This window comes from Confluentibacter citreus, from assembly GCF_002807055.1.
GTDB classification, from domain to species: Bacteria; Bacteroidota; Bacteroidia; order Flavobacteriales; family Flavobacteriaceae; genus Confluentibacter; species Confluentibacter citreus.
Map to the genome: position 1 here is coordinate 173,014 of NZ_NIXN01000004.1, position 57,671 is coordinate 230,684.

The 57,671-nt window shown below is 35.5% G+C and carries 40 protein-coding genes and 2 tRNA genes (2 of these 42 only partly in view); 27 read left to right on the forward strand and 15 right to left on the reverse strand.

The features are described from left to right. From CDH49_RS09920 to CDH49_RS09950, 7 genes are all read left to right on the forward strand, one after another. Positions 1 to 1,236, forward strand: partial view of a glycoside hydrolase family 43 protein gene (locus tag CDH49_RS09920; protein ID WP_100615359.1) — the 3' portion only. 138 nt of this gene lie to the left of the window's left edge; only the last 1,236 of its 1,374 coding nucleotides appear in the window; the start codon falls outside the window, past its left edge; it ends in the stop codon at positions 1,234 to 1,236. A 147-nt stretch (positions 1,237 to 1,383) separates the two neighbouring features. After that, a complete protein-coding gene (locus CDH49_RS09925) occupies positions 1,384 to 3,141 on the forward strand; it encodes a glycoside hydrolase family 2 protein (RefSeq protein ID WP_239970641.1) in 1,758 nt (585 codons plus the stop codon). Beyond that, entirely contained in the window at positions 3,138 to 4,070 is a 933-nt protein-coding gene (locus tag CDH49_RS09930; RefSeq protein WP_100615360.1) for an alpha/beta hydrolase, read from the forward strand. Before CDH49_RS09925 ends, CDH49_RS09930 begins: the two co-directional genes overlap by 4 nt. Positions 4,071 to 4,201: 131 nt before the next feature. Continuing rightward, positions 4,202 to 6,310: a beta-galactosidase gene (locus CDH49_RS09935; protein ID WP_100615361.1), complete on the forward strand. Its 2,109-nt coding sequence runs from the start codon at positions 4,202 to 4,204 to the stop codon at positions 6,308 to 6,310. Between the two features lie 110 nt (positions 6,311 to 6,420). Then, the gene (locus CDH49_RS09940; protein WP_100615362.1) at positions 6,421 to 8,055 is read left to right on the forward strand and encodes an alpha-L-fucosidase; all 1,635 of its coding nucleotides are present in this window, start codon (positions 6,421 to 6,423) and stop codon (positions 8,053 to 8,055) included. Positions 8,056 to 8,076: 21 nt separating this feature from the next. Then, positions 8,077 to 9,567 carry an alpha-L-fucosidase gene (locus CDH49_RS09945; RefSeq protein ID WP_100615363.1) on the forward strand — a complete coding sequence of 497 codons (1,491 nt, stop codon included), beginning with the start codon at positions 8,077 to 8,079 and terminating at the stop codon, positions 9,565 to 9,567. 342 nt (positions 9,568 to 9,909) lie between these two features. Beyond that, positions 9,910 to 9,983, forward strand: a tRNA-Arg gene (locus CDH49_RS09950). Positions 9,984 to 10,056: 73 nt separating this feature from the next. Here the strand turns inward: CDH49_RS09950 and CDH49_RS09955 are convergent. Together CDH49_RS09955 and CDH49_RS09960 are read right to left on the reverse strand one after the other, a co-directional pair. Further along, positions 10,057 to 12,921 carry a glycosyl hydrolase 115 family protein gene (locus tag CDH49_RS09955; protein ID WP_100615364.1) on the reverse strand — a complete coding sequence of 955 codons (2,865 nt, stop codon included), beginning with the start codon at positions 12,919 to 12,921 and terminating at the stop codon, positions 10,057 to 10,059. A gap of 272 nt (positions 12,922 to 13,193) precedes the next feature. Next, positions 13,194 to 13,625 (reverse strand): PH domain-containing protein, encoded by a 432-nt coding sequence (locus tag CDH49_RS09960; RefSeq protein WP_100615365.1) that lies wholly within the window; start codon positions 13,623 to 13,625, stop codon positions 13,194 to 13,196. 338 nt (positions 13,626 to 13,963) lie between these two features. Here CDH49_RS09960 and nhaD point away from each other — a divergent pair, with 338 nt between their 5' ends. The 6 genes from nhaD to CDH49_RS09990 all read left to right on the forward strand — a co-directional run bounded on the left by nhaD (position 13,964) and on the right by CDH49_RS09990 (position 20,064). Continuing rightward, entirely contained in the window at positions 13,964 to 15,268 is a 1,305-nt protein-coding gene (gene nhaD, locus CDH49_RS09965) for a sodium:proton antiporter NhaD (RefSeq protein ID WP_100615366.1), read from the forward strand. A 124-nt stretch (positions 15,269 to 15,392) separates the two neighbouring features. Then, positions 15,393 to 16,205, forward strand: coding sequence for an SDR family oxidoreductase (locus CDH49_RS09970; protein WP_100615367.1), 813 nt, complete (start codon positions 15,393 to 15,395; stop codon positions 16,203 to 16,205). An 18-nt stretch (positions 16,206 to 16,223) separates the two neighbouring features. Beyond that, positions 16,224 to 17,387 (forward strand): mannonate dehydratase, encoded by a 1,164-nt coding sequence (uxuA, locus tag CDH49_RS09975; protein ID WP_100615368.1) that lies wholly within the window; start codon positions 16,224 to 16,226, stop codon positions 17,385 to 17,387. Further along, a complete protein-coding gene (locus CDH49_RS09980) occupies positions 17,388 to 18,125 on the forward strand; it encodes a (Fe-S)-binding protein (RefSeq protein WP_100615369.1) in 738 nt (245 codons plus the stop codon). It begins immediately after the preceding gene. Then, a complete protein-coding gene (locus CDH49_RS09985; protein WP_100615370.1) occupies positions 18,125 to 19,486 on the forward strand; it encodes a lactate utilization protein B in 1,362 nt (453 codons plus the stop codon). Before CDH49_RS09980 ends, CDH49_RS09985 begins: the two co-directional genes overlap by 1 nt. Further along, positions 19,483 to 20,064 carry a LutC/YkgG family protein gene (locus CDH49_RS09990; protein ID WP_100615371.1) on the forward strand — a complete coding sequence of 194 codons (582 nt, stop codon included), beginning with the start codon at positions 19,483 to 19,485 and terminating at the stop codon, positions 20,062 to 20,064. The genes CDH49_RS09985 and CDH49_RS09990 overlap by 4 nt, the downstream gene beginning before the upstream one ends. A gap of 89 nt (positions 20,065 to 20,153) precedes the next feature. Here CDH49_RS09990 and CDH49_RS09995 read toward each other — a convergent pair whose 3' ends face one another. Beyond that, a complete protein-coding gene (locus tag CDH49_RS09995; protein ID WP_204524818.1) occupies positions 20,154 to 23,957 on the reverse strand; it encodes a glycoside hydrolase family 3 C-terminal domain-containing protein in 3,804 nt (1,267 codons plus the stop codon). Between the two features lie 889 nt (positions 23,958 to 24,846). On the opposite strand from CDH49_RS09995, the gene CDH49_RS10000 reads away from it, so the two are divergent. From CDH49_RS10000 to CDH49_RS10050, 11 genes are all read left to right on the forward strand, one after another. Then, positions 24,847 to 27,930, forward strand: a complete 3,084-nt coding sequence (locus CDH49_RS10000; RefSeq protein WP_100615373.1) for a PAS domain-containing hybrid sensor histidine kinase/response regulator — start codon at positions 24,847 to 24,849, stop codon at positions 27,928 to 27,930. A 168-nt stretch (positions 27,931 to 28,098) separates the two neighbouring features. Beyond that, the gene (locus CDH49_RS10005) at positions 28,099 to 29,448 is read left to right on the forward strand and encodes an exonuclease domain-containing protein (RefSeq protein ID WP_100615374.1); all 1,350 of its coding nucleotides are present in this window, start codon (positions 28,099 to 28,101) and stop codon (positions 29,446 to 29,448) included. A gap of 124 nt (positions 29,449 to 29,572) precedes the next feature. Further along, the gene (locus tag CDH49_RS10010) at positions 29,573 to 29,749 is read left to right on the forward strand and encodes an adenylosuccinate synthetase (protein ID WP_100615446.1); all 177 of its coding nucleotides are present in this window, start codon (positions 29,573 to 29,575) and stop codon (positions 29,747 to 29,749) included. 359 nt (positions 29,750 to 30,108) lie between these two features. Next, entirely contained in the window at positions 30,109 to 32,457 is a 2,349-nt protein-coding gene (locus CDH49_RS10015) for a type I restriction-modification system subunit M (protein WP_100615375.1), read from the forward strand. 2 nt (positions 32,458 to 32,459) lie between these two features. After that, positions 32,460 to 33,464, forward strand: a complete 1,005-nt coding sequence (locus CDH49_RS10020; RefSeq protein WP_100615376.1) for a virulence RhuM family protein — start codon at positions 32,460 to 32,462, stop codon at positions 33,462 to 33,464. Positions 33,465 to 33,469: 5 nt separating this feature from the next. Beyond that, entirely contained in the window at positions 33,470 to 34,750 is a 1,281-nt protein-coding gene (locus tag CDH49_RS10025; RefSeq protein WP_100615377.1) for a restriction endonuclease subunit S, read from the forward strand. A gap of 11 nt (positions 34,751 to 34,761) precedes the next feature. Further along, on the forward strand, positions 34,762 to 35,598 hold the full coding sequence (locus CDH49_RS10030) for a hypothetical protein (protein WP_100615378.1): 837 nt from the start codon (positions 34,762 to 34,764) through the stop codon (positions 35,596 to 35,598). Positions 35,599 to 35,665: 67 nt separating this feature from the next. Further along, positions 35,666 to 38,719, forward strand: coding sequence for a type I restriction endonuclease subunit R (locus tag CDH49_RS10035; protein WP_100615379.1), 3,054 nt, complete (start codon positions 35,666 to 35,668; stop codon positions 38,717 to 38,719). 473 nt (positions 38,720 to 39,192) lie between these two features. Next, positions 39,193 to 39,747 (forward strand): LemA family protein, encoded by a 555-nt coding sequence (locus tag CDH49_RS10040; protein WP_100615380.1) that lies wholly within the window; start codon positions 39,193 to 39,195, stop codon positions 39,745 to 39,747. Positions 39,748 to 39,750: 3 nt separating this feature from the next. Beyond that, complete coding sequence (locus tag CDH49_RS10045; RefSeq protein ID WP_100615381.1) at positions 39,751 to 41,481, forward strand: DUF2207 domain-containing protein; 1,731 nt, start codon at positions 39,751 to 39,753, stop codon at positions 41,479 to 41,481. A gap of 297 nt (positions 41,482 to 41,778) precedes the next feature. Continuing rightward, a complete protein-coding gene (locus CDH49_RS10050) occupies positions 41,779 to 43,839 on the forward strand; it encodes a hypothetical protein (protein ID WP_100615382.1) in 2,061 nt (686 codons plus the stop codon). On the opposite strand, the gene CDH49_RS10055 is transcribed toward CDH49_RS10050, so the two are convergent. Both CDH49_RS10055 and CDH49_RS10060 read right to left on the reverse strand, forming a co-directional pair. Then, positions 43,805 to 44,020: a hypothetical protein gene (locus CDH49_RS10055; RefSeq protein WP_100615383.1), complete on the reverse strand. Its 216-nt coding sequence runs from the start codon at positions 44,018 to 44,020 to the stop codon at positions 43,805 to 43,807. The two genes, CDH49_RS10050 and CDH49_RS10055, sit on opposite strands and share 35 nt — an antisense overlap. Positions 44,021 to 44,609: 589 nt before the next feature. Continuing rightward, positions 44,610 to 44,694, reverse strand: a tRNA-Ser gene (locus tag CDH49_RS10060). 197 nt (positions 44,695 to 44,891) lie between these two features. Between CDH49_RS10060 and CDH49_RS10065 the strand changes: the two genes are divergently transcribed. Then, entirely contained in the window at positions 44,892 to 45,521 is a 630-nt protein-coding gene (locus CDH49_RS10065) for an NAD(P)H-dependent oxidoreductase (RefSeq protein ID WP_100615384.1), read from the forward strand. Positions 45,522 to 45,537: 16 nt separating this feature from the next. Beyond that, complete coding sequence (locus CDH49_RS10070; RefSeq protein WP_100615385.1) at positions 45,538 to 46,731, forward strand: DegT/DnrJ/EryC1/StrS family aminotransferase; 1,194 nt, start codon at positions 45,538 to 45,540, stop codon at positions 46,729 to 46,731. Positions 46,732 to 47,001: 270 nt separating this feature from the next. Here the strand turns inward: CDH49_RS10070 and ribB are convergent, their stop codons facing one another. From ribB to tpx, 6 genes are all read right to left on the reverse strand, one after another. Next, positions 47,002 to 48,162, reverse strand: coding sequence for a 3,4-dihydroxy-2-butanone-4-phosphate synthase (gene ribB, locus CDH49_RS10075; protein ID WP_100615386.1), 1,161 nt, complete (start codon positions 48,160 to 48,162; stop codon positions 47,002 to 47,004). Between the two features lie 16 nt (positions 48,163 to 48,178). Continuing rightward, entirely contained in the window at positions 48,179 to 50,167 is a 1,989-nt protein-coding gene (locus tag CDH49_RS10080; protein WP_100615387.1) for an LptF/LptG family permease, read from the reverse strand. Between the two features lie 11 nt (positions 50,168 to 50,178). Next, complete coding sequence (locus CDH49_RS10085; protein ID WP_100615388.1) at positions 50,179 to 50,820, reverse strand: LolA family protein; 642 nt, start codon at positions 50,818 to 50,820, stop codon at positions 50,179 to 50,181. 8 nt (positions 50,821 to 50,828) lie between these two features. Then, positions 50,829 to 53,231: a DNA translocase FtsK gene (locus CDH49_RS10090; RefSeq protein WP_100615389.1), complete on the reverse strand. Its 2,403-nt coding sequence runs from the start codon at positions 53,229 to 53,231 to the stop codon at positions 50,829 to 50,831. Positions 53,232 to 53,343: 112 nt separating this feature from the next. After that, positions 53,344 to 53,712 (reverse strand): diacylglycerol kinase, encoded by a 369-nt coding sequence (locus CDH49_RS10095; protein ID WP_100615390.1) that lies wholly within the window; start codon positions 53,710 to 53,712, stop codon positions 53,344 to 53,346. Next, the gene (tpx, locus tag CDH49_RS10100) at positions 53,705 to 54,211 is read right to left on the reverse strand and encodes a thiol peroxidase (protein WP_100615391.1); all 507 of its coding nucleotides are present in this window, start codon (positions 54,209 to 54,211) and stop codon (positions 53,705 to 53,707) included. The genes CDH49_RS10095 and tpx overlap by 8 nt, the downstream gene beginning before the upstream one ends. Positions 54,212 to 54,454: 243 nt before the next feature. On the opposite strand from tpx, the gene CDH49_RS10105 reads away from it, so the two are divergent. Further along, entirely contained in the window at positions 54,455 to 55,033 is a 579-nt protein-coding gene (locus CDH49_RS10105) for a fasciclin domain-containing protein (RefSeq protein WP_100615392.1), read from the forward strand. Positions 55,034 to 55,112: 79 nt separating this feature from the next. Here the strand turns inward: CDH49_RS10105 and CDH49_RS10110 are convergent, their stop codons facing one another. The 4 genes from CDH49_RS10110 to nhaC all read right to left on the reverse strand — a co-directional run. After that, entirely contained in the window at positions 55,113 to 55,370 is a 258-nt protein-coding gene (locus tag CDH49_RS10110; protein WP_100615393.1) for a DUF6952 family protein, read from the reverse strand. Next, positions 55,351 to 55,662 carry a thioredoxin family protein gene (locus CDH49_RS10115; protein WP_100615394.1) on the reverse strand — a complete coding sequence of 104 codons (312 nt, stop codon included), beginning with the start codon at positions 55,660 to 55,662 and terminating at the stop codon, positions 55,351 to 55,353. Before CDH49_RS10115 ends, CDH49_RS10110 begins: the two co-directional genes overlap by 20 nt. Before the next feature lie 21 nt (positions 55,663 to 55,683). Next, entirely contained in the window at positions 55,684 to 56,322 is a 639-nt protein-coding gene (locus tag CDH49_RS10120) for a peroxiredoxin (protein WP_100615395.1), read from the reverse strand. A gap of 204 nt (positions 56,323 to 56,526) precedes the next feature. Continuing rightward, positions 56,527 to 57,671, reverse strand: the 3' portion of a protein-coding gene (gene nhaC / locus CDH49_RS10125; protein WP_100615396.1) for a Na+/H+ antiporter NhaC. The gene runs 337 nt beyond the window's last position; only the last 1,145 of its 1,482 coding nucleotides appear in the window; its start codon lies beyond the right edge, outside the window; its stop codon occupies positions 56,527 to 56,529.

Here is a 57,671-nt window from a genome sequence, read left to right on the forward strand (position 1 = left end):
TATACAAGTCATGATGAAGACGATGCCAATGCCGATGGCAAGGGTTTTAAAATGCTCAATTGGTTGCTTTATACATCAACCGATATGGTCAATTGGACAGACCATGGAATAGTTGCTTCTCTAAAAGATTTTAGTTGGGCAAAACAAGATAATGGTGCCTGGGCAGTTCAGTGTATTGAACGAAATGGTAAATTTTATTTATACTGTCCCATGCATGGCGGAGGTATAGGAGTTTTGGTTTCAGATAGTCCTTATGGGCCATTTAAAGATCCTATAGGAGGTAAACTTATCAATCATCATCCTTGGAACGATATCGATCCTACGCCGTTTATTGATGACGATGGTCAGGCGTATTTGTTTTGGGGAAATCCTGGCTTGTTTTACGTAAAACTGAATGAGGATATGATATCCTATTCGGGTGAAGTTAAACAAATACCCAATACTATAGAATCTTTTGGTAAACGTGAAGGAGAAAAAAATGATATAAGACCTACGACTTATGAGGAAGGCCCCTGGTTATATAAACGTAAAGATCTGTATTACTTATTTTTTGGCGCAGGGCCCATACCGGAACATATTGGTTATTCAACCAGTAAAAGTATACCAGGACCTTGGAAATATCAAGGTGTTGTCATGCCTACACAAGGAAATTCTTTTACCAATCATCCCGGCATCATTGATTTTAAGGGAAAAAGCTATTTTTTCTATCACAATGCAGCATTGCCAGGAGGTGGCGGTTTTACTCGTTCAGTTTGTGTAGAAGAGGTCACGTTTAATAAAGATGGTTCAATCGTGCAAATGAATATGACAGAAGATATCAAACAGAGTTTAAGTCCATTAAATCCTTATGTCAAAACGGAAGCAGAAACTATTGCTTGGTCTGAAGGAGTGAAGTCAATGAACGATAGTGTGGTTGGCAATTTTATTACGGCAAAATACAATGACGCTTTTATCAAAGTAAAAGAGGTGGATTTTCGTAAAAAAGGCGCTTCGAAATTCACAACAAGAATAGGCACAACGCACAGCGGAAATATTTCTATGGAAATACGATTGGACACTAAAGACGGAGAATTACTTGGAACCGTTAATGTACCAATGACGGCAGGGAATGATAAATGGACAGTACAAACAATTGATATTAAAAAAGTGTCAGGAATCCACGATTTGTATTTTGTTTTTAAAGGAGAAGTCGAGACCGACATTCTGTATTTTGATTATTGGAAATTTCTAAAATAAACGTTTACTAAAAAAGCTATGCAAACTGCTTGTATTTTAAATTTAAAATAATTGATTTTTCAGAAAAAATAAATATATATAAAGCAAATGATAAAAAGAAGCAAATTTTTAAAATGTTGGAGAATATGGTCTAAAGCAAATTTTTTAATGGTTTTGCTCTTTTCCCTTTGGATTAATCATTTACAGTCCCAAACAGCAATGGTCAATATTGAATCTCGAAATTTGACAAGTTTAAATGGTGACTGGCAGGTGATTATAGATCCATTAGGAGCAGGGGACTGGAAAGAGGTCTGGAAGGAAAAAAAGCCTCAAAATAAGACGGACTTTATTGAGCATTCTTTTGATGGAGGCCCCATGTTAAAAGTACCTGGCGACTTTAACTCGCAACTATGTGAACTCACTTATTTGGAAGGCAATGTTTGGTATAAAAAAGTATTCAATTATAAGTCTGACGAAGAAAAAAGGTTATTTCTCCATTTTGGGGCAGTAAATTATTTAGCAAACGTCTATCTTAATGGTGAAAAAATTGGAAGCCATGAAGGAGGATTTACCCCTTTTCAATTCGAAATTACTGATAAAGTAAAAAATGGAGATAATGTTCTAATCGTTAAAGTAGATAACAGACGTTTAAATAATGGCGTACCGAGTGCGGGATATGATTGGTTTAACTATGGCGGGATTACCCGTGATGTTAATTTGATTGAAACCAATAGCACTTTTATACAAGATTATTTCATTCAACTAAAAAAAGGCAGCTTAAATAACGTATTGGGATGGGTAAAATTAGATGGAACAAAAGCAAAACAAAAGGTTACAATTAAAATACCTGAGCTTAATAAAGTCCATAAAACAAAAGCAAACGATGATGGTTATGCCAGTGTTGCGTTTGCTTCGAATTTCAGTCTTTGGTCTCCACAAAATCCTAAGCTATATAAAGTCATCATTGAAAGTGAAACTGATGTGGTTATAGATAGTATTGGGTTTAGGAGTATTGAAGTTCAGGGAAGCAAAATAGTACTTAACAAAAAAGACGTTTTTTTGAAAGCAGTAAATATCCATGAAGAGAATCCGTATAAAGGCGCTAGAGCACATTCAAAAGAAGATGCCTTTATACTATTGAATGCGGCCAAAGAATTGGGATGCAATTTAGTTCGTTTGGCCCATTATCCTCACAATGAAAATATAGTTAAGGAGGCTGAAAAAATGGGATTGATGGTATGGAGTGAACTTCCCATTTATCAATTCATGCAGTTCTCAGATAGTGTTGTTCCACAAAAAATGGAGACCATGCTCAAAGAGATGGTTAGCCGGGACAAAAACCGCAGTAGCGTTATTGTCTGGAGTCTGTCAAACGAAACATATCCGGGTACACCAAACCGAACTGAGGCTCTCATTGAACTCACTCAAAAATGCAAGACATTGGATTCAACCCGATTGATTACCCATGTTATAAATTCGCAATCTTATACGAATAATTCATTCATCGTTAGGGATGAACTTTACAAGTATTCCGATTTGGTTGCCCTTAACGAATATATAGGATGGTACCTCCCATGGGAAGGAAAACCTTCTGATGTGACATGGAATATTTCTTTTCCCAACAAGCCAGTGTTTATTTCTGAATTTGGAGGCGAGGCTGTATATGGAAATGATACAGAACCAACAGATGAAGCTGCCAACTGGACGGAAACATATCAGAAACAAATTTATCAGGATCAAATAGAAATGTTCAATACAATTCCTAACTTAAGTGGCGTGTGCCCTTGGCTATTATTCGATTATAGATCATTGGGAAGAATGAACCAAGTTTATCAAAAAGGCTATAATAGAAAAGGGCTCTTATCTGAAAAAGGAGAAAAGAAGAAAGCATGGTATATCATGCAGGATTATTTTAAAACAAAATGAAAATTAAAAGTACAAAGGAAGTATTGACCTTTATCTGCCTGATAATAGTTTCGGGTAATTTTTTTGGTCAAAGTAAGGTTATTGATCTTTGGAACGGAAAAGTTCCTGGAGCAATTATCAATACGGAATACAAACAAATTGTTGATTCAGCAGATAATTGGACAAAGATGCGATTTGTTACGAACCCTACACTTGATATGTATCCCGCTCCTAAAGAAATGGCAACGGGTACGGCAGTCATTATATGTCCGGGCGGTGGTTACTGGGGGCTTGCCATTGATCATGAAGGAGTGCAGGTAGCCAAATGGTTGAATGGTTTGGGGATTACCGCTTTTGTATTGAAATACCGATTGCCCAATGATGCTCTTATGGTTGATAAATCTTTGGGTCCTATGCAGGATGGACAGGAAGCGATTCGTAGTGTGCGCCGTATTGCAAAAGAATGGGGTATCGATTCTACAAAAATTGGAATCATGGGCTTTTCAGCAGGTGGACATCTGGCATCCACACTATCAACTCATTTTAATGAAAAAGTATATGAAGTAACGGACTCTACCAGTGCCCGTCCCGATTTTTCACTATTGATTTATCCAGTCATATCTATGGAAGAAGACATCACGCATAAAGGTTCTCAAGTGAATTTATTGGGAGATAATCCATCTATAGAGCGAAAAAAGCATTTTTCAAATGAGTTACAGGTAAATGAAGAAACACCACCGGCATTTCTGGTTCATTCCATGGATGATGGAGCGGTACCAGTGCAAAATAGCATTGGGTATGCATTGGCCTTGAAAAAATACCATGTTCCTTGTGAACTACATATTTATCAATCTGGTGGCCATGGATACGGACTTGGAAGAACGGAAAACACGGAGTCTTCATGGCCAGATGCTTGCAAAAAGTGGCTTAGAGCGAGGGGTTTTCTATGAGTAAAAGGATGAATTCAAATATGGAAAATCAAAATGGAATGATGGCAAAAGATTCCTCTCGCAGGGAATTTATTAAACTAAAAAAGGAAAGCATAAAACTTGAAAATTAAGATAAATTGAAATAAAGCAAAATGAAAAACAATTCTAATCAGATAAAAATTTGTAAAACATTATTAATTCTGGTAATGATAATTGCGGGATGGCATGTGGAATCGCAAAACGCCAACAGGTTTTTTCCAGAAAAAGACCTCATAACCACAGGTATCTATTATTACCCCGAACATTGGAACGAAAACCAATGGGAACGCGATATTAAAAATATAGCGGATATGGGATATGAGTTTGTGCATCTCGCTGAGTTTGCTTGGTATAAAATGGAACCCGTTGAAGGCACATTCAATTTCACTTGGTTGGATAAAGTTGTGAATCTTTGCGTAAAAAATAACTTAAAAATAGTTATGTGTACGCCTTCGGCAACCACACCAACATGGATGCGCGTCAATTATCCTGAAACGTTTATTATGGATGGCCATTATATTCGTGCAGAGAATGGTACCCGGGGGTTAGGATCTACCGTTAATCCTAAATACCGCATGTTTGTTGAGAGGATTGTTGCTGAAATAGCTAAACGTTATGGACAGAACAAGAACGTGGTGGGATGGCAAATTGACAATGAACCACCGGCAATTGCTGATTATAGCCCAGATTCCCAAGAAGCATTCAGAAAATGGTTGAAAAATAAGTATCAAACTATAGAAACATTAAATACCGTTTGGGGAACAGCCTTTTGGAGCCAAAGGTTCAATAGTTTCGATGAGGTTGTAATACCTAATACCAACTTAGTAGGGTGGTGGGGCAATAACCCTCATGCGTTACTTGATTTTAAACGTTATTCAGCAGATTGTCAGGCCAATTTTCTTGATTTACAAGCAGGGATTTTAAGGGAGCATATTTTAAATAATCAATACATAACAACAAATTATACGGCCATATCTACCAGTGCTGACCCAAGAAGAACTAACAAACTTGATTTTGCCGCTTATACGGCCTATCCTAATGGAGGAAGTAACAATATCGGCGAACAGGGTTTCAGATTAGGGGATGGTAAAGCCATTCTTTTTGCATCCGAATATTATAAATCGGTTGGGGGTATTTCAGGAGTTATGGAAATTCAACCTGGCCCCGTTAATTGGGGGAGCTATAATCCTTTACTACTACCAGGTACAGTGCGTATGTGGCTTTACCACACCTTTGCAGCAGGCGGTAAATTTGCCTGCTCGTATAGATTTCGTCAAATTAATTATAGTTCTGAGCAGTATCATTCAGGTATCATGAAGCCAGATGGGGTAACACCTTCACCAGGAGGTGAAGAATATATGCAATTTATGAAGGAGGTAAAATCACTTCGTAAGCAATACAAACCTAATAAAAAGATGCCTGAAAAATTGGCGGCAAGATCAACAGCCATTCTTTGGAACCTTGAGAATTATTGGGCTATTGACAGACAAAAATTGACCCATCAATGGGATTCATGGGGCTATCCTGTTAAGTTTTTGGAATTAGGCAAATCTCTTGGAGCTCCTTCTGAAGTGATTTCAGAGGAAACGGATTTCTCAAAATATAAATTTTTGATTGTGCCAGCTTATGACCTGATAGATTCAGTTTTGGTTAAAAAATGGAAAAATTATGTAACTAATGGGGGGCATTTGATTTTAACGTGCCGTACCGCAACAAGAAACCGTGAGGCGCATATCTGGGAAGGCGAATTGGCAGCACCAATTTCTGATTTCATAGGCGCACATATTGAGTCCACCGATATGCTTTCATCTTATAAAAATGGAGACGTTTTAATGAATTCTACCCATTACAATTGGAATAACTGGGCCGATTTGCTTACGCCTGAAAAAGGAACAGAAGTGCTTGCAACCTACAACGACCAATTTTATAAAGGAAAAGCCGCTGTAGTAAGACATAAAATTGGGAAAGGTTCTGTAACATACATTGGTGTAGATACGGATGATTCAAAATTGGAAAAAGATATTTTAAAGAACATTTATAAGGATGCTGGAGTTACTACGGAAGACTATCCAGAAGGAGTTTACGTCTATTGGCGCGATGGATTTCATTTTGCGGTGAATTATTCATCCGAAATCTACAATATGAACATTCCCGAATCTGCAAAAATCCTTGTTGGTGAAAAAACCATAAAACCTGCAGGAGTTGTCGTTTGGACAGAATAGTAATATTTATTTTCTTTCCAAGGAAAGAGAAGTGATATTTAAAAATTTTAAGTATTCCCCAATCATAAAAGATTGATAATAATATTCAAATACATAATTCAAAGAAACAAATGAAAATTAATAAACTAATAATTTTAGGGGTCTTGTTCCCATTGAGTGTCATGTCTCAGGAAAATCCTCAGGTAATTGTTAATACAGACCAAGAACCTGTCGCTTCAGGAAAGTTCAGTCCAACATGGGAATCCCTTCAGCAATATGAAGTGCCCGAATGGTATAGCAATGCCAAGTTTGGAATCTGGGCACATTGGGGACCACAATGCCAGCCCGAGCAAGGCGACTGGTATGGCAGGTTTATGTATGATGAAGGAAGTGATCAAAATAAATGGCATGTCGAAAATTACGGACATCCATCTAAAGTAGGCTTCAAAGACGTTATCAACGATTGGAAAGCTGAGAATTGGGATCCGGAAAAATTAGTCGCCCTTTACAAAAAAGTAGGTGCCCAATATTTCTTTGCTATGGCAAACCATCATGATAATCTGGATTTATGGGACAGCAAATACCAAGAATGGAACTCGGTTCGTGTTGGTCCAAAAAAAGATATCGTCACCGGTTGGGCAGAAGCAGCCAAAAAATATGATCTTCCTTTTGGGATAAGCGTGCATGCTACTCATGCATGGACTTGGTTTGAAACTTCACAACGTTCGGATATAAAAGGCGGGTTTGCAGGGATTCCTTATGATGGAAAACTGACCAAAGAAGACGGTAAAGGCACTTGGTGGGAAGGTCTGGATCCTCAACAACTTTATGCCCAAAACCACCAACTTAGTAAAGGAAGTGAAGATGATATTAAAGCTTTATGGGGACAATGGCATTGGGAAAACGGCGCATCCATTCCAGATCAGGAATTTTGTGATAGATTTTACAACCGCACCATGGAGCTGATTAATAAATACAACCCAGACTTGCTTTATTTTGACGATACAGCGCTTCCTCTTTATCCAGTAAGTGATGCAGGGCTAAAGATCGCCGCACATTATTACAATAACAACATGGCTACCCACAATGGCAAGCTCGAAGCTGTTTTATTTGGAAAAGTGTTAACAGAACAACAAAAACAATGTATGGTTTGGGACGTAGAACGTGGGGCACCAGATAAAGCACAACCCGATGCATGGCAAACATGTACCTGTATTGGTGATTGGCATTATAATAGAGACTTATATGATAGGAATGGTTATAAATCAGCGCAAACAGTCATTCATATGCTTATTGATATTGTGAGTAAAAACGGAAATTTACTTTTAAATATTCCAGTTCGTGGAGATGGATCAATCGATAATAGAGAAGTTGCCATTCTGGAAGGCATTGGTGCTTGGATGGATGTGAACAAAGAAAGCATTTTTGATACACGTCCATGGAAAATTTATGGCGAGGGTCCTGCAACGGATTCTATAAACCCTATTGATAGTCAGGGATTCAATGAAGGGAAAGTAAAATTATCAGAAAAAGATATTCGCTTTAATCAGAAAGGGAACATTCTTTATGCAACGGTGCTTGGCGTACCAGCCGAAGACATCATCATAAAATCATTAGGTAAAGCTGGTCATTCAAAAATCAAAAACATAGAAATTCTAGGAAGTAAGGAAAAACTCAAATGGCAGCAAAAAGCGGATTCGTTAGTGATTAATAAACCCAAGTCGTTTCCTAATGAAGTTGCTGTGGTGTTTAAGGTATCTTATTAGTGGTTGCATAATATTTAAAAAATGAAAAAAATAATTTATCTTTTAATGGGACTAACCACTATGGGTTGTGCTATAAAAAAAGAGAAAAAAGAACAACCAAAATACCAAGCTAATTGGGAATCTTTATCGGAATATGAAGCAGCAGCCGATTGGTTTAAAGATGCCAAATTCGGCATTTATGCACATTGGGGCGTTATGTCGGTTCCTGCTTATGCAAATGATTGGTACGCCAGAAACATGCATATAGAAGGTACAGATGAATATAAACACCATGTAGAAACATATGGCGAACCATCTGCATTTGGATATCATGATTTTGTACCCATGTTTAAGGCTGAAAAGTTTGATGCTGATGCTTGGGCTGATTTATTTGAAAAATCCGGGGCTAAATTTGCGGGTTTAGTTGCTGAGCATCATGATGGCTGGTCTAATTGGGGAAGTAAAATTAACCCATGGAATGCTGTAAATATGGGACCAAAACGCGATGTTTATGGCGAATTAAGTAAAGCCATTCATAAAAAAAACATGAAATTAGTGGCCTCTTTCCATATAGCCAGAAATCTTCAACTGTATAAGGATGAACCAGAGAACTGGCTAAAAAGTATTTCATATTTTCCGTACAATCCTAATATGCCAACATCTTCAGAGGATCCACTTTTGGCAAAAATGTACGGCAATATTCCTAAAGAAACATTCTACAAAGATTGGCTCGGCCAACTTAAAGAAGTCATAGATAATTATAGCCCAGACTTAATCTATTTTGATAGTCAAACCCAAAAAATACCGGAGAATTACAAAAATGAATTTGCGGCATATTATTTTAATGATGCCGTAGCTAAAAACAAACAAGTCGTTTTTACTCATAAAGAAGGTGAATTTCCTAAAACGGTAAGTCTAGAAGATTTTGAAAAAGGCCGTATGAACAAAATTACCAAAGATTTCTGGTTGACCGACGAAACTGTTTCAGTTGGTAGCTGGAGTTATACCAATACATTAGGATTAAAAAAAGCTGATGAAATCATACATATTTTAGCTGATATTGTGAGTAAAAATGGTGCTTTAATGCTTAATGTGTCACCAATGGCAGACGGTACTATTCCGCAAAACCAACAAGATGTTTTATTAGAAATAGGAGCTTGGTTAAAAATAAATGGGGAAGCTATTTATGGTAGTCGTACTTGGGATGTATTTGGTGAAGGCCCAACAAAACAAGAAAAATCAGGTATGTTCTTAGATAAAATAACATATACGCCACATGATATTCGCTATACGAGAAAAAAAAATACTATTTATGCCATAGTTTTAGGATGGCCTGGTAATAACATGCCGATAACGTTAACCTCATTTACAACAAAAATTTTAGGTGATAATATCCCCAATATTAAACGTGTTTCAATATTAGGACACAAAGGCGAAGTCCCTTTTTTATTAGATACTAACGGAGTGCATTTTAAAACACCTGAACAAAAAATTGATGACAAAGCTTTTGTGGTTAAAATAGAAACGAAATAAATTTATGAATGCCTCAGTGATCTATTTTTTTGTAAAAGCAAATATATAAGCTTACAAAGTAAAATCATTTGAATTATTAAAATACAAGCTTAGTCATTTGATTTTTAATGCATAATGTAACAGGATACAATTAGGTTGAAATTCATATTAATTTATCTTGTTTTATAAATAATACTAATTTATATTTGCACCGCCTTAGTTTAAGGCTAAAACTAAACAAAAGTTCTTATTTAATAGGTTCCATTTTTGGTTAAAAAGCATGGTTATTGATTGCTAACTTGTTAATTATTAATAATATTAAGTAGTAAAAGCTTAATTGCTGTTACAATATTTTTGAGTTAAGGGCTCTTAGCTCAGCTGGATAGAGCACCTCCCTTCTAAGGAGGCGGTCAAAGGTTCGAATCCTTTAGGGCTCACAAAAAACCTCACTAGTCTTAGTGAGGTTTTTTTGGTTTTATAACTTTTTGTTTTGTTTCATAAATTTTTATTCTAAGGATTTACGAAAACACTTTCTACAGGTCCCAAATAACTTGGTTTTAATCCACCAGCATCAATTACAAATTTCTGGAAAACGAGACCTGGATCTATCATCCATACTTTAAGGGTATGCTTGCCAGGTTTGATTGCTTTATGTGTTGATTGTTTTTTTCTAATGTGGTCTGTTACAGAATTATTCCACCAATCTGGATATTCCCAATCAGGTTTTGTGTCTTCTTCATTCACATTAATGATTTGTGGTTGTTCATCATCAATAGCAATGGCATATTTTAACCCTTCATTCTTTTTATAGTTTAATAAAGGGGATAAATAGGTTTCAATTTTTAAATCACCTCCATCAAAAACCGTAAAAACGTATTCTAAACTGGGAGACGTTTTACTTGGTGTTTGTCTTTCTGCATTTGCAGGTTCAATCGTTACGGAAGCATTGGTTCTACCCATGTTAGGAACTACGGTCCAATTGATTGATTTAGAATCGAGTTTCTTAGTATAATTTGCAGCTTCAATAGAAACCACTCCATTGTTTTCTATAAAACCAACGGCAATAGTCAAATCGTTACGGATAGGAACCTCTACTTTGTATTTCCTTCCAGCACCAGATATCACAATTTCAGATGTATTAATCCCTTTAGGAGCTTTATCCCAATCGATAGAGACAAAAACTTTTTCTTCATGTGTCACAGTTCCTTTTTCAGAAGATAGTTTTACCCAATTGTCCTTTGCTTGTAGGGAATAATATAACTTATCACTTCCCGTATTAAAAATCTCTAGATAGTAGGATTGATTATTTATGGGATCGAACTTGGGAAGGCTAGTGGCAAACAAACCAGAGCGGCTAAAGCGACCCCTGCCAACACCATGTTCAGCAACATAGCCAAGTCCAGCAGTATTAGGGACTTGGATATAAGTTACCTCGGGCATTTTATTTACCGGAGGGTTGCTCCAACTATTGTAACCAATGCGTGTTTGCGACATAAAGTGGTTCCATTTACCATCGGATAAGGTCTCGTGGTAGTATTTGTTAAGGTCTGCATCTTTAAAAAAGGTTTCTTTTACTTTGTCTGCATAAAGATTTGTTGACGCTCTATTTTGACTGGCATATAATTTATTTTTGCCAGTAGAAATATACATCTCATTTAGATTTTTTAAGGCTTCAATAGGGTAATGGACTAATTGATAGTATGCCGATTTATAATTTTTGGAAAGTTTGTCATAAATGGTTTTGCTTCTGTCAAGAAGTTGTGTGTACTCTTCTAAAATTCTATCAGCTTCCCTGTAATTATCCAAACTATAGGTGTCGGGTTTTAGCATTTCGGGAGTTCGTCTGGCGCTGTATTTTGTACTTAGGGCTAAAATTTCAGCGATGTCTATCGCGTGATCACTTCCAAATTGTTGATCTGACCAATTTAAATAGTAGTTAGGTAAATCGGAAGCTTTCATCTCAGCATCCCAACCAAAATCAAGGAAAAAACTAATGGGTAATTCCATTGGTTTTAAGTCACCTACGTTAACAATCCATAAATCTTTCACGCCCCATTCGTAAGCTAAATTCATTTGTTCCCAAACACGTTCAATTTGCGTCACATTTAACCATCGATAGGACACAGGACCTCCAACAAAATCGAAATGGTAGTAAATGCCATACCCGCCTTTGTGATTCAAATCTTCTTTTTTAGGTAGAATACGGATATTGCCCCAGTTATCATCACAAAATAAAATGGTAATGTCGTCATCAACGCGCATGCCTTTATCGTAGTAATCTTGTACTTCCTTGTAAATGGCCCACACTTGTGGTGTTTGTTCCGCAGGTTTTCCTGTGACATCAGCAATGATTTGTCGTTGGTCTGAAATGATGTTTTTTAACAAATCTACCGCCGTGTTTTCACTCATGGCTTCATCGCCATCACCACGCATTCCCATAGTAACGACGCTTTCATGGTTTCCCATACGCTCAATACCGCCTCGCCAAAATTTTTGAAGTTCTGCTTTGTTGGTTTCGTAATTCCATGCGCCACCGCCGTTAGCGCCCCATTCTTCATGGGCACGCATCATGGGTTCATGATGGCTGGTAGACATGACGATACCATATTCATCCGCAGTTTGTGCATTTAAAGGATCCTCAACAGCAAAAGCTCGTGGTTGCCACATGGCTGGCCATAAATAATTGGCCTTGTTGCGTAAAAGTAATTCAAAAACTTTCTCGTAGAATTCGTGATTAAAACTACCGAATGTTTCCTGGACCCATCCCGTTAAAGCGGGAGCTTCGTCATTAAGAAAAATACCTCTGTATTTTACCGATGGCCCTTTTGAAACGAATTTTTCTTTTTTAACAAAGAGGTTGTCGCTTTTTTTAGCTGCCACATCTGCCCACCAATGCCACGGGGAAACGCCTATTTCTTCTGAAATGGTAAATGTTCCGTAAGCAGCACCTCGTTTGTCGCTACCAACCACTACCAAAGCTTCTTTTACATTGGGCAATGGATTCTGAATGGTTTGAATAATGAATCTTTCCCATTGACCACGTATGGCATCCACATTTAATTTTTTGGAAGCTATTAATTGATCAATTATAGCACTGCTTCCAATAGTTCCAATAATGATTAAATTACCTGTAGCTTGGTTGCTTGAAGATAAAACTTCGGGTTTTTTACCCGTCACTTTTTCAATATCACCAGCAAGAAATGTGGCCGATTTTTGAATCAATATATAATCTGACGGATCATATAAAATGTTTGCAGTTGTAGTTCCTTCTACAATTGAAAAGTACTGTTTTTTGTTTTTAACGTTACTACTTACTTCCATTTGGGAATGCAATACTGATGTAAATAGAAATAGAACAATTAGAAAATGTCTCATGGTTTAAAATATAATAGTTGGTTTATGGCTTAAATTAATAGTAAGTAATTTTCTAAATAAGAACATACATTTAAGCATTAACAAGGTTATAAAAATTCATTCTAAACAGCGTTAAATAAATGTGAAAAAGATATCAAATATGAAACATGCACTTTAAAAAATTATCACTAATGCGATAAAATCTATCATTAAAATTTTTAGCTGATGTAAGTATCAATTTCACTTCTTTAATCTCTCATTTTGTTTCCAATGTAGAAGTCGGAAACAAAGCTTTAGTTTTCAGTAATATGATTCTTGATATTCGGATTGATAAGCGTTAAATCTTTAGCCAAAGTAACCTTGTCTTTGGGAGATATAATGATATCATCGAATTTGGCATAGGTAATCTCAATTCTGTCAAGTGAAGGGGCGGGAGAAGATATGAGGCTATTTGTTTTTGAGATGGTTTTTATCTCATGAATGCTTATACTTTTGGTATATAGGAATCCGCATTTAATTTTGAGTACATCATTGTCAATCCAATATTCAGTCCCCAAAAAGATATTTAAAATAAAAAGATAAGAAGGAACTAAAATTGCTATTAAGACATAAAACTCTTTATGAATGCCATTATTTATAGCTCCAAAGATTAAAGGAATAAAAAACAACAAAAATATCACAACCAACATGATATAAGATACTTTGGCTTGATATTTTTTGGTCATAATAAGGTTTTTAATATCATGGTGAATTAATATCTTTTTCCGATGGATATAATGATTTCAAAATTAGTGATATATACTTTTTTAAAAATCAAATATGTTACAAATTTAGTAGTTTATTTGGCTTCTTTTTTTAACAAATATTTATTTTGTGTTATTAAAAAAAGATAAAGAAAATTTACGTAAAATTACGGGCAAATTCACTTAAATGGATTGAGGTATAAAAAATGGTAACACACTAATTTATAATACATGTTTACTTCAATCAAAAAGTACTAGATTTTCTACAATCTAAATCAATATAAACACAACATTCTACTTAAAAATTTAACTAACCCAATATGTATATAGCCATAATCATCATTTTCGTTATAGGATATCTTGCGATAGCCTTAGAACATAATATTAATGTAAACAAAACAGCAACAGCATTGCTTTTAGGGGTGCTGTGTTGGACACTACTTGTTTTTGGAAGCGCCACGATTTTTCCCCATTTTGAAAGCATTGAAGCTTCCCATTTTATTTCGGAATCACTTTTAGAGCACGTTGGAGAGATTTCAGAAATTTTGTTTTTTCTTTTAGGAGCCATGACCATTGTAGAGCTCATGGATGCCCATGAAGGGTTCGGATTAATCACTGATAAGATTAAGATAAAGAAAAAAAGCCATTTACTTATTATATTAAGTTTTATAACGTTTTTCCTATCAGCTGCTTTGGATAATTTGACGACTGCTATTGTTATGGCAGCGGTTTTAAGAAAAATGATAAAAGATAAAAACGATTTATGGATTTTTGCCTCCATGATGATCATAGCCGCCAATGCTGGTGGTGCTTGGTCACCTATAGGCGACGTAACTACCATTATGTTATGGATAGGTGGCCAAATTACGGCTTCAAATATTGTTACCGCTATTTTTATTCCTAGCTTAGTATCTACACTTATACCTTTAGCAATTTTGAGCTCAAAACTAAAAGGGGATGTTGCCATAATGGATAATCATTTAGGAGCAAGCCATACAAAAAATGAGATAAGTACATTTGATAAAACAATCGTTTTTGCAACTGGAGTGTCAGCATTATTGTTTGTTCCCATCTTTAAAACGGTCACACATTTGCCTCCTTTTATGGGTATTTTATTTGGGTTAGGCATCATGTGGATTTTAACAGAGGTTTTACACATGAAAAAGAATGAAGAGCATAAAAAATCACTTTCAATCTCAGCCATTCTGACGCGTATTGATACTCCAAGTATACTATTCTTTTTAGGAATATTATTGGCTGTAGCAGCTTTACAAGTAGGAGGGCATTTATTGCAACTGTCCCAAGTTTTGGATGCTAATTTTGATAGTGTCTATGCTATTAATTTATTAATAGGGTTGTTATCTTCTATTATTGATAACGTACCAATGGTGGCAGCGGCTATGGGCATGTATCCTTTAGAAACATATGCAGTAGATAGTGTGTTTTGGGAACTCTTGGCCTATTGTGCTGGAACAGGCGGCAGTATTTTAATTATTGGTTCAGCCGCTGGAGTTGCCATTATGGGAATTTTTAAAATTGATTTTATTTGGTACGTAAAAAAGATATCATTTGTAGCTATTCTTGGATACCTTGCGGGTATTGGGGCGTATATGCTATTAAATTAATTTTTGGTAGATTTAACCATAACCCTATATATTTTTATCTAACTAAACCTCTTATTTATCTAAAACAAGATGGTATTAATTTAAGTTATGTTTAAATTTGCATAGATTATAAAATAAAATTTAAATGAATTTATTCGATATTGAAAACAAAGTAGTCCTTGTTACAGGCGGAGGTGGTGTACTAGGTGGTAGTATGGCCGAGTATTTATTAAAAAACGGTGCCATTGTCATTATTTTACATTACAAAAAAGATACGGTTGATGAAACGGTAAAACGCATGTCATCCATCAGTAAAAAAGTGGATGGTTTTGTATGTAACGTGACAGATGAAAAGAGCCTCAAAGAAGTGTCTGATGCCGTCATTTCTAAATACGGAAAAATAGATGTTTTAATAAATGCTGCTGGTGGTAATATGCCTGGAGCTACTGTGGGACCGACACAATCATTTTTTGATATCAATATGGACGACTTTAGAAAAGTTGTCGATTTAAATTTATTTGGAAGTATTATACCTTCCATTGTTTTTGGTAAGGAAATGGTAAAAAACAAACAGGGAATTATCATCAATATATCTTCCATGGCTTCAGAAAGAGCCATTACCAGGGTAGCGGGCTATTCAGCATCCAAAGCAGCGATAGACAATTACACTAAATGGTTATCGGTAGAGTTGGCTTTAAAATATGGCGATGGGTTACGTGTAAATGCCATCGCTCCCGGATTCTTTATTGGAAACCAAAACAGAGCATTATTGTTAAATGAAGATGGCAGTTTAACACAAAGAGGTAACACAATTATCAATAATACGCCTATGAAACGTTTTGGAGAAGCTGATGAATTACACGGTGCCTTACATTATTTATGTTCTGATGCTTCAAAATTTGTTACGGGTATTACGATTCCTGTGGATGGTGGCTTTAGTGCTTTTAGTGGTGTTTAATAAAAATTAACAACGAATATGCAAGAAACATTCAGATGGTTTGGAGTAAACGACTCCGTAAAACTATCATATATAAGACAAGCAGGAGCAACAGGAGTCGTTACGGCATTACACCATGTTGCTAATGGAGAGGTTTGGGAAGTTGAAGAGATTTTAAAAGTAAAAAATGCCATTGAATCCCAAGGGATGGAATGGTCGTTTATAGAAAGTATTCCCATTCACGAAAATATCAAGTTGCGTAAAGGGGATTATTTACAACGCATTGAAAACTATAAGCAAAGCTTAAGAAATGTGGCTTCTTGTGGTATTAAGAATGTATGTTACAACTTCATGCCAGTATTGGATTGGACGCGTACAGAATTATTCTGGAAATTACCAGATGGAAGCACTGCTTTACGTTTTGATAAAGTGGATATGGCTGTTTTTGAGTGTTTCATTATGGAACGTGATGGTGTTGAAGATTCTTATACACCAGAAATTTTAGAAAAGGCAAAAGTGCGTTTTTCTAAAATGACTTCCCAAGAAAAGCAAGCTTTAGAAGATAATGTTTTAAAAGGATTGCCTGGAACTGTGGACGATTTAACCATTCCTGTGTTTAAGGAGATGATTGCCCAATATGATAATCTGTCCCATGCCGACTTAAAAGCTAATTTATCGTTCTTTTTAAACCAAGTGATTCCAGTTTGTGAAGAACATGGTATTGTAATGGCGATTCACCCGGACGACCCGCCTATGGATATTATGGGGCTACCCAGAATTATTAAATCTGAAAAGGATTTAGAAGATTTGATTGGATTTATTGATAGTCCTTCCAATGGCATTACCTTTTGTACAGGTTCTTTAGGAGCCAATCCAGATAACGATTTACCTAAACTAGTTCGGAAATTTGCTGATAGAATTCATTTTCTTCATTTAAGAAACGTGAGGAGGGAAGCAGATGGCAGTTTTTATGAAGACAATCATTTAGATGGCTCTTCAGATATGTATGAAGTGGTAAAAGCCGTTTTGGAAATTGAAAAAGAACGTAACGTGCAATTGCCTATGCGTCCAGATCACGGACATCAAATGTTACATGATTTAGAACCAAACAGTGCCTATCCGGGCTATACATCCATAGGACGTTTACGTGGTTTGGCAGAATTACGTGGGCTCGCACTTGGTATTTCCAGAAGCTCAAAATAAATGAAAGTTGGGCTGTTCATACCATGTTATGTCAATCAATTATATCCTAAAGTTGGGATTGCCACTTTAGAGCTTTTAGAAAAGTTAGGGGTTGAAGTTGATTATCCAATCGGACAAACATGTTGTGGACAGCCTTTAGGCAATTCAGGTTATGAAGATGAATCAAAAGGAACTTGCCAGTTATTCATCGAAAACTTCAAAAAATACGACTATATTGTTTGTCCTTCAGGAAGTTGTGTGTACCACGTAAAAAAACATTTTGATATTTTAGAGCAAACAGAAGATGTTATAAATGTTAGAAATAATATTTATGAATTGAGCCAATTCATCTTCCAAGTTTTGAAAAAAGCCAATCTAGGAGCGTCTTTTCCATATAAAGTTGGCATTCATAAAAGTTGTCATGGCTTACGTGGTTTACGACTTGGTTCTTGTTCTGAGCGTATGGACGTTCCATATTCCATTGAAGAAAATCTGTTAAAGGAAGTGAAAGGCATTCAATTAAAAACCTTGAATAGGGTAGATGAGTGTTGCGGATTTGGAGGGACATTTTCCGTTTTTGAAGAAGCCATTTCCGTAAAAATGGGAAAAGACAGAATCCAAGACCATTTAAATAGTGATGTGGAAGTGATTACTGGAACTGACCAATCGTGTTTAATGCATTTAGAAGGTTTGATTAACCGGAACAATCAACCTTTAAAAGTGATGCACATTGCCGAAATCTTAAATAGCACTTTATAATGCCGCACGCCAAGGAAGCCGAATTATTTAATAACGATGAAGCTAAAGTCAATTGGCACGACCAAGCTTTATGGTTTGTTAGAAATAAACGGGATAAAGCGGCACATACTGTAAAAGGCTGGGAAGAACTACGGAATTTGGCTTCTGCCATCAAAGCGAACGTGCTTTCCAATTTAGATGACTATCTGATTCAGTTTGAAGAAAATGCTCAAAAGAATGGTATTCACATTCATTGGGCAGCAGATGCAGAGGCACATAATAAAATTATTCATGACATATTGCTGAAAAACAACGTAAAAATGGTTGTCAAAAGCAAATCCATGCTCACCGAAGAATGCCACTTAAATCCGTATTTGGAAGCTCACGGCATTGAAGTCATTGATACCGATTTAGGTGAACGTATTGTGCAACTTGCCAAGGAACCCCCTAGCCATATTGTGTTGCCCGCTATTCATAAGACAAAAGAAGAGGTAGATGTTTTATTTCAAAAACACTTAGGCACTATTCCCAGTAATGGCGATCCACAATATTTAACCAATGAAGCTAGAAAGCATTTACGGGATAAATTTTTAAAAGCAGATGCTGCCATAACAGGCGTTAATTTTGCCATTGCAGAAACAGGAGGATTTGTAGTTTGCACCAATGAGGGCAACGCTGATATGGGCGTTCACCTTGCCAAAGTTCATATTGCCAGTATGGGCATTGAAAAAATTATTCCACAGGAAAAGCATTTAGGTGTTTTTTTAAGGTTATTGGCAAGAAGTGCCACCGGACAGCCTATAACTACCTACTCTTCGCATTTTAATAAACCGACCGAAGGAAAAGAAATGCATATTATTATTGTTGATAATGGCAGAACAGAACAGTTAGGTAGAGAACATTTTAGAAGTTCTTTAAATTGCATTCGTTGCGGTGCTTGTATGAATACGTGTCCGATTTATAGACGTAGCGGCGGACATAGTTACAAGGCTACCATTCCAGGGCCGATAGGTTCCATATTATCACCTGGAATGGATTTAAAAAAACACGGTTCATTACCATTTGCATCCACGTTATGTGGTTCTTGTAGTGATGTTTGCCCCGTAAAAATCAATATTCACGAGCAATTGTACCAATGGCGACAAATTATCACCAAAGATGTTAAGCAGCCTATTGTAAAAAAAACGGTTTTAAAAATTGCTGGACGCGTTTTAGCAAATTCTAAATTATATGGGTTCTTCGGAAAATCAGCGCGATTTATGTTGAAACACCTCCCCAAATCTGTCATCAATTCCCAAACAAATACTTGGGGAAAAGCAAGGGATTTGCCCAAAGTTGAAAACGAGAATTTTGAGGATTGGTATAAAAAAAGGAAATCATGAGTAGAGCGTCTATTTTAAATGCCATTAAAAAGAACAAGCCAGAGTCAGTGCCTTTACCAGAGATTGATTTAAGTCTTTTTCAGGAAGATATTGATTTGGTCGATATATTTTCCAAAAATTTAGAATCAGTAGGAGGTAGGATTGTTTCTTCGAATACCATAGAAGATTTAGATGGCGAAATTAAAAAGCGATACCCAAACGCCAAACATATTGTATCCTGTTCAAACACATCACAATTAGCAACCATTTCAATTTCAAATGAAACCCAACCTCATAGTTTAGAATCAATAGATTTGGCTATTATTGATGCTCAACTAGGTGTGGCAGAGAATGGCGCTGTGTGGATTTCTGAAAACAATTTTATCGTTCGAGCTTTACCCTTTATTGCCAACGATCTGGTTTTAATTCTGTCAAAAAACGCTATATGTTTGCACATGCATGACGCCTACAACCTGATTTCTAAACGAGATAGAACCTTTGGACTATTCCTTTCCGGACCTTCAAAAACGGCAGATATAGAACAATGTTTAGTGATTGGCGCCCAAGGCGCTATGAGTGTGACTGTTTTTATTGTTTAAACTTGATGTAATAATCTTGATGGGTAAATAAAAACCTATGATAAGCAAACTCATCATAGGTTTGTAATAATTATCCTGTATTAATTAAACTAATTCAACCCACTATTTGTGATGCGGAAATAGTCAAAAGACACATCGAATGGTGTATTTGGTTTTGTAGTATCTGAATCAAACCAATACGTGCTTTTCATATATTGTGTTATCAGTCCATCACTTACAATGATACCAGCATTGATATCCTTTAATAGCACGTCTACCATTCCTAGTATTTCGAATTTTTTACCATCGAGGGAATAATAAGCCGTGTATAGGCTACCTTTCTTTTCTAATTTTAAGATTAAGCTATTATTGCCAGTTATTTCTTTGGATAAATTAAAACTTGCTACTGATTTAGCAATATCATTTTCTTCCATCATAAAATCGATAGTGCCCGCTTGAACGCCGGTAGCCCGTGTGGTTTTCGTAACGGCACGGAACATCAATTTAACAAAATTACTATCATCTTGATAAGCCAGAATACCTGTATTTTCTGGTTGTGAAGGGGTTCTGGAACACACCAATTTTGTTTCAGCTATCCAATCATTATTAGCACTTTGTAGTAGTATATTTTTAGCGTTATTGGTGTCTTCCGATATATCACCTACTTCACTTGTAATAGTAAGCAATCCACTAGTAGTATTTTTAGTGGCGTTGTTTTCCCTAATCCATGTCCATTGGTTTCCAACAGAACCATTAAACTCATCACTAACGGAATTGACATCAAAATTGAAGTAATACATATTTGTTTCAAGTGTAATGTTGTCAATAAGCTTTACAATGGTTGTTCCCGGGATACTTTTGGCTTGTTCAATATCTATTGTCATGTTATCTCCAAGAGCAGACGCTTTCACTACGGGAATTTTTGATTTAGAACTCAAAAGATAACTGTACGCTTTTATGTTTTTATCAAAGCCACTAATGTTTTTGCCGTTAATGGTAATGGATTTTGGGTTTAAGTCGGGCATAACTTTGAGAGGATAGTTGTTTGAAACGGTTATGCCATCTACAGTAACATCGGCATAAATTAATGCGACTCCCACACCAGTAGCAGTTACTTTTCCATTGTCGTCAACTTTTGCAACTGATGGATTATTGCTTTTGTAATCCACTTTAGCTTTTGCTAGATCGTAAAAACTATCGTCTGACATCGCTGCTGTTACACTCGTTTGAATCATATCACCAGGTCTTAAAACGACTTTGTCACTTTCTGCAACCACGGTTGTTAAAACAGGTTTATAGGAGCCGTTCATGTTGGCTTCTACTTGCCCTTTAATAGCTCTGGAAGATGCGCCAATTTCAAAAATATATTTTCCTTGGTCGAAAGTGATTTTACCGGCTTCGGTATTCCAAAACCAAAGATCTGCACAGTCAATATCAATGGATACCGTTTTTACTTGTCCTTTTGGAATGGTGACTCTTTTAAAACCTTTTAATCTTTTAATAGGTCGTTCCATGGAAGCAGGACTGTCTGGCGTTTTTACATATATCTGCACAACTTCATCACCATCAACAGCTCCAGTGTTTTTAACATCAACACTAATGGTGACTTTATCATTAGGAGTTATACTACTTTTATTGATTTTGAAATTACTATATTCAAAGGATGTATAAGATAATCCATATCCAAATTCATAGGACACATCTTTGTTATAATACCAATACGTTCTTCCATTGGTACCATCACCACGCAAGGTGTAATCATTAAAGTCCGGGAGGTCGTTTAATGATTTATGCCAAGTAACGTTAAGTTTTCCTCCTGGATTCACATCACCAAATAAAATTTTAGCCATAGCGGTACCTTGCGCTTGCCCATTGTAACCAGTCCAGATAATGCCAGGAATATTTTGTGAATTTTTAAATTGTTCCACTTCTACCATGCCCATAGTTTGCATTACGACAATGGTATTTGGGTTAACGGCAGCAATAGATTTAATGAGTTCGTTTTGGTTTCCCGGTAAGGTAATTTCAAAACGATCGGATTCTTCTCTTCCAGTTGTTTGGTCTGTGCCGACAAATACTAATGTAACATCTGCAGAAGCTGCCATATCTAAAGTTTCTTGATCTGTACCAGGTGTTTCCGCTTCGCGATACACGAGCACAATGGTTTGCGGCCCTGTAATACCCAATGTGTTTATTTTAACGGGAACAGATTTAGCTCTTGCAAAACCACCAAAACCACCTGCTTGTTGGGTGCCTTGAATTTTTTCGGTTGCCAATATATTGCCCGTTGCAGAACCGACTCTCACTTCTAGTAATCCACCATCTGCGCTTACGGTCATGTTGAATTTAATGGTATCCACATTGGTGATATCTACATTATTATAGGCCGTCCAGTCCCCATCTTTTATGCCTCGAACTGAAGTTTGTCCGAAACGGGCTGAAGTAATTAAGCCAGCTGCTGAACCATCAAATTTTGTGGCGTCATATTCTTTTAAAACATTATCCTTGCTGACTGTTGAAAAACCCAACATAGTAAAGAAATCCGTTTTTCTATCCGTATTCCCACTAGATTTTGATACAACTTCAATGTCGAGGTTATGCTGTTTAATGTAATTTTGAATGCCTGCCAAAGGAGTTATTTTTAATGAAGGTTCCACTTCTCCCGAATAATCGCCTAATTCAATTTTATCGGCCTGGGGTCCTAATACAGCTATTTTTTTAATACCTTTTAGGTTTATAGGCAAGGCTTTCACACCTGTTTTGCTAACAGGATTATTTTTAAGTAGCACTGGGGTCTTGAGTGCAATTTCTAAAGCTAGATCATTATGAGCCGGATCGTTAACGATATTCGGTTTAATATTGGTGTATGATACCTTCTCCTTGGGGTCAAATTCACCAATCCTCATCCTAATCGTAAAAATATTTATTAAAGCCTTATCGATATCTCCTTGAGTTAATAAACCTTTTTCTACGGCACTTAGAGCATGGTTTTGATATATACCACCACAATCTGTATCCACTCCAGATAAAAGTCCCAAAGCAGCCGCTTCTTCGTTGGATTTAACATAATTATGCCCTCTAAATATATCATCAATCGCTCCGCAATCACCTGTTACATAGCCTTCCATACCATACGTTTTTCGTGCTATGGTATCTACTAAATATTTACTGGCAGACATTGGTACGCCGTTTACAGCACCATAGGCCGTCATGATGGATGGCAATTTATCTTCTCGAATCAACGTCCTGTAAGGGCTTAGATAAAATTCCCTCATATCCCTATCATCCATATTGGAACTTCCAGAATGGCGGTTAAATTCGGTATTATTGGCAAAATAATGTTTTCCACAAGGCACTGTTTTAAGGTAAATGGGATCATCGCCCATTAAACCCTGAACAAAACCTTTGCCTATTTGAGTCACTAAAAACGGATCTTCACCAAATGTTTCTGCTGTTCTTCCCCAACGTGGATCTCTGGCTGGCTCAATAACAGGCGACCAATAGGTGAGCGTAAAAATGAGATTGTGGTTAAAACCTCTTGCTTCGTCTGAAACGACTTTTGTTTCACGTTTTATCAATTCAGGATCCCATGTGGCACCGACGGCGACACTGTTTGGAAATGAGGTTGCCGTCATCCCACTATTGTTGTTTCTACCCATGATGCCGTGCAGCGCTTCGCCCCAGAAATCATAGTGATTAACACCTAATCTTGGAATAGGAGGCATAGTGTTTCCTAGTTGACTTTGCTTTTCTTCTGGGGTCATCCTAGAAACAAGATCGGCTGCCCTTTCTTTAAATGAATATGATGTGTTAAGGTAAATGGGTATTTTTGCTTTTTCCTGCTTGGGCAAAAATGCCATAAATACAAGACAACAAATAATTAAATTAAAGAGCTTAGGTTTGTAAGGTTTCATGATATATAAATTTTTGTAATTAGTTCATTTTAGTTGTCTTTGTATTTGCTTTATTACTATTCCTGTTAATGTTGTCGGAGATTCGAACAAGCTTATTATAAAGGAATCAGTTTTATAGCTTTTTGGCGTAAAATCTGTTGAATAAAAACATGATATGGGAATTAATAGGAAGTGAGGTTTATTTAATCCCTTTGTTATCATGGGTGGTCATTAATAAAAAAATCCAATATCATTTTAATGTTTTGTCCTTGATTATATGGGGTCTATTAAAAGTGGTATTGTCTATGTTAAAATCAGTAAGGATGTTTATAATAAATGTCGTGTAACAGTAAATAAAATACTATTAAAATAACATAATAAAAATAAGCAATTTTTTTGTCCTACACCAGATTTCTCATGGATTTAACTAGAACAAAATCTTAATAAATCCAAGAAAAAAAAGGATAGTTCAAGTTTAAAAATTGAAAGGTGAATAAATCAGAAAATAATTAATATTTTTTATCTACCCGAGTTCAAAGCTTCAAGTCTCGACAGGTCCAACGGTATTATTTTTAACTGGATATATCGTAAAGATTAGAACCAATGGATTATTTCCTTACGAACCTTCAAAAACAGCCGATATAGAACAATTTTTCGTCATTTTTTCATAAGGTAGCATCAGTTTAACAATATTCATTTTTTAGTCAGGTTTTATATTTATACTTAATTAGTAATAATTTTTTTATATATTTAGAGATAGTTTTACTGTGCCCCAGTATTTATCTTTAGGCTGTTTTCTTACTTACAAATTGTAAAAGTGCATGCGTCCTTAACCTAAATATTGTATAACAGCGCACTTTAAATCTAGAAAAAACCAATCAGTATTTTTTATTATTTTAAATGAAAACAAATGAAAAGACTATTTTTATTTTGTAATAATGACTTTGATTTTTTATTAGAATCAATGCCAGGATACGATGGGTTAATCTATTGCTTTTTTAGCGACACAAAATTATTAAATGCTGCCATAAAGAAAACCAAGCCAGATGCAATATTAATTGATAATTCGGGGTCAAGTGGTAACATTCCAGACTGTATTTCTTTTAATGATTCTAGGTATTATGTGCCTGTTATTGTATATGGAAAGCCTTTTGAAGTAGATAAATATTCCCATTTAGAAGTATTACAATTGCCAAGTCAGTTTGATGCTGTTACTATTTTTGAATTGTTTTCAAAATTAAATCTTATAGATAAAGCTTACATTGGACAAAAAGAAAAATTAGAAGAAAGCCAACGGTTTTTAGACCTTCTAATGTCTAATATACCAGATGCCATTTACTTTAAAGATCGTGATTCCAGATTTACAAAGATAAATCAAGCACAAGCCAATACTTTAGGGATTGCTTCTCCGGAAGAAGCCATTGGCAAAAGGGATGAAGATTTTTTTGAAGAAAACCAAAGTAGGGAAGCTCATAACGATGAACAATCGTTAATGGAAAACGGTATTCCATTAATAAAAAAGTTAGAGCATTTGGTTACATCTAGCGGAGAGAAGTATGTAAGAGCCACAAAAATACCATTGAAGGATTCCAAAGGCAATTCTATAGGTATGGTAGGCATTTCTAGGGATGTTACAAATGAATACCTTATTGAACGAGATCTGCGTAGGGAAAAAAGATATATGGATTTGTTGATGGATAACTTACCAGACAGGATTTATTTTAAAAACAGAAATTCCCAGTTTATTCGTTGCAACATGGCATTGGCAAATATGTTTGGCTTATCCGAGCCAGAGGCGCTTTATGGGAAAACCGATTTTGATTTCTTTGAACACGCCCACGCCCAAGAAGCTTTTGATGATGAGCAAAGAATTATGAGCGAGAAAAGTTATATTTTAAATAAATTAGAAAGCCATGTAAAAAATGGGGAGCGCTTTTGGGAATTAACGACCAAGATACCATTTCTTAACAGTAAAAAGGAGGTTATAGGTATTGTTGGCATTTCCCATAATTTTACAGAACAAAAAAGATTAGAAGACAGACTAGAGAAAGAAAAGGACTTCTTGCAAATACTCATGAACAATATTCCTGATTATATTTTTTTTAAGGATATTAACTCTAAATATATTCGCGCAAACAAAGCCATTGCAAATTTCTTTAAGATTGATATAGAGGATCTCATAGGGAAATCGGATGCTGATTTTCTTTCTAAAGATGCCTCCAATAAACACCGAAAACAAGATGAGATTGTTCTAGAAAAGGGGTTGGAAATAATCAATGAGGTAGAGAAATTGCAAGACCTAGACGGAAATACTATTTGGCTTTCAGTCACAAAAGTACCAATTAGGGATAAGAGTTCTAAGATTATTGGTCTTGCAGGAATTTCGCGAGATGCAACCATGCAGGAATTAACTAAGCAGAGGTATGCCATTGCTAAGGAAAAGGCGGAAGAGGCCAATAAAGCGAAGAGTTTATTCCTTGCCAATATGTCCCATGAGATTCGAACCCCCATGAATGGTATTATTGGTATGGCCGATATCTTGAGTAAATCATCCTTGGAACCCATTCAAATGGAGTATTTGGATATTATCGTGAAATCGGGTCAAACATTATTGTCATTAATCAATGATATTTTAGATTTTTCCAAGATTGAATCTGGGAATATGGAATTGGAAACAGTTCCCATAAATATCCGGAGTATTATTGAAGAGGTTGCCGATTTACATTTAGTGCCAGCTGTTGCAAAATCTACAAACCTTTTTACTTTTATAGATCCTAATATCCCAGAATTTGTCAGTGGTGATTATATACGGTTAAAACAAATTATCACTAATCTGGTCAATAATGCCATCAAGTTTACCTCTGATGGAGAGGTTGCCATTTATGTAAACCAGATAGAAAGCAAGGATGGTTTCCATGAAATTGAGTTTAAGGTTAAGGATTCTGGCATTGGTATTTCAAAAGAAAATCAAAAGAAACTGTTTAAATCATTTTCCCAGGTAGATGCATCTACCACTAGAAAATATGGCGGCACAGGACTCGGGTTGGCCATTTCACAACGATTGGTTGATCAAATGGGAGGTGCCTTAGAACTTGATAGTTCACCGGATACTGGTTCGACGTTCTTTTTTAAAGTTGTTTTTCCATTTTCAAACGAAGTTAAGAAGCAAGATATAATTCTTAACAAACAAGCTCTAAAAGGAAAACGCGTTGTAGTTGTTGATAACAATGAAACCAATAGGTTTATATTAAAGAATTACCTTAAGGCTTGGGGCATGGAGGTAATTGAGTTGAATGATGGAGCTTTAGCTTATGATTTCTTGAAGAAAGCATCTTTAGATGGTAATCCTGTTGATTTGGTTTTGGTTGACTACCAAGTGCTTGGGGTTAACGGTAAAGCTTTTGTACAGAACCTTAAGCAAAACCCAGAAACTAGAAACATAAAACTTATTTTATTGTCTTCTATTACGCAAGCAATAGACAAGGATGGTTTTGAAGTAGGTCTTAATAAGCCTATTAAAATGAACCAATTATTAAATGCCCTTTTCAAAGCTTTAGAAATGCAATACGAAGATAGAGTTATTGAATGGACAGAAAGTGACAACTATCAGTTTGCATTTAAAAACAAAAGGTTTTTAATTGTTGAAGACAATTTAATAAACATTAAAGTGGCTAGAATTGTTTTAAGTGAATTATCAGACCATGTTGAAGTAGCGCACAATGGTATAGAAGCTATAGAACTATTTGAAAATCAAAATTTTGATATTATCTTGATGGATATTAGAATGCCGCTTTTAGGAGGTATAGAGGCAACCCTAAAAATCAGGGAGATGGAAAAGAATAATATGGTAAAGTTTCCTGTTAAAATTATAGCCATGACGGCTAATACATTTCAAGAAGATATTGAAAGATGCTTGGAAAATGGCATGGATGCATTTCTGGAAAAACCCTTTAAAAGAAAAGATTTGGTGACTATTTTACAACGGGTGTTGTGATGGTAAAAGCAATTTGAGCGCTATGTGAAGCGCGAGCGCTTTCCTTTTCAGGAACCGCAATTATACTATAGTATCCATTAAAAGACTGTCTATCAATTGTTCAAAAGACACAAAAATGAGATTAAAGTTGAGGTGTGGAGTTGAATTGAAAGCTTTAGAGAAAATTGAATAATGTACACGATTGTTGATATTGAGACTACGGGTCAAGGCAATAAAATAACGGAGATATCCATTTTTAAATATGATGGTAGCCAGATAGTTGATGAATTCACATCCTTAGTCAATCCCGAAAGTTACATACCAGATTACATCACAGCTTTAACTTGCATTGATAATCTCATGGTTGCCAATGCGCCCACTTTTGCAGAGATCGCACACCATATTTTAGAAATCACAGAAGGAACTATATTCGTTGCCCATAGTGTCAATTTTGATTATAATGTCATTCGTAATGAATTCAAAGCGCTGGGGATTGATTTTATAAGAAGGAAACTTTGTACGGTACGCCTCTCTCGGAAATTAATTCCGGGACATCGATCCTATAGTTTAGGTAAAATATGTTATGCTTTGGATATTGATATCAACGGTAGACATCGGGCGAGGGGAGATGCGGAAGCTACCGTCATCCTTTTTGAAAAGTTATTACAAGCCCAAGATTCTGAAACCGTATTTAACGACTTCCTTAAAAAATCCTCGAAGGAAGCCACCTTACCACCACATTTGCCAAGTGCCGTTTTTAACGCCATCCCAAACGAAGCTGGTATTTACTATTTTAAGAACAAAAAAGGGAAAGTCATTTATGTGGGTAAGGCAAAAGATATAAAGAAGCGTGTGCTGGGTCATTTTTATAATAAAACGGAACGGGAACTCAGTCTTTGCAGGGAAACGGCCCACATCGATTTTGAATTATCTGGTAGTGAGCTTATTGCGTTGCTCATGGAAGATGCTGCCATAAAAAAGTATTTCCCCGAGTATAACCAAGCTTCCAAAAGAACACCCAAAGCCTATGCTATTTTTAGGTTTGAAGACCGGCATGGCATCATTCATTTAGCTTATAACACCTTAAAAGCCACTCCTAATCCATTGCTGACTTTTTATAATATTACTGATTGCAGGCAATTTTTAGAACGCCTATGCATACAATTTGAACTTTGCCCCAAGTATTGCCACTTACAGGAAGGCGTCGCCCAATGTTCGCATTACTTCATCACCAGCTGTAAAGGGATTTGTGTTGAAAATGAATCTGTCACAGATTACAATATAAGAGTTCAAAATGCTATAAAACATACTATTGAAAACTCTAGGGATGTTGTCATCAAGGAAAAAGGAAGACATCCAGAAGAAGAAGCTTTTGTCCTGATAAAAAACAGTGTGTATTTAGGTTATGGGTTTATTGATAGCTCTGAACAAATTACAAACACTGAAGATTTAGAGATGTATTTGATTCCCCAAAAGAATAATGTGGATGTGCAGAAGATTTTGAGGGGTTATATGTCAGTAGGGAAACAGGACAACTAATTATTTATAACTCTTATCCTGCAGCAACTGCCCAATTCTCGTATAGTTGGGCTTTAAGAAAGCCTATATGGACAGTCTATTTAATTTCGTAAATTGCATACTAGTCATTCAAAAAAAAGAAACAATGTTAAATAAGCTATATATTTTATTACTGCAATTACCTATAGGCTCCAGAAATCCAGACGACAATCCTATAGATCTTACCAGCCCATTTGATGTCGTTGTATTTATTGTGCTACCTGTACTCATGATTATTTTTTATATCCTTTGGAGGCGAAGGAAGAAGCGGGATAAGGATTAAAAAAACAGCAAGGAACAACCATCAAGCTATGGCTTTATAGATAGGACCAAATAATTTCAAAAGATGATTTAGAAAACTATTTGATTCCCCAAAAGAATCATGTGGATGTGCAGAAGATTTTGAGGGGTTATGTTTCTGTGGTGTAATTTTATTAAAATAATCTATAAGATGACTTGTTAGGAAAAACAATAAATCCCAACACCAACATAAAATGTATAGATGTTTGTCTGATATAAGCTTTGAATGATTATTTTTACAACCATAGAGTAATAAATATTAAACTATGGCGGAATGCAAAAATCTAAAGATAATAGTTAAATAACACCAACCATAAACCAACACAAACCTTCCAAAACATAATGAATCAATCTGTACATAATAAATTAGTAGCCTTTATTTGGTCTATTGCAGACGACTGTTTGCGAGATGTTTACGTCCGTGGTAAGTATCGAGATGTTATACTGCCAATGGTAGTTTTACGTCGGTTGGATGCTTTGCTAGAACCCACAAAAGAAGCAGTTATGGAAGAACTTGCTTTTCAAAGGGATGAAGCTGGGTTTACCGAGTGGGATGATAAAGGATTAACAGAAGTAACGAGTTATGTATTTTATAATACAAGTGAATGGACTTTACAACGCTTACATAATACGGCTACCAACAGCCAACAATTATTACTAGCTAATTTTGAAGATTATTTAAACGGATTCAGTGCCAACGTAAAGGAGATTATTGAAAAGTTTAAACTGCGAAGTCAAATTAGGCACATGGCATCGAAAGATGTCTTACTAGATGTGTTAGAAAAATTTACGTCTCCAGATATCAATCTAACGCCATTTGAGAAATTAGATAGCAATGGTAGAAAATTACCTGCCTTGTCCAATTTAGGAATGGGTTACGTATTTGAAGAATTAATTAGAAAGTTCAACGAAGAAAATAATGAAGAAGCAGGAGAGCATTTTACACCTCGTGAAGTCATCGATTTAATGACCCACATTATTTTCGACCCAATTAAAACTAATTTACCATCTGTAATGACCATTTATGATCCTGCTTGTGGTAGTGGTGGGATGTTAACCGAATCGCAAAATTTTATTGTAGATCCAGATGGTGAAATAAAAGCCACTAATTCCGATGTGTATTTGTATGGTAAGGAAATCAATGATGAAACCTACGCCATTTGCAAGAGCGACATGATGATTAAAGGGAATAACCCAGAGAACATTCGTGTGGGTTCTACGCTTTCTACAGATGAGTTTGCGGGCAAAACGTTTGATTTTATGTTATCTAATCCGCCTTATGGAAAATCGTGGGCAAGTGAACAAAAATATATCAAGGATGGCAAAGATGTTATCGATACTCGTTTTCAAATCAAACTAAAAAACTATTGGGGCATTGAGGAAGAAGCGGATGCCATTCCACGTTCTTCTGATGGGCAATTGCTGTTTTTAATGGAAATGATTAGCAAAATGAAACCGCTTTCGCAAAGTCCTAAAGGAACCCGTATTGCTTCTGTACATAATGGGAGTAGTTTGTTTACAGGCGATGCTGGTGGTGGAGAAAGTAATATTAGAAGATATATTATTGAAAACGATTGGTTAGAAGCTATTGTACAACTACCTAATAACTTGTTTTACAATACGGGTATTACCACTTATATCTGGATTTTAAGTAATAACAAAACAGCACATAGAAAAGGAAAAGTACAACTCATAGATGCTGGACAATTATACCGAAAACTACGCAAGAACCTTGGGAACAAAAATTGTGAGTTTGCCCCCGAACACATTACAGAAATTGTAAAAACCTATACCGACTTAAAAGCTATTGAACGAACCACCGATGAAGGCATCGCCTCCAAAGTATTTGATAACAGCGATTTTGGCTATCACAAAGTAACGATTGAACGCCCCAAACGTTTGAAAGTCCAGTTCACTAAAGAACGTATAGCAGAATTGCGTTACGACAAAACGCTGAAAGAAGCCATGGTTTACGCTTATGAAACTTATGGTGATGCTATTTACACCCACCTTAATGATTATAAAAAAGATATTTTAGAGTGGTGCGAAAAGCAGGAATTAAATTTAACGAGTGCCAACCAAGCCAAGCTAGTAAACCCACTAACATGGAAGAAGCAAGCCGACTTATTAAGGTTAGCCACTACTTTAATGGGTGCTATTGGCAACAATGAGTATACAGATTTTAATTTATTTAAAGGCGAAGTAGAAACACTTTTAAAAGCACATGGCATTAGTATAAGTGCCAGTGATAAAAACGCCATTTTAAATGCTGTGAGTTGGTACGATGCAGAAGCCGAAAAAGTAATTAAAGGCATTGTAAAACTAACAGGAGATAAACTAAGTAAGCTCTTAGAACATTTAGATTGCAAAGAAGTAGAATTACCAAATTACGGGTATTATCCAACCACTAAAAAAGGAGACTATGTAATATATGAAACCGAAAGCGATTTACGTGATACCGAAAATGTACCATTAAAAGAAAACATCTACACCTACTTTTTACGAGAGGTAAAACCCCATGTAGAAGAAGCGTGGATAAATTTAGATGCAACCAAAATTGGTTATGAAATAAGCTTTAACAAATACTTTTACCAACACAAACCCTTGCGGGCTATTGAGGAAGTAACGGCTGATATTTTAGCTTTGGAAAAGGAAAGTGATGGGTTAATTGCTGAAATTTTAAATTTTTAAGCATGGCATCAGAAATTTTAATTTATCAAAACCAAGAAGGCAACATTAAAGTAGATGTTCGTTTAGAAGAAGAAACCGTTTGGCTAACACAAGCTCAATTGTGTGAATTGTTTCAAAAATCGAAAGCCACGATAAGCGAGCATATAAAAAACATTTTTGAAGAAGGGGAATTAATCGAAAATATGGTTGTTCGGAAATTCCGAACAACCACTCAACATGGTGCTATTGCTGGAAAAACACAAGAAGTTGAAGTAAATCTATACAGCCTCGATGTCATTATTTCGGTAGGTTACCGTGTAAAATCACAACAAGGTACACAATTTCGTATTTGGGCTACCCAACGATTAAAAGAATACATCATCAAAGGTTTTGCTTTAAACGATGAGCGTTTTAAAACAGGAACTTCTATGAATTACTTCAACGAATTGCAAAACCGCATTCGTGAAATTCGTTTATCCGAAAAGTTTTTCTATCAAAAAATAAAGGATATTTATGCCACCAGTATAGATTATGACCCCAAGGACGAAAAAACCATTGCATTTTTTAAAAAAGTACAAAACAAATTGCTTTGGGCTATTTCGCAAAACACGGCAGCCGAATTGGTGTATCGCAGAGTAGATGCTTCTTTGCCTCTAATGGGCATGCTATCTTATGATAAAAAAGAAACCAAAAGCATACAAAAACAAGAAGTAAGCATTGCCAAAAATTATCTAAACGAAGATGAAATGAAGTTGTTAGGTCTTTTGGTAGAGCAATATTTGGCCTTTGCCGAAACCATGGCACAACAGCAAACACCCATGTATATGGACGATTGGATTGCACGATTAGACAGTTTGTTACAACTCAACGGCAGAGAAATTTTAACGCATGCCGGCACCATTTCGCATCAAATGGCAATGGACAAATCTGAGCAAGAATTTCAAAAATACAAAACCGCACAAACCCAGCTCCAACAAGAGCAAAGTTTAAAAGAAATTGAAGACGACATTAAAAAACTAAAACCCTAAACGCCATGCAACAGTACAACAACTACAAAAACAGCGGGGTGGAATGGTTGGGTGAAATTCCGGAGCATTGGGAAGAAAAGAAATTCAAACATATTTTTTCTGAGAAAAAGAAAACTACTGACGTAGACTTACCATGCGGTTCCATTAGTTTTGGTAAAGTCGTTTATAAAGATGACGAAAAAATACCTGAATCAACAAAAAGAAGTTATCAAGTTTTGTCAGATGGTGATTTTCTAATAAATCCTTTAAATTTAAACTATGACCTTATCAGCTTACGAATCGCACTTTCTGATAAAGAGGTTGTGGTAAGTTCGGGCTATATAATTTTAGACAATAATCTTAAACTGAATAAAAACTATTATAAATGGTTGCTACATATTTTTGATGTAGTTTATATGAAAACTTTGGGTTCTGGAGTTAGGCAAACTTTGAGTTTTACGCATATAGCTAATTGTGAACTTGTTTTTCCACCACTCGAAGAACAAAACAAGATAGCTGATTTTCTTGAAACAAAAACCACCAAAATAGATCAAGCCATTGCCATCAAACAAAAACAAATAGAGCTGCTTAAAGAAAGCAGACAAATACTCATTCATAAAGCCGTTACTAGAGGTTTAAATGATAAGGTAAAGTTGAAAGATAGCGGTGTGGAATGGATTGGAGAGATTCCGGAGCATTGGAAGGTAACGCCTTTGAGACACATTGGAAAAACGCAAAATGGTATTAGCAAAGGTGGTGAATATTTTGGTACTGGATTTCCATTTGTAAGTTATGGTGATGTATATCGAGATATAAAATTACCATTATTGGTTAATGGTTTAGTAAAATCATCAATTGAAGACAGAAATCAATATTCAGTTTTAGAAGGAGATATTTTATTTACGAGAACATCTGAAACTGTTGAAGAAATTGGATTTTCATCAACTTGTTTACAAACTATTGAGAATGCAACTTTTGCAGGTTTCCTTATTCGTTTTAGAACTCAAAAAAATATATTACATAAAGAATTTTCTAAATATTATTTCAGTAGTTCAACCCATAGAGCTTTTTTTATAAAAGAAATGAATCTTGTAATTAGAGCATCTTTAAGCCAAGATTTATTAAAAAGAATGCCTGTTTTATTACCTCCAATAAATGAACAAGAAGAAATAGGAAATTTTTTAAATGATAAAACAACAAAAATCGCCACTGCCATTTCCTTAAAAGAGCAAGAAATTGAGAAGTTGAAGGAGTATAAAATGAGTTTGATAGATGGGGTTGTAACTGGGAAGGTAAGGGTTTGTTAATATAATAGAACATGAGCCAAATAATAGCAATACATACAGCAAGAACCATTGATGCCAATGACCTTTACGCATTTTTACAAGGTAGAATAGAACAGTTACAAGGCGAACAAAAATCGGAAGATGGTTTTTATTTTTATCAAGATATAAGTTCCGTTAGAGGTATCGATTTTTGGAAAGAAGCCTATGGTTATGAATTGAGAACAACTATATTATCCAACCAAGCAGACAGGAATATTGGTCGCTGGATTTTAAATTACTTTGTAAATTTTGTTCCCGATTCAACCTATTTCTTAGAGGGGGAACCGGTAAAAAGTCAGCATATTGCTTCGTTAATTGAAAAGCGTACGTTTGGTGAGGATGCCATTTTAATAAAAACACTGGTAGAACATGACGCCTCTACCATGACCTTATTTGGCCCCAAAGGAGAATTTTATATTGGCCCTTCTGTTTTTCTAAAAATAGAAAGCGATAAAGAGGGTTGGCAAGAGCGATTGCAGGCACTCATTTTAAAAGTGCAATACGAGCTTCCGCTATCGGAAAGCGATACTGTTTTAGAAAGTGGTGGTGAAAGTAGAAAAATACTTAAATTGGTCAACAGGGAAGTCAACTACATTTTGAAAAAATATGATTATCTGATTTTTACAAAAGATGATACTATTTCAGACTATGGGAATATGATTTTTATAACCAATGAAGTGCTAAACCAGCATTTGCCCAATAATTGGTTGTTGATTGATGAATATACGATAGTAGCACCCGCTTTGTCTAACGAGCAATATGAGTCATTGGTTAGAAATTTGTTGGAGTATGATTGTAGAGAGGCGTTTGAAAAGGAAACTGAATATTAGTGAGATTTAGTGATGATTAATTTTAAAAAATTTGTTAGAAAATATTAAAAAATAAAGGAATACCATTATGCCAAGCCAAACCAACGAACAAGCATTAGAGGAAACCATTGAAAAAATACTTACGGGTTCTAGTATAGAAATACTAAAAGAAACCAATGGTCTTAACGAACCAAATGCCTTGTATCGTGCAGGAAATGGTTATTATATAGGTTTGGCAAATGATTTTAATGCCAAATATGCTATAGATGAGGTTCGCTTTTGGCATTTTTTAGAAACTACACAAAACGAAGAATTAGTTAAAATTCAAAAACAAACTGATTGGAAGTTAAAGATTCTAGAACGGCTGGACAGATTAATAAAAAAGTATGGCGTCATGCGTTTGCTTCGCAAAGGTTTAGATGTTGATGATGCCCATTTTACCCTATTTTTTGTATTGCCATTAGCTAGTAGCAGTCAATCGGTTAAAGATAATTTTGATAAAAATGAGTTTAGTGTCACTCGGCAACTAAGGTATTCGATAACCAATCCAAGGGAAGAAATAGATATGGTTTTGTTTATAAATGGGTTGCCAATTTCCACAATGGAACTTAAAAACCATTGGACAGGGCAAAATGCCAAAGTGCACGGACAAAACCAATATAAATTTAAGCGTGATACCACACAACCTTTATTAAACTTTGGGAGATGTGTTGTTCACTTTGCCGTAGATACCGATGAGGTTTATATGACTACCAAATTGAATGGTGGTGACACGTTCTTTTTACCTTTTAATTTAGGTAATAACCACGGAAAAGGGAATCCTCCCAATCCTTTCGGACATAAAACATCCTATTTGTGGGATGAGGTTTTAACAAGGGAAAGTGTTGCTAATATTTTACAGCATTTTGTACGTTTTGATGGTTCAGAAAAAGATAATTTAAACACAAGAACCTTATTTTTCCCTCGATATCATCAAATGAATGTGGTTCGCAAAATAATTGCAGATGCCAGTAAAAAAGGGGTAGGGCAAAATTATTTAATTCAACATTCAGCAGGTTCGGGAAAATCCAATTCTATTACGTGGGCTGCTTATCAGTTAATTGAAACCTATCCTGAAAGTGATGCCATTCCAGGAAGTAAAGGCATTTCCAATCCGTTATTCGATTCCGTTATAGTTGTTACTGACAGACGTTTGTTAGACAAACAATTACGGGAAAACATAAAAGAATTTTCAGAAGTAAAAAATATAGTGGCTCCGGCTTATTCTTCTAAAGAATTAAAAGAAAGTCTTGAAAGTGGTAAACGAATTATTATTACTACCATTCAAAAATTCCCTTTCATTATAGATGGCATTGCCGATTTAAGCGACAAGCGTTTTGCCGTTATTATTGACGAGGCACACAGTAGTCAAAGTGGTTCTGCTTCAGATAATATGAACCGTGCGATGGGAAAGGTCAATACCGAAGATGATGAAAGTGATGACCCACAAGACAAAATTATTGAAGCCATGCGTTCCAGAAAAATGCGTGGGAATGCTTCTTATTTGGCTTTTACGGCAACACCGAAGCCAAACACATTAGAGAAATTTGGTGTTTTACAAGACGATGGCACATTCAAACCGTTTCATTTATATTCTATGAAGCAAGCCATAGAAGAAGGATTTATTTTAGATGTTTTAGCAAACTACACCACATACAAAAGTTATTATGAAATAGAAAAATCTATTGAAGATAATCCGTTGTTTGACACTACTAAAGCTCAAAAAAAATTAAGGGCCTATGTAGAAAGAGAGAAACAAACCATAGCTACCAAAGCAGAAATCATGTTTGACCATTTTGTTACCAATATTGTCAACAAAAAGAAACTAAAGGGTAAAGCGAAAGCCATGGTAGTAACACAAAGTATTGAATCGGCTATTAAATATTATTTTGCGCTAAAAAGCATATTAAGAGATAAAGGAAATCCGTTTCAAATTGCTATCGCTTTTTCGGGTAAAAAAATGGTTGATGGCTTTGAATATTCCGAAGAAAGTATAAATGGATTTGCAGAAAAAGATACTAGAGATAAATTTAATGAAGACCACTTTAAAATGTTAGTCGTTGCTAATAAATACTTAACTGGTTTTGACCAACCAAAACTAACAGCCATGTATGTTGACAAAAAACTACAAGGTGTTTTGGCGGTTCAAGCATTATCCAGACTAAACAGAGCCGCAGATAAATTAGGGAAGAAAACAGAGGATTTATTTGTGTTGGATTTCTTTAATTCCGTTGATGATATAAAAACATCTTTTGACCCATTCTATACAGCAACATCCTTAAATAGTGCAACCGATGTGAATGTATTGCATGAAATTAAAGGGATTTTAGATGAAGTTGGTGTTTATGAATGGTACGAGGTAGAGGATTTTGTGACCAAATATTTTAATAAAGTTAATGCACAAGAATTAAGTCCCATAATTGATGTTGCAGCCCATAGGTTCAACCAACAATTAGAGTTAGAAGATAACGAAAAAGCAGATTTTAAAATTAAGGCGAAACAGTTTGTTAAAATCTATGGTCAAATGGCTTCTATACTTCCTTATGAAGTTTTGAATTGGGAAAAGTTATTTTGGTTTTTAAAGTTTTTAATCCCTAAATTAATAATCTCAGATAGTACAATTGTTGATTTAGATGGGTTATTGGATTCAGTTGATTTGTCAACCTACGGACTAGAACGTGTTAAGTTGAACGAATCTATTGTTTTGGACGCCAGTGAAACAGAACTTGATCCTCAAAACCCAAATCCTAGAGGCGCATATGATGGCGATGAAGAGATTGATCCATTAGATTTAATTATTGCAAGCTTTAATGAAAGATGGTTTCAAGGTTGGGATGTCACTCCAGAAGATCAAAGAATTAAATTTGTTACACTAACAAAGCAAATACAAGCACATCCAGATTATTTGTCTAAAGTGGCAGAAAATAATGATTCTACAAATAGGGATTTAGCATTTAAGAAAATTTTAGATGAAATCATGTCGCAACAAAGAAAGAACGAATTGAATTTGTATAAACTTTACGCTAAAGATGAAGCCTTTCATCAAGCTTTTATTGATACGATGAAGCGAATGGCTAATATTGGAGGTAAGAATACTATTTAAAGCATTAATTCATCGGGGAAAGAGGGATTGTTTTTGATGCTCCTAAATGGTAATCCTGGGCAAGCATAGAAAACCCAATCAAGCGATTGCTTGCTTTGCTTTTTTATTTTATGGAGAAAGATGCTCCGATAACCTTCAATTTTTATCAGTGATAGCCAGGATTCCCGATTTTTAAGTTGCCTTAGGGTAACTGAATTATATTCAGTTTAATACCCATCAGTTAATCAAATTTCTTTAATACTTTCAATCGAAGCAATTTTTATTAATTTTTCAATATCTTTAATTCTTAAATATTGAACTCATCTTGACTTTTTGTTTTTAACCGAAAATGAGATAAAATTTGTTCAGATGAGTTCCTTTTTGAAGAGCATAGCATCGCTACGCGCAAGAAAAGGAACGAAATATGGGCTAATTTTAGCCATTTTTTAGGAAATAGAAAAAGTCAAGATGAGTTCATTAATAATTAATTTACTATGATACTATTATATGCATTAATTGGGCTAGCAGTTTTGGCAGCTTTTTATGGAGTTGGTATTTACAACAGATTGGTAAAGCTAAGCACACTCGTAGCTGAAGCCTGGAGTGGTATTGACGTGCAATTAAAAAAACGTTATGATTTAATTCCAAACTTGGTCGAAACTGTAAAAGGTTACGCAAGCCATGAAAAAGAAACCTTTGAAAATGTCACAAAAGCTAGAAACCAAGCTCAAAATGCGACGACGGTTGAAGGACAACAAGCTGCCGAAAATCAGTTAAACAGGGCTTTAATAAACTTATATGCTGTTGCTGAACAATATCCTGAGCTAAAAGCAAATGCGAATTTTTTAAGCTTACAAAACGAATTGTCTGTTATAGAATCTGACATTGAAAAATCAAGACGTTACTATAATGGTACGACTCGCGACTATAACATTTTAATTGATTCGTTTCCTTCAAATATTATTGCTGGGATGACCACCTTTAAAAAAGCAGCATTTTTTGAAATTGACACGGAAGCTGAAAGACAAAATCCACAAGTAAAATTTTAAGCGTTGAAGAAACTTTTTTTTATTATACTATTAGTTACGAACTCTTTTTCTTTGTTTTCGCAAAGTGAAAGAGTTCTTTCTTTTCATTCAGATATTTTAGTAGATACCTCAAGTACAATTACTGTAAAAGAGTCCATTAAAGTTTATGCCAACGGAAATATTTTTAAAAGAGGAATTACGCGAACGCTTCCAACGGTAAGAGTTGATAGTTCGGGTAAAAGTTTAAAGCAAGATTTCAAAATTCTATCGGTCGAAAAGGATGGCAGCGTATCTAAATATCATACGGAAAAAGGAAGTGGTAATATTACCATTTATGTAGGTGACAGTGATGTCTTTTTAAGCGAAGGTGAATACGACTATACCATTACGTATAGCATGAGTGGACAAATTCGCTTTTTTGAAAATTATGATGAAATATACTGGAATGTCAATGGTTTTGATTGGGCTTTACCTTTTGGTCAGGTTTCCAGTCAAATCACACTTCCTTCAGGTGGAAACATTATTCAAAATGCTTGCTATACTGGACGGTATGGTAGCAATAGTACCAACTGTAGCTCAACAACACTATCTGAGAATATCATAAGCTTTAGTGCTGATAATTTAAGAGCTGGCGAAAATTTAACTGTGGCTGTAGGTTTTAGTAAAGGTATAGTTAGCCAACCACCTCCACCTGCACCTCCAACATTTTTTCAAAAGTTTGGAGCTCTAATTTTAAGCGGATTTATCAGTTTAGCACTCTTGTTTTATTACGGATTCACTTGGTTGAGATTTGGTATCGATCCGTCAAAGCCAACAGTAATTCCACAGTTCGAAGTTCCAAATAATATGACTCCAGCTTCAGTAGGCATGTTAGACAAACTACGCTATCATGGCGATTTAATTACAGGCACCATTTTAAATTTAGCAGTAAAGGGCTATCTTAAAATTGAAGAAGATATCCAGGAGCATATTTTCGGATTGTTTAAAAGCAAAAAGTTTTTCATCCATAAATTAAAGGAAGATTCTGGGATGCTCAATGATGAAGAAAGTCTGCTGTTCTCAAAATTATTTTCTGGCACAACCACGCTCACCTTAGATGGCAAATACGATTCCAAAGTAAAAAGCGCAGTGTCTGCCTTTCAAGCATCTTTAAGAAAACAGCATCATGGTTTAATTTATCAAGGCTTTAATTATAAATTTTGGTTAATTCCAATTTTCACTATAATCGCTTATGTAGTGTCATTTGTCTTTCTAGCTTCGCAATACTTTGAAGGAGAAAGTGATGGTTTGGTATTCGCTTTATTCTTGGTTTTAAACATTACTTTCTTTTTGATTTACCAATATTTAATTAGAAAACCTAGTTTAGAAAAATTGAAACTTAAATCATCGATTGAAGGTTTTAAAATGTACATGAGTGCAGCCGAAGAAAAGCAAATTGCACACTTTAATCCACCAGATTTAACACCAGAAATTTTTGAAAAACTATTGCCTTATGCTGTTGTATTGGGAGCTGAAGATGTTTGGGGAGAAAAATTCCAGAACCTAATCAACAAAGCGATGATTGACCAAAGCTATCAACCAACGTGGTATGCTGGTCGCGTTGCCAACTTCTCGACCTTTAACCATTCGTTAAATGCATCGTTATCCAATTCTATTAGCAGGTCTGCGACACCACCTTCAAGTAGTGGAAGTGGTTCGGGCGGTGGTGGATTCTCTGGTGGCGGCGGTGGCGGCGGTGGCGGTGGCGGCTGGTAGATTGTCACTTTAACTCAGTTCTTATTAAGAACCCTTTGCAATAGCACACTAACGGGGGCTATAAAGGTTTGTCCTAATATTCGCAAGTGTACATATTTTAAACCATCTACCGATTTATCAACAAAGTCGCAAACGACTTACGGATACTAGAGATCAACTAATTTTAATTTCTATCTTTGTATTTGTTGTACGTTTTTAAATCAAAAACAAATTAGAAACATCCAAGTAAAAACATCCGAAAGCACCCCGATTTTATTGAAAATATATTAGCTATTGGTGTACTAAAAAAGATTAAGAATGAGGAAAATTTTATTTATTTCGAAAAGGTCGCAAGTAATTCTATTAATTACGGCTATGGTATTATTTTGTAGTAAAAAATCAAATGGGCAAAATAATCAGTCGGAAAACGACCATGCATTAGATCAATTCACCTACAATGCGGTTGGTAATCCATATTTGCCATTATGGGAACATCTACCCGATGGTGAACCCCGTGTTTTTGAAGATCCCGACAACCCAGGGAAATACCGCATTTATATCATAGGATCACACGATGTTCGATATGGAAGTTACTGTGGACCTGATATAAGGGCTTGGTCTGCATCAGTAGATGACTTATCTAACTGGCGTGATGAAGGTGCCATTTTCACATATCCAATAAGTGAACAATGGGATGTTATGTATGCTCCCGACTTAGTTGAGGTGAAAAAAAAGGACGGCACAAAGGAATACATTCTTTACCCGCACAGTCGTGGTAGGGGCAGAGAACCTATGGTAGCCAAAGGAGACCGCCCTGATGGACCTTTTACCCCCATTAACATGACTGAAGACGGAACGGGGACATTAGAGGGAAGTACTATGGGCTTCGATCCTGCAGTATATATTGATTATATTACAGACCCAAAAGATCCTGATTATGAAATCGGTTTCAGAGCATATGGATTCTGGGGATTCCAGAGATCATCAGCCGGTGAATTAGATCAGAATACAATGTATTCGCTCCGACCTGGTACAACGGCTATTCAAAGTTTTATTAATACCCGTATTTTTCCGGGTGAAGACCCTGCTGCATTTAGCTTCTTTGAGGCTGCATCGATTCGTAAAATTGGCAATAAATATGTATGGGTGTACAGCGGCTATTCAGGGCCCGATTATGGGCTTGGTAGATCAAATTCCACACTGCGCTATGCTTACGGCGATTCTCCGATGGGTCCTTGGAAAAGCGGTGGCGTTCTGGTAGATTCACGAGCTGTTGTCCTCAATAGGGACGGAAGTAAATTGCAAACAACTTATTCAGGTCATAACACACATGGTAGCATCCAGTTGATTAACGACCAGTATTATGTTTTCTATCACAGGGCACCAAGAGGATTTGGATTTGCACGTCAGCCTATGGTGTCGCCAGTCAAAGTTGAATGGGATGAAAAACCGGTGGCAGAAGGAGGGAAAGTTATAATAAAAGGATATGACCCTTATACGGAGGATAATACATGGACACTAAAAGACGGCCAAGGTAATGAGTATAATGGTGCCGAAGTAACTTCAGAAGGCTTCCACATTTATGGCCTCGATCCCTATCAATATTACTCGGCGGGATATGCCAGTTACCTTTCAAACCAAGGCAGCCAACAGGATTCATGGGATATTTGGGATAATAACATGCCCATTACTGATGTGAAGAATGGTGATATTATAGGTTATAAGTATTTTGGTTTTGGTGGTCTTGACAAAGACACAAAAGGATTGAAAGCCTTTGAAGGAACCAGTCCTAATAACAAAACAGAATTTAATCTATTTCTTGCACCAAAGACAAAAAATGCATTTAAGATTAACGTTTGGCTAGACGGACCTTGGGATAATGATACCTGGAAGGGCAAAAAAATTGGTGAAATAAATGTACCTGTAAACGCTGCTCAAGAAACCACAAAATTCACAATAGACGTTTCATCGATTGTTGACAATATGGACAAAAAACATGCGATTTTTCTCGTAGTCGATGGTTCTGACTCGGAGGGTCTTTTCGATTTAGCAGGACTGGGATTTAGCTCAAACAAAAAGGAAATTGTTCGTCCTGTTCCACCTGTAGTAAGTATTATGGTTAACGGAAATGCAATAGATATACCAGCTACACCTGTAAGATCCACAAACGCCAACGGTATTGTCGGTTATGATCTTTATGAGGCTACTTATACACTTCCTACTGGAACCAATCATATACCGACGGTATCAGCATCTTCAGACAATTCAAAAGTAAAAGTTGCTATAACACAAGCGGAATCGAAAACCGGAAAAGCTGTGGTGAAATTTGATTATAATGGCGTGGTTAAAACATATAATGTGGTGTTTGCTGCTGAATAGTGTCTCTTAAAAAAGCCATTGCTAATAGAAGTGATTCGTTTGAATTAATGATTTCAGCAGAGGATGAAAAAAATGTCTTAGCGGATGTAAAATCTATATACCCATAACCCGAAATGTAATAATTTAAGGGAAGTGAATAACCTGGTGATAAAGATGTTTTGGTAGCATTAACAATTTGCATGTAGCTTCCAATATTCTTTTTGCTTCACCATTTCATATAGGGCTTACTATTGACCGAGATGTTGTCATTTAGCTTCAAAGTGTCACTAGTCTGACTATATGAAAAATTTATAGATAACAATTCAAAAAATATTAAAACTAATAATCCAATTTTGATTTTATACATTTTAACGTTTCTAATTATATTAGAATGGGTTTTGTTTTAAATCCTTAAAATTGACTTCTATCAACTAAACTGTCAACTAAAAATATAAAGCCCCATAAATCAATTCATTATGGGGCTTTTTGCGGAGAAAGAGGGATTATTTTCAATGTTCCCTAAAGGTAATCCTGAGCAAGCATAGAAAACTCAATCAAGCTATCGCTTGCTTTGCTTTTTTATTTTATTCCAAAAGCTAAAAGTGCTTTTGCTTTTTCCATAAAATAAAAAACCCACAATGTAAATTGTGGGTTTTCCTTTTGCGGAGAAAGAGGGATTTTGTGCCAACATCCCTCTTACAGCATTTTGCAAATGCTGAAGTCTTAAAATCAAAAAAACCACTCAAGTAAAACTTGGTGGTTTTTCTAATTTCAAGCCTCGCGCTTGTTTGCGGAGAAAGAGGGATTCGAACCCCCGGAGGTGTGACCCTCAACAGTTTTCAAGACTGCCGCATTCGACCGCTCTGCCATTTCTCCAAAAGCGTCTCATCAGCTATTCGCTGAATGCGGGTGCAAATATAGAACCCTTTTTTATTTCTTTCAAATAAAAGCCTAACTTTTTAAAAGTTTTTTATTTAGGCTAAATATTAATCGATTTATATCGAAATAAATGCATCATTGTAATAAAAAACCAACTTTCAAATCTTATTTTTGTGCTTCCGTAACATGGATATATGGATACTATAAAACAGTTAGAATGGCGATATGCCACCAAGAAGTTTGATAAAACTAAAAAATTATCGGCCTCTAAATTAAATATATTAAAGCAGGCGTTTAATTTAACAGCCACGTCTTTCGGTTTGCAGACCATCAGTTTGGTGGTTGTTTCCGATCCCGATGTGAGAACGTTGTTGGTGGAGCACGCCTATAGGCAATCCCAAGTGTTGGACGCTTCCCATTTATTGGTCATTTGTATTAAGGAAACCATTGACAGCAAAGATGTGAATGATTATTTTGATAACATAAGAGCCATACGTGATACTTCTGAAACCATTTTAAGTCCGTATAGAAAGAATTTGATTGACACCATGCAACGCATGACCGTGATAGAGCAACAACAATGGTCGATGAATCAAGCTTTTATTGCCTTAGGAAATTTAATGACTGTTTGTGCTATGGAAGGGATCGATTCTTGTCCCATGGAAGGTTTTGTGCCTAGTAAATATGATGATATTCTGAATTTAAAAGCACTCGGATTGAAATCCGCTTTATTGCTTCCTGTTGGTTACAGAGCTGAAGACGATATGTTTTCTGGCTTTTTAAAAGTGAGGAAAAACATAGAAGATACTGTAATTGAATTATAATTTATAAATAAAATATATGCCCGGATTTGAATTATTTGGTGACGCCGAAAGAAAAGAAGTGAATGATGTTTTAGAAAATGGTGTGTTGATGCGTTATGGTTTTGATGGCATGCGACATGGCCATTGGAAATCTAAAGAATTGGAAACGCAATTACAGCACACATTTAAAACCAAACATGCGCAATTGGTGTCTAGCGGTACGGCAGCCGTAACCATTGCGTTGGCATCTGCGGGCGTTGGAGCAGGCGATGAGGTCATTATGCCAACGTTTACTTTTGTAGCAAGCTTTGAAGCCATTATGGCATTGGGGGCGATTCCCATTTTGGTGGATATTGATGACACCTTAACATTAGATCCTGTTGCGGTAGAAAACGCCATAACATCAAAAACCAAAGCGGTTATGGTCGTGCAAATGTGCGGCAGTATGGGCAATATGGATGCTTTACAAAGTATTTGCAATAAGCATAATGTATTGCTAATTGAAGATGCTTGTCAGGCCATTGGTGGTACTTACAAAGGAAAACCTTTGGGAAGCATTGGGGATTTAGGATGTTTTTCTTTTGATTTTGTGAAGACCATTACCTGTGGTGAAGGTGGCGCGGTGATTACCAATAATGAAACGTATTATTTGAATGCCGACCATTACAGCGATCATGGCCATGACCATATAGGAAATGATAGAGGTGCAGAAACACATCCGTTTTTAGGATTTAATTACAGGATCTCTGAGCTTCATGCTGCGGTTGGTTTGGCGCAGATTAAAAGACTTCCGGAGTTTTTAAGTCTTCAAAAGAAACATTATAGCATCTTACGGGATGCATTATCAACGATTCAAGAAGTTACTTTTAGAACCGTTCCTGAAGGCGGTGAAGAAAGCTATGCCTTTTTGAATTTCTTTTTACCAACTTTGGAAATCGCCCAAAGTGTGTCCAAAGGTTTTAAGGAACATGGTGTGGATGGGTGTTTTCATTACTACGACAACAATTGGCATTATATTAGAAAGTGGGACCATTTAAAAGATTTGAAGTCTCTTTTTCCTATATCTGTCGAAGTGAAAGAAGGATTAGCATATCTCAAAACCAAGGAATTTCCGCAATCCGACCATTATATTGGCAGAAACATCTCTTGTCTAATTAAGTTGTCATGGACGGAAGATGAGGTGAAAGCCAGGGCTTCTAAAATGGTTGAGATAATTAAGGGGATTTTATAATATGTTCTCGATACAATTCGCTTAGGCGAATCACTCGAACTGACAAGCTAACTAAAAAACACAATTAATAACCTAAATGTCACTTCGAGTAAATTTGTATCGAGAAGCTTTACAACTAATAACGGTTCTCGATACAAAATTCTGAAAAAGAATTTCACTCGAACTGACACTTAGGAAATGATAAAGTTGCAAATGCACAACGGGAAAATTAATATGCTTAAGAATAAGAAATAGCAATAAAAAATAATTAATTTCACTCAAAAAGTGAAATTAATACTTCACGTAATCTACAATTTCTAAACCATAACCAATCATACCAACACGTTTGGTTTGTTCGGTGTTGGAAATCAATCGCAATTTATGGATGTTGATATCGTGCAATATCTGGGCACCAATACCAAAATCCCTATTATCCATATTGATTTTTGGTGCTTTGGTTACCATATTGCTTTTTTGATTTTCCTTTAGAAAAGTCAATCGGCTTAATATATCACTGGACTGAATTTGTTGATTGATAAATATGATGGCACCTTTGCCAGCATCATTAATGACCTTGAACATATTATTTAATTGCTCATCAACATTATTGGTTAAGGTTCCTAAAATATCATTATTAACCAAGGTAGAATTGATTCTGGTAAGCACTGGTTCGTCGTCTTTCCATTGTCCTTTTGTTAATGCTATATGTGTTTGATTGTTAGTGGTTTGATTATAGGCTCTTAATCTAAAGCTTCCAAATCTGGTTTCAATTTGAAAGTCTTCTTTTTTCTCAATTAACGAATCGTGTTGCATTCTGTAGGCAACCAAGTCCTCAATAGAAACGATTTTAAGATTCAATTTTTTTGCAACATCAATTAACTGTGGCAATCGTGCCATGCTACCATCTTCATTCATGATTTCCACAATAACACCAGCCGGTTGTAAACCTGCTAATCTTGCAAAATCGATGGCGGCTTCTGTATGTCCTGTGCGTCTTAACACGCCACCTTCCTTTGCTATTAAAGGAAAAATATGCCCAGGTCTTGACAAATCGTGCGGTTTTGTGTTTACATCAATCAAGGATTTTACCGTTTTCGCTCTATCAGCTGCAGAAATTCCTGTAGTTACGCCATGGCCTCTTAAATCGACAGAGACTGTAAAGGCCGTTTCCATGTGGTCTGTATTGATGGTTACCATCATGTCCAATTGCAATTCTTTGCAACGTTTTTCGGTAAGTGGCGCACATATTAGGCCTCTACCTTGAGTTGCCATAAAATTGATCATTTCTGGCGTCACTTTATCTGCGGCGGCTACAAAATCGCCTTCATTTTCACGGTTAGCGTCATCTACAACAATAATCACTTTTCCATTTCGAATGTCTTCAATAGCATCATGAATGGTATTTAATTTAAACTGTTGCATATTGTATTTTGGTTCGGTCTCAATCATCATGTTGCAAAGGTATTGCTTATTTTAAAAAATCTAAACAATTTTGTTTTAAGTCTTCCTTGATTTTGGATTTTAAAAATGGGTAAGTCATCATATACAACGGCAGGCCTACAATTAATAAAATGATATGAGGAATTTTTACTTTTTTGTTGATATGCTTAAAAAACTGTCCCAAATTAAACATGGATTTTAAATAATATACAACAAATAATACCAATGAAATCAAACTAAACTGTATAGAAAATGATGCTAGTGATGGTAATTTGTTATTTCTAAAAACGAAAAACAGTACCAATAAAACAACGCCTATGCTATAAAGTACAATAGAGAATTTAGAGTGGTCATTAAAATCCTTAAACAAGGTTTGGGACTTGGAATAATCACTGTTGAATTTAATTTTATCAAGTAAATCTTCCGTTTTTTGTCCCCTTTGGTTCAATAAATTGATAGCTTCATACCGAATGCCTTCATGATATCCCAACAACTCATAATTATTGATAACATTTATGAGTTCTTCGTTTTTGAATTTGTATAAAAACTTATAATCAATAGAGTCATCTTCTTTGATATTGAACATTTTCTTGATAGGTTCCATAATATGATCCATTTCGAACAACCCTCTATCTTCGGTAGCTCTTTTCGTAAAATAGATACCCAACGGCAGCATGATTAGTGTAGAAACCCAAGGGGCGATAAGCGGATTTAAACCACCACTTTTAGCACTATTTGTGGCGAAAATACCAATAAAATGGTAAGTTAAAAAAATAAGAATAGCGACAATCATTGGGAGTCCAATGCCTCCTTTCCGAATTAAAGCACCAAGAGGCGCTCCCACAAAAAACAAAATAATACACGCAAAACCCAGTGCTAATTTTTCATGTAATGAAATAATATGTCTGTTGTAAATAATAGTATCTGTTTTTATATTGGTTTTTTTTACTTCAAGGAACTGTTGATCGTTACCTATAGTGCTAACGGATGTTCTTACAAATTGAACTTTTTTATTTGTTGTGAATAAATCTAGAATATTTCCAGTATATATGGAATCAGATTTAACTGCTGTACTATCTTTTAACTGCATTCTTTTTGTTAAAGCAGCAGCATTTTTATCTATATTACTGCGTAAGTAAAGAGATTTGGAGAATACCTGATGTTCCTCTTCATACTTATTGGTAAGCGAATCCAGTGTATAGTCTAGTCCGCTAATATTAAGCATGTTATATTTGTCTGTTAAAGATTTATCGTCAATATTTACATTATTCATTTGCGATAAATCGATGTTTATGGTATAGGTTTTAAACGTACTTTTTGCAAATGGTTTTTTTTCTCTTTCTACAACGTCTTTGGGAAGTAAGTCATTATAATAGTTACCGTCTTTAAGGACAAGTTTCAATACATTGGACTCTTCATTACTTATAAGCTCTCCGGTTTTGGATTTTATGGTTTCGGCAATTCGTCTTCCAGCAGCATCTTTTATATGAATGGTGACATTTTTTAAATACCTATCATTATCACCACTTTTATCTTCAACTTTAATATTGTAATTATTAACTTCATTAAACTGACCTTTAGCAATGGCCATTGCAGGTTGTAACTTTGCAATATTTGTACGAAGATTGAAGGAGTTGTATTCTGCCCAAGGAATCACATTGTTTGCGAATATAAATGTCGTAAACCCAAGAATCACTATAAAAAGACTCAGCCCAGACATAGCACGTTGGAGCGAAATACCCGTAGATTTCATAGCGGCAAACTCATAGTTCTCGGCAAAACTTCCAAAAACCATGATGGACGCTAGTAATATGGTTAGGGGCAATACAAGTGGGATGAGTTTTGGTAAAAAATAAAACAGGAATTTAAATATGACCCAAATATCTAAATCCTTTCCAGCTAATTCCCTTATATACAGCCAAATGGTTTGTAGTGCAAAAATTAGTATGAGAATGGAAAACACACTAATGAAAGTTTTAAGGTACGTTGTTAGTATGTAGCGGTCTAATATTTTCACACGTAATTAACCTAATCTAGTTTATTGATGTAGTAGTCTTTGTACTTAGTGGCATCAAAGTTAAATAAGGTTTTCGATAAAGGCTCATTTGTTTTAAAAGAATTAACGGTCAATGTTGTTTTGGTACCATTTTTTCCAATTTGAATGAGTGTGTAAATATGTTTTGTTTGTGCATCAACGCCTAGAAGAATGTAATTAATCTCTGAATTGGAATCGATAGGAGTCAATTTTACATACTGAATTTTTCTGCCTTGCACATTTTGTTCTATATCTAATGCATAGGTATAGCCCTCTTCATAAAACGAAAGCATTTTGCTAGGAGTTATGTTATCTTCAGAATCTTCATTTTGCGAAGAAATAGTGACTTCTTCATCTTCAGGACTGATGCTATACAGCTTTTTTCCATCAAACAAACGCGTAATACCAAGTATGTTCAATTTGTATTTATCTCCTTGTAAAATCACATCGCCACGTGTTTCTTGCTTTATCTTTTCAGCCGTATTTTCTAAAACATATTTAAAATCGATGGAAATGTTTTGATAGCTTTTTACTTTTTGGGATACTTCGTTTAAAAGCGCCTTGCCTTTATTTTGCGAAAAACTATTAAGGGCTAGTGTTAAAAATAATAAGGTTATGGTGTTTCTAATGTTCATTTTTTTATTTATAAAATTTCATTTTCTAAAAACTTATCTAAAGATGTTAAATCTGTTATTAAAACCTGTCTGGCTTTACTGCCTTCAAACGGCCCTACAATACCCGCAGCTTCTAATTGATCGATTAATCGTCCTGCACGGTTGTAACCTAATTTTAATTTACGCTGTAGCAAAGAAGCAGAACCTTGTTGCGCTTGTACGATAACAATGGCTGCATCTCTAAATAGTTTATCTCTTTCGGAGATGTCTATATCAATACTCATGCCACTTTCCTCCCCAACATATTCGGGTAGGGCATAAGCTTCTGGATAGGCTTTTTGCGACCCTATAAAGTCTGTTAATCGCTCAACTTCAGGCGTGTCAATAAAAGCACATTGTACCCTGGTAACATCATTTCCTTGTGTGAACAACATGTCGCCGCGACCAATAAGTTGGTCGGCACCAGAACTATCCAAAATAGTTCTTGAATCTATTTTTGAAGTTACTCTAAAAGCTATTCTGGCAGGGAAATTGGCTTTAATAATACCAGTGATCACGTTTACGGATGGTCTTTGGGTAGCAATAATTAAATGGATACCAATGGCACGAGCTAATTGGGCCAATCTTGCAATAGGGGTTTCTACTTCCTTTCCAGCAGTCATAATTAAATCGGCAAACTCATCAACCACCAAAACAATATATGGTAAAAATTGATGGCCTTCATTCGGATTCAATTTTCTGGCTTTAAATTTCACGTTATATTCTGCAATGTTTCTACAAAGTGCATTTTTAAGCAGTTCATAACGGTTATCCATTTCAATACATAATGAATTTAAGGTATTGATAACCTTTGTGTTGTCTGTTATAATAGCATCTTCGCTATCTGGTAATTTTGCTAAATAATGGCGCTCAATTTTATTAAAAAGTGTGAGTTCCACCTTTTTCGGATCTACCAAAACGAACTTCACTTCTGCAGGATGTTTTTTATAAAGTAATGATGTTAGAACGGCATTTAGCCCAACCGATTTCCCTTGTCCTGTAGCACCCGCCATAAGTAAATGTGGCATTTTGGCTAAATCTACCACCAAGGTTTCGTTGCTAATGGTTTTTCCTAAGGCAATAGGAAGTTGCATATCGGAACTTTGAAACCTTTTAGAGGCTATGACCGAGCGCATGGAAACAACCGTTGCGTTTTTATTAGGCACTTCTATACCAATGGTTCCTTTACCAGGAATGGGCGCAATAATACGAATACCAAGCGCAGAAAGCGACAGGGCAATATCATCTTCTAGATTTTTGATTTTTGAGATACGAATGCCTGCATCTGGAACAATTTCATAAAGGGTTACCGTTGGCCCAATAGTTGCCTTAATACTGGCAATACCAATACTGTAATTTTTTAGGGTATCTACAATTTTGTTTTTATTGTCCTCTAACTCTTCTTGATTGATGGTGATGCTTTCAGAATCGTATTTTGTCAATAAATCCAAAGGTGGAAACTGATAGTTCCCAAGTTCTAGAGTTGGGTCGAATTGACCGAAGTCCTCAACCAATTTATTGGCTAGATTGTCAGTTTCAGACAGTTCTTCTTTAACTTTCACAACTTTCATTTCTATGGCTTCCAATTCGTCCATTTCCATGTCATCGTCATCGGCAACAACGTTTACTTTTAATGCAGAGGCGTTGTCTTTCCTAATAATTTTTTCCTTGGGAATGTCTTCAACTTCTACAGGTAAATCAAAGGCCGATTTAATATCCTCAGCTTCAACGGAAAGATTATTATCAAAAGTCATAGAAAACTCATCGTCCCTATTCGTGGCAAACTCCTCTTTGATATCTTTTTTCGCAAAAGAAAACAGTTTGGCAAAACTTTCAAAAGTCAGTTTAAAGCGAATCGCCAAATAGGTTATCAAACAAAATAGGAGTAGGAGAACAGTACCTATGATGCCAATATAATCTTGTAAATACGAATTTAACTCAAAGCCTATAGCGCCACCAAGATTATCATTTAAAGTGACAAAAAAGCCAAAAAAAGTAGATAGCCAAATAATGACTATAAGTCCCCAAAACCAATGTTTTCTGAGTTTTGCCTTATCAATATCCATCAAGACATAAACGCCAGACAGAAAAATAAGTACAGAAAATATGAATGAAGAAACTCCAAATCCACGATGTATAAAAAAATCACTTAACCAAGCGCCACTTTTACTTAACCAATTTTTAGACACGGTCTCACGTGATGCAAAATTTGCCAAGCTACTTTGGTCTGCTTCCCCGGTAAAAAAGAAAGATACAAAGGCTATAAATAGCAAAATACCAAAAATAGCTAAAAAGCTCCCTAGTACCAATTTTTGCTGGCTAGATAGCTTAAAGCTTGGCATTTTTAAGGTTTTTTTTGGTGTTTTATTAGTTTCGGTTTTTTTCTTCGCCATTAATGGATTGTTGTTTCAAAATTGAGATCCTGAAACCAGTTCAGGACTTAATTGTTTTCACAATTAAGCAAAAATACAAATTACTAACGTTTATCCTAAAGGTAATAGTATTTTAAAAAATTTTAGGAATGTATATAATAAAACCAACAACAATAGCGAAGATAGAAGCTAAAAACACGGCACCAGCAGCGATGTCTTTTATATTTCCTATTTTTTTATGATGTTCTGGATGTATAAAATTTGCTAGTTCTTCAATAGCTGTATTAATGCCCTCAATACTAACAACCAATCCGATTGCCAAAAATTGAATAAGCCATTCGGTTGTTGATATTTGATAATAAAAACCAGCAATAGTCATAATAATTCCTATTCCAAATTGCACTTTAATGCTCGGCTCAGTTTTCAAAAGAAACAAAGCCCCTTTGAAAGCATAGCCAATACTTTTTATTCTACTAACTAAGAAAGAATCTTTTTTATTCATTAACCAAAGCTTTTAAGGCTGCTTCATAATTCGGTTCCTGACCAATTTCTGGAACTTGTTCGGTATAAATAATACTTCCGTTATTATCAATTATGATAATACATCTGGAATGTAATGCGTCAAACGCACCACTTGTTATAAGTAATCCATAGGTTTTGCCAAAAGCTCCTGTTTTAAAGTCAGAAAGCATAACCACATTTTCAATGCCTTCCGCAGCACAAAATTCTTTTTGCGCAAAAGGTAAATCCCTGGATATACAAAGCACTTTTACATTATTTAAAGACGCCGCCGTTTTGTTAAATGCTCTTACAGACGATGAGCATACCCTTGTATTGACACTTGGAAAAATATTTAATATAAGATGACTTCCTTTAAAATCTTCCAATGTTTTGGTGGACAAATCCAGTGAAGCCAATTCAAAATTAGGTGCTTTTGAGCCTACAGAAGGTAAGTTGCCTGATGTTTCAATTTTATTTCCCCCCAATGTTATAGTTGCCATAAAGATGTTTATTTTTTAGGCTCAAAAATAGACATTACTAGGTAATAAACAGAAATGTTTTAAAATAATATTCAAACACTAAAAATCTTGATTAGACTATGTATTTACTGGGGTTAACACAATAATTGAATTTTTTGGTCTATTAATAAAATGTTAACAAGCAAAAATTTTTAAAACCGATGTTTGATAATTTTCGTTAGTGTGGTATAATCTAAAAAAATTGTTTAATCTAAACTTGAAATTATGAAAACATTACATTTATTAAAAACTGGTTTATTCACCATGGCATTAATTACGTCAACTGCTGTTTTTTCCCAAGGTCAAATGGCAAAAGAAGATACTAAAATGGTTGGAGGTGCTGCCATGTACCCTACAAAAAATATTGTAGAAAATGCTGTTAACTCAAAAGACCACACCACACTTGTTGCTGCTGTTAAAGCTGCAGATTTAGTGGATGTGCTTATGAGTGAAGGACCATTTACCGTATTTGCTCCAACCAATGATGCTTTTGCTAAGTTACCTAAAGGCACTGTAGAAAACTTGTTAAAACCAGAAAACAAAGCGACTTTACAAACCGTTTTAAAATACCACGTTGTAGCTGGTAAATGGAATGCAAAAGACGTTCTTAAAATGATTAAAGATGGTAATGGTAAAGCCATGATTAAAACGGTTAGTGGAGGGGCATTAACCGCTTGGTTAAAAGGAAAAGAGGTATATGTTACAGATGAGAATGGAAATTCCGCAAAAGTAACTATAGCAGATGTTAACCAATCTAATGGTGTTATTCATGTAGTTGATTCGGTACTTTTACCAAAATCATAAATAACACAAGAATTAGTCAATAAAAAAGCCATTTCATTATTAATGAAATGGCTTTTTTGATTATCAAATTTTAGTTTTTCTACTTATCAATTGACCCCAAAACACGTTGCATAAAAGTGTTTAAAGCTTCTTTTTTAGGCGTGCCTTCTTTTATCATTTTATTCACTTCAATGGCGCCATACATGTTTGAAATTAGTTCGCCAATCACATCCAATTCTTCATCTTTTAAAGAAGATACTTCAGTTAGTGCTTCAAGTGTTTCAATGGTTTCAACCACAAAATCCTCATCATTATCCTCAATAAATTGAGTAAGATGTTTAATTACTGGTAACTTCATTGACTAAATCGTTTAAAACCTCAAATTTATTTGTCTGAACTTGATTTACAAATGCACCATTTTTGAAAGTAGCAAATGTTGGTAAATTGTCTACAGTTGCCAATTTTCTTGAATTTGGAAATTTTTCAGCATCAGCAATCACAAACTTAGCATGCTCATTTTCGGAAGACAATTTTTTGAACTTTGGCTTCATAATTCGGCAGTTTCCACACCAAGTTGCAGCATATTGTACAACAACAATGTCGTTACTATTAATAATCTCTTGCAAGTTATCTTCTGATAATTCTTCCATATTCTGTATGTGTTATATTTATTAGTGAGAAGCTAAATAACTAGCCACACCACTTCTGTTAGCACTCATCGCATCTTTACCTTCTTCCCAATTTGCAGGACAAACTTCACCGTGTTTTTGATTGTGGGCTAAGGCATCAATTAGACGCAAATACTCATTCACATTTCTACCTAAAGGCATATTATTAATGCTTTCATGTTGCACCAAACCATTTTCATCAATTAAATATGTAGCTCTGTAAGTAACATTGTCACCTTCTAATAAAACTGTGCCAGTTTCTTCATCATAGGTTTCTTTGGTAATATCCAAAATACCTAAAATGCTGGAAAGGTTTCTATTACTGTCTGCAAGGATAGGATAGGTAACACCTTCTATACCGCCATTATCTTTTGATGTGTTTAACCAAGCAAAATGTACTTCTGGAGTATCGCAAGAAGCACCAATAAGAATCGTATTTCTTTTTTCGAATTCACCAATGGCTGCTTGAAAAGCGTGTAATTCGGTCGGACAAACAAAAGTAAAATCTTTTGGATACCAGAATAAAAGTACTTTTTTGTTATTGTTAACAGCTTCTTCTAGAACGTTTACTTTAAAAGTATCGCCCATATCATTCATGGCGTCAACGTTTAAATTTGGGAATTTTTTACCAACTAATGTCATATGTATTAATGTTTTTAAAATTATTATTTTGTGCAAACTTAGTTCAACGATACAGTCTTTTTGATAAATATTAATTATTAAATTTTATAAGGTAATAGATTTTTAATATGGCATCAAAAAACCTCACCTTGCTTTAATAATTAGGTAAAATATGATGCTTGAAAATATAGACTTGATAAAATGGTAGTGTTTTTTTATGGAAAATTATTTAGAGGTCAGCATTTTAATTTTTATTTTGAATGCCGCAAAAAGTAATGTCATAAATGGGCTCAACCAATTAAAAATGGCATAACCAGCATAGTGTAAGGTATCAACCCCTAAAACACTACTTTGATAAGCGCCGCAGGTATTCCAAGGTACTAAAACAGATGTTACCGTACCGCTGTCTTCCAAGGTTCTTGATAGATTTTCTGGAGCCAATCCTTTATCTTTAAAAGCTTTAGCATACATTTTACCAGGCACCACAATAGAAAGGTATTGATCGCTCGCGGTGATATTAATAGTCAAACAACTCGCTACCGTACTTGCAAATAAGCCAAAAGTAGTATGGAATAATTTTAAAAGGGCTTTGCTAATGGTTGTCAATGCACCTATGGCATCCATGATACCGCCAAACACCATAGCACATAATATGAGCCAAATAGTTCCCATCATTTTGCTCATTCCTCCAGACGTAAACAATCCTTTTAAGGCTTCGTTGTCTGTTGGTATCGAGGTTTCAACCGTGATGGCATTCATCATGCCTTTGTATCCAGTAGAAAAATCTAAAGTTGTGCCACCACCAATTGCTGTTATAATATTAGGTTGAAAAATAAGGGCTGCAACACCACCTAGCAATGTGCCAATTAGAAGTGCAATCAATGGCGATGTTTTTTTAACAATTAAAAAAATAACCAGTATGGGTACTATAAACAGCCAAGGACTCACATTAATGGATTTTTCAAGAGCTTCTAAAAGCGTATTTGTATCTGCAACGCCTTTGGTTTCCAAATTCAGACCAATGATAACAAAAACGATCAACGTAATGATGATGGTTGGCGTTGAGGTGTAAAGCATGTATCGAATGTGCGTAAACAAATCGCTTCCAGCCATGGCGGGTGCTAAATTTGTAGTATCACTCATGGGCGAAATTTTATCTCCAAAATACGAACCAGATAAAACAGCACCTGCCGTCATTCCTAAAGGTACCCCCAAAGCATCTGCAATACCAATAAGAGCAATACCCACCGTAGCAGATGTGGTCCAGCTACTTCCTGTAGCAACAGAAATAATGGCACAAATAATGACGCAAGCAGCCAAAAATATTGTGGGATTTAAAACCTGTAAACCATAATAAATCATCGTTGGAA

What these genes read in the sequence shown, in the direction of transcription:
- CDH49_RS09925 (WP_239970641.1), top strand. Translation starts at nt 1,384, where the DNA reads ATGGTTTTGCTCTTTTCCCTTTGGATTAATCATTTACAGTCCCAAACA.
- CDH49_RS09930 (WP_100615360.1), top strand. Translation starts at nt 3,138, where the DNA reads ATGAAAATTAAAAGTACAAAGGAAGTATTGACCTTTATCTGCCTGATA.
- CDH49_RS09935 (WP_100615361.1), top strand. Translation starts at nt 4,202, where the DNA reads ATGAAAAACAATTCTAATCAGATAAAAATTTGTAAAACATTATTAATT.
- CDH49_RS09940 (WP_100615362.1), top strand. Translation starts at nt 6,421, where the DNA reads ATGAAAATTAATAAACTAATAATTTTAGGGGTCTTGTTCCCATTGAGT.
- CDH49_RS09945 (WP_100615363.1), top strand. Translation starts at nt 8,077, where the DNA reads ATGAAAAAAATAATTTATCTTTTAATGGGACTAACCACTATGGGTTGT.
- CDH49_RS09955 (WP_100615364.1), bottom strand. Translation starts at nt 12,921, where the DNA reads ATGAGACATTTTCTAATTGTTCTATTTCTATTTACATCAGTATTGCAT.
- CDH49_RS09960 (WP_100615365.1), bottom strand. Translation starts at nt 13,625, where the DNA reads ATGACCAAAAAATATCAAGCCAAAGTATCTTATATCATGTTGGTTGTG.
- nhaD (WP_100615366.1), top strand. Translation starts at nt 13,964, where the DNA reads ATGTATATAGCCATAATCATCATTTTCGTTATAGGATATCTTGCGATA.
- CDH49_RS09970 (WP_100615367.1), top strand. Translation starts at nt 15,393, where the DNA reads ATGAATTTATTCGATATTGAAAACAAAGTAGTCCTTGTTACAGGCGGA.
- uxuA (WP_100615368.1), top strand. Translation starts at nt 16,224, where the DNA reads ATGCAAGAAACATTCAGATGGTTTGGAGTAAACGACTCCGTAAAACTA.
- CDH49_RS09980 (WP_100615369.1), top strand. Translation starts at nt 17,388, where the DNA reads ATGAAAGTTGGGCTGTTCATACCATGTTATGTCAATCAATTATATCCT.
- CDH49_RS09985 (WP_100615370.1), top strand. Translation starts at nt 18,125, where the DNA reads ATGCCGCACGCCAAGGAAGCCGAATTATTTAATAACGATGAAGCTAAA.
- CDH49_RS09990 (WP_100615371.1), top strand. Translation starts at nt 19,483, where the DNA reads ATGAGTAGAGCGTCTATTTTAAATGCCATTAAAAAGAACAAGCCAGAG.
- CDH49_RS09995 (WP_204524818.1), bottom strand. Translation starts at nt 23,957, where the DNA reads ATGAAACCTTACAAACCTAAGCTCTTTAATTTAATTATTTGTTGTCTT.
- CDH49_RS10000 (WP_100615373.1), top strand. Translation starts at nt 24,847, where the DNA reads ATGAAAAGACTATTTTTATTTTGTAATAATGACTTTGATTTTTTATTA.
- CDH49_RS10010 (WP_100615446.1), top strand. Translation starts at nt 29,573, where the DNA reads ATGTTAAATAAGCTATATATTTTATTACTGCAATTACCTATAGGCTCC.
- CDH49_RS10015 (WP_100615375.1), top strand. Translation starts at nt 30,109, where the DNA reads ATGAATCAATCTGTACATAATAAATTAGTAGCCTTTATTTGGTCTATT.
- CDH49_RS10020 (WP_100615376.1), top strand. Translation starts at nt 32,460, where the DNA reads ATGGCATCAGAAATTTTAATTTATCAAAACCAAGAAGGCAACATTAAA.
- CDH49_RS10025 (WP_100615377.1), top strand. Translation starts at nt 33,470, where the DNA reads ATGCAACAGTACAACAACTACAAAAACAGCGGGGTGGAATGGTTGGGT.
- CDH49_RS10030 (WP_100615378.1), top strand. Translation starts at nt 34,762, where the DNA reads ATGAGCCAAATAATAGCAATACATACAGCAAGAACCATTGATGCCAAT.
- CDH49_RS10035 (WP_100615379.1), top strand. Translation starts at nt 35,666, where the DNA reads ATGCCAAGCCAAACCAACGAACAAGCATTAGAGGAAACCATTGAAAAA.
- CDH49_RS10040 (WP_100615380.1), top strand. Translation starts at nt 39,193, where the DNA reads ATGATACTATTATATGCATTAATTGGGCTAGCAGTTTTGGCAGCTTTT.
- CDH49_RS10050 (WP_100615382.1), top strand. Translation starts at nt 41,779, where the DNA reads ATGAGGAAAATTTTATTTATTTCGAAAAGGTCGCAAGTAATTCTATTA.
- CDH49_RS10055 (WP_100615383.1), bottom strand. Translation starts at nt 44,020, where the DNA reads ATGCAAATTGTTAATGCTACCAAAACATCTTTATCACCAGGTTATTCA.
- CDH49_RS10065 (WP_100615384.1), top strand. Translation starts at nt 44,892, where the DNA reads ATGGATACTATAAAACAGTTAGAATGGCGATATGCCACCAAGAAGTTT.
- CDH49_RS10070 (WP_100615385.1), top strand. Translation starts at nt 45,538, where the DNA reads ATGCCCGGATTTGAATTATTTGGTGACGCCGAAAGAAAAGAAGTGAAT.
- ribB (WP_100615386.1), bottom strand. Translation starts at nt 48,162, where the DNA reads ATGATGATTGAGACCGAACCAAAATACAATATGCAACAGTTTAAATTA.
- CDH49_RS10085 (WP_100615388.1), bottom strand. Translation starts at nt 50,820, where the DNA reads ATGAACATTAGAAACACCATAACCTTATTATTTTTAACACTAGCCCTT.
- CDH49_RS10090 (WP_100615389.1), bottom strand. Translation starts at nt 53,231, where the DNA reads ATGGCGAAGAAAAAAACCGAAACTAATAAAACACCAAAAAAAACCTTA.
- CDH49_RS10095 (WP_100615390.1), bottom strand. Translation starts at nt 53,712, where the DNA reads ATGAATAAAAAAGATTCTTTCTTAGTTAGTAGAATAAAAAGTATTGGC.
- tpx (WP_100615391.1), bottom strand. Translation starts at nt 54,211, where the DNA reads ATGGCAACTATAACATTGGGGGGAAATAAAATTGAAACATCAGGCAAC.
- CDH49_RS10105 (WP_100615392.1), top strand. Translation starts at nt 54,455, where the DNA reads ATGAAAACATTACATTTATTAAAAACTGGTTTATTCACCATGGCATTA.
- CDH49_RS10110 (WP_100615393.1), bottom strand. Translation starts at nt 55,370, where the DNA reads ATGAAGTTACCAGTAATTAAACATCTTACTCAATTTATTGAGGATAAT.
- CDH49_RS10115 (WP_100615394.1), bottom strand. Translation starts at nt 55,662, where the DNA reads ATGGAAGAATTATCAGAAGATAACTTGCAAGAGATTATTAATAGTAAC.
- CDH49_RS10120 (WP_100615395.1), bottom strand. Translation starts at nt 56,322, where the DNA reads ATGACATTAGTTGGTAAAAAATTCCCAAATTTAAACGTTGACGCCATG.